General features: G+C 63.3%; 51 protein-coding genes and 5 pseudogenes (1 of these 56 only partly in view). 21 read left to right on the plus strand and 35 right to left on the minus strand.

All coding sequences use genetic code 11. The features are described 5' to 3' along the window. Positions 1-23: 23 nt before the first annotated feature. From DIE02_RS23690 to DIE02_RS23705, 4 genes are all read left to right on the plus strand, one after another. A complete protein-coding gene (locus DIE02_RS23690; RefSeq protein WP_124523654.1) occupies positions 24-1,100 on the plus strand; it encodes an alcohol dehydrogenase in 1,077 nt (358 codons plus the stop codon). Between the two features lie 121 nt (positions 1,101-1,221). Continuing rightward, positions 1,222-2,436, plus strand: a complete 1,215-nt coding sequence (locus DIE02_RS23695; RefSeq protein WP_124523656.1) for a CaiB/BaiF CoA-transferase family protein — start codon at positions 1,222-1,224, stop codon at positions 2,434-2,436. A 325-nt stretch (positions 2,437-2,761) separates the two neighbouring features. After that, the gene (locus tag DIE02_RS23700; protein WP_124529797.1) at positions 2,762-3,550 is read left to right on the plus strand and encodes a flavin reductase family protein; all 789 of its coding nucleotides are present in this window, start codon (positions 2,762-2,764) and stop codon (positions 3,548-3,550) included. 236 nt (positions 3,551-3,786) lie between these two features. Beyond that, a complete protein-coding gene (locus DIE02_RS23705; RefSeq protein ID WP_185641035.1) occupies positions 3,787-4,527 on the plus strand; it encodes an enoyl-CoA hydratase-related protein in 741 nt (246 codons plus the stop codon). Between the two features lie 139 nt (positions 4,528-4,666). Here DIE02_RS23705 and DIE02_RS23710 read toward each other — a convergent pair whose 3' ends face one another. Beyond that, positions 4,667-4,993 carry a DUF4148 domain-containing protein gene (locus DIE02_RS23710; protein ID WP_185641036.1) on the minus strand — a complete coding sequence of 109 codons (327 nt, stop codon included), beginning with the start codon at positions 4,991-4,993 and terminating at the stop codon, positions 4,667-4,669. Between the two features lie 681 nt (positions 4,994-5,674). Between DIE02_RS23710 and DIE02_RS23720 the strand changes: the two genes are divergently transcribed. Further along, positions 5,675-6,921, plus strand: a protein-coding gene (locus tag DIE02_RS23720; RefSeq protein ID WP_260429032.1) for an IS3 family transposase whose coding sequence is annotated in 2 segments (ribosomal slippage) — positions 5,675-5,975 and positions 5,975-6,921 — 1,248 coding nt in all. Because the reading frame shifts where the segments join, the coding sequence is not laid out codon by codon here. A gap of 124 nt (positions 6,922-7,045) precedes the next feature. Here DIE02_RS23720 and DIE02_RS23725 read toward each other — a convergent pair. The 8 genes from DIE02_RS23725 to dapA form a co-directional block, all read right to left on the minus strand. Further along, the gene (locus DIE02_RS23725) at positions 7,046-7,750 is read right to left on the minus strand and encodes an SDR family NAD(P)-dependent oxidoreductase (protein WP_059853878.1); all 705 of its coding nucleotides are present in this window, start codon (positions 7,748-7,750) and stop codon (positions 7,046-7,048) included. Between the two features lie 11 nt (positions 7,751-7,761). Further along, the gene (locus tag DIE02_RS23730) at positions 7,762-8,568 is read right to left on the minus strand and encodes a DeoR/GlpR family DNA-binding transcription regulator (protein ID WP_062886107.1); all 807 of its coding nucleotides are present in this window, start codon (positions 8,566-8,568) and stop codon (positions 7,762-7,764) included. A gap of 104 nt (positions 8,569-8,672) precedes the next feature. Beyond that, positions 8,673-9,860: an exo-alpha-sialidase gene (locus tag DIE02_RS23735; RefSeq protein ID WP_124523885.1), complete on the minus strand. Its 1,188-nt coding sequence runs from the start codon at positions 9,858-9,860 to the stop codon at positions 8,673-8,675. Between the two features lie 23 nt (positions 9,861-9,883). Next, positions 9,884-11,302, minus strand: a complete 1,419-nt coding sequence (locus DIE02_RS23740) for a sodium:solute symporter family protein (RefSeq protein ID WP_062885868.1) — start codon at positions 11,300-11,302, stop codon at positions 9,884-9,886. Between the two features lie 110 nt (positions 11,303-11,412). Then, on the minus strand, positions 11,413-12,438 hold the full coding sequence (gene pdxA, locus DIE02_RS23745; protein ID WP_124523887.1) for a 4-hydroxythreonine-4-phosphate dehydrogenase PdxA: 1,026 nt from the start codon (positions 12,436-12,438) through the stop codon (positions 11,413-11,415). Positions 12,439-12,449: 11 nt separating this feature from the next. Next, on the minus strand, positions 12,450-13,733 hold the full coding sequence (locus DIE02_RS23750; protein WP_124523889.1) for a four-carbon acid sugar kinase family protein: 1,284 nt from the start codon (positions 13,731-13,733) through the stop codon (positions 12,450-12,452). Then, positions 13,730-14,896: an iron-containing alcohol dehydrogenase gene (locus DIE02_RS23755; protein WP_124523891.1), complete on the minus strand. Its 1,167-nt coding sequence runs from the start codon at positions 14,894-14,896 to the stop codon at positions 13,730-13,732. The genes DIE02_RS23750 and DIE02_RS23755 overlap by 4 nt, the downstream gene beginning before the upstream one ends. 16 nt (positions 14,897-14,912) lie before the next feature. Next, a complete protein-coding gene (gene dapA, locus DIE02_RS23760) occupies positions 14,913-15,809 on the minus strand; it encodes a 4-hydroxy-tetrahydrodipicolinate synthase (RefSeq protein ID WP_124523893.1) in 897 nt (298 codons plus the stop codon). 161 nt (positions 15,810-15,970) lie between these two features. Between dapA and DIE02_RS23765 the strand changes: the two genes are divergently transcribed. Continuing rightward, entirely contained in the window at positions 15,971-16,207 is a 237-nt protein-coding gene (locus DIE02_RS23765) for a hypothetical protein (protein ID WP_124523895.1), read from the plus strand. 650 nt (positions 16,208-16,857) lie between these two features. Here DIE02_RS23765 and DIE02_RS23775 read toward each other — a convergent pair. From DIE02_RS23775 to DIE02_RS23790, 4 genes are all read right to left on the minus strand, one after another. After that, on the minus strand, positions 16,858-18,105 hold the full coding sequence (locus DIE02_RS23775; protein WP_124523897.1) for a citrate/2-methylcitrate synthase: 1,248 nt from the start codon (positions 18,103-18,105) through the stop codon (positions 16,858-16,860). Positions 18,106-18,165: 60 nt separating this feature from the next. Then, positions 18,166-18,558 carry a VOC family protein gene (locus DIE02_RS23780; protein WP_124523898.1) on the minus strand — a complete coding sequence of 131 codons (393 nt, stop codon included), beginning with the start codon at positions 18,556-18,558 and terminating at the stop codon, positions 18,166-18,168. 47 nt (positions 18,559-18,605) lie between these two features. Then, complete coding sequence (locus DIE02_RS23785; RefSeq protein ID WP_062911590.1) at positions 18,606-19,892, minus strand: MFS transporter; 1,287 nt, start codon at positions 19,890-19,892, stop codon at positions 18,606-18,608. Between the two features lie 94 nt (positions 19,893-19,986). Next, positions 19,987-20,745, minus strand: a complete 759-nt coding sequence (locus DIE02_RS23790; RefSeq protein ID WP_059542991.1) for an SDR family oxidoreductase — start codon at positions 20,743-20,745, stop codon at positions 19,987-19,989. 313 nt (positions 20,746-21,058) lie between these two features. On the opposite strand from DIE02_RS23790, the gene DIE02_RS23795 reads away from it, so the two are divergent. After that, positions 21,059-22,021: a D-glycerate dehydrogenase gene (locus DIE02_RS23795; protein WP_059541777.1), complete on the plus strand. Its 963-nt coding sequence runs from the start codon at positions 21,059-21,061 to the stop codon at positions 22,019-22,021. Between the two features lie 70 nt (positions 22,022-22,091). On the opposite strand, the pseudogene DIE02_RS36360 reads toward DIE02_RS23795, so the two are convergent. The 4 genes and pseudogenes from DIE02_RS36360 to kdgD all read right to left on the minus strand — a co-directional run. Next, positions 22,092-22,196, minus strand: a pseudogene (locus tag DIE02_RS36360) (gamma carboxymuconolactone decarboxylase); the annotation flags it as partial. Between the two features lie 317 nt (positions 22,197-22,513). Further along, a pseudogene (locus DIE02_RS23805) lies at positions 22,514-22,890 on the minus strand (ATP-binding protein); the annotation flags it as partial. Between the two features lie 10 nt (positions 22,891-22,900). Then, positions 22,901-24,253 (minus strand): MFS transporter, encoded by a 1,353-nt coding sequence (locus DIE02_RS23810; protein WP_059541780.1) that lies wholly within the window; start codon positions 24,251-24,253, stop codon positions 22,901-22,903. Between the two features lie 92 nt (positions 24,254-24,345). Further along, on the minus strand, positions 24,346-25,263 hold the full coding sequence (kdgD, locus tag DIE02_RS23815) for a 5-dehydro-4-deoxyglucarate dehydratase (RefSeq protein ID WP_027791957.1): 918 nt from the start codon (positions 25,261-25,263) through the stop codon (positions 24,346-24,348). A 207-nt stretch (positions 25,264-25,470) separates the two neighbouring features. Here kdgD and garD point away from each other — a divergent pair, with 207 nt between their 5' ends. Together garD and DIE02_RS23825 are read left to right on the plus strand one after the other, a co-directional pair. Then, positions 25,471-27,060 carry a galactarate dehydratase gene (gene garD, locus DIE02_RS23820; protein WP_124523900.1) on the plus strand — a complete coding sequence of 530 codons (1,590 nt, stop codon included), beginning with the start codon at positions 25,471-25,473 and terminating at the stop codon, positions 27,058-27,060. Positions 27,061-27,188: 128 nt separating this feature from the next. Further along, complete coding sequence (locus DIE02_RS23825; protein ID WP_104767689.1) at positions 27,189-27,491, plus strand: hypothetical protein; 303 nt, start codon at positions 27,189-27,191, stop codon at positions 27,489-27,491. Positions 27,492-27,517: 26 nt separating this feature from the next. On the opposite strand, the gene DIE02_RS23830 is transcribed toward DIE02_RS23825, so the two are convergent. Next, positions 27,518-29,416 carry a glycoside hydrolase family 28 protein gene (locus DIE02_RS23830; protein WP_230941574.1) on the minus strand — a complete coding sequence of 633 codons (1,899 nt, stop codon included), beginning with the start codon at positions 29,414-29,416 and terminating at the stop codon, positions 27,518-27,520. A gap of 523 nt (positions 29,417-29,939) precedes the next feature. Between DIE02_RS23830 and DIE02_RS23835 the strand changes: the two genes are divergently transcribed. The 4 genes from DIE02_RS23835 to DIE02_RS23850 all read left to right on the plus strand — a co-directional run bounded on the left by DIE02_RS23835 (position 29,940) and on the right by DIE02_RS23850 (position 35,496). After that, positions 29,940-31,496, plus strand: coding sequence for a methyl-accepting chemotaxis protein (locus DIE02_RS23835; RefSeq protein ID WP_124523153.1), 1,557 nt, complete (start codon positions 29,940-29,942; stop codon positions 31,494-31,496). 32 nt (positions 31,497-31,528) lie between these two features. Beyond that, a complete protein-coding gene (locus DIE02_RS23840; protein WP_059497476.1) occupies positions 31,529-32,626 on the plus strand; it encodes a beta-propeller fold lactonase family protein in 1,098 nt (365 codons plus the stop codon). A gap of 319 nt (positions 32,627-32,945) precedes the next feature. Beyond that, the gene (locus DIE02_RS23845) at positions 32,946-34,091 is read left to right on the plus strand and encodes a mandelate racemase/muconate lactonizing enzyme family protein (RefSeq protein WP_059541863.1); all 1,146 of its coding nucleotides are present in this window, start codon (positions 32,946-32,948) and stop codon (positions 34,089-34,091) included. A gap of 118 nt (positions 34,092-34,209) precedes the next feature. Continuing rightward, positions 34,210-35,496 carry an MFS transporter gene (locus DIE02_RS23850; protein WP_059497474.1) on the plus strand — a complete coding sequence of 429 codons (1,287 nt, stop codon included), beginning with the start codon at positions 34,210-34,212 and terminating at the stop codon, positions 35,494-35,496. A gap of 347 nt (positions 35,497-35,843) precedes the next feature. Here the strand turns inward: DIE02_RS23850 and DIE02_RS23855 are convergent, their stop codons facing one another. Next, positions 35,844-36,746 (minus strand): LysR family transcriptional regulator, encoded by a 903-nt coding sequence (locus DIE02_RS23855; protein ID WP_124523583.1) that lies wholly within the window; start codon positions 36,744-36,746, stop codon positions 35,844-35,846. A 130-nt stretch (positions 36,747-36,876) separates the two neighbouring features. Between DIE02_RS23855 and DIE02_RS23860 the strand changes: the two genes are divergently transcribed. From DIE02_RS23860 to DIE02_RS23875, 4 genes and pseudogenes are all read left to right on the plus strand, one after another. Continuing rightward, on the plus strand, positions 36,877-37,284 hold the full coding sequence (locus DIE02_RS23860; RefSeq protein WP_059541789.1) for a cupin domain-containing protein: 408 nt from the start codon (positions 36,877-36,879) through the stop codon (positions 37,282-37,284). Further along, a complete protein-coding gene (locus DIE02_RS23865; RefSeq protein ID WP_185641030.1) occupies positions 37,284-37,763 on the plus strand; it encodes a cupin domain-containing protein in 480 nt (159 codons plus the stop codon). The genes DIE02_RS23860 and DIE02_RS23865 overlap by 1 nt, the downstream gene beginning before the upstream one ends. A 73-nt stretch (positions 37,764-37,836) precedes the next feature. Next, positions 37,837-38,556: a carboxymuconolactone decarboxylase family protein gene (locus DIE02_RS23870; protein WP_409364373.1), complete on the plus strand. Its 720-nt coding sequence runs from the start codon at positions 37,837-37,839 to the stop codon at positions 38,554-38,556. Positions 38,557-38,581: 25 nt separating this feature from the next. Beyond that, positions 38,582-38,944, plus strand: a pseudogene (locus DIE02_RS23875) (SDR family oxidoreductase); the annotation flags it as partial. A 368-nt stretch (positions 38,945-39,312) separates the two neighbouring features. Here DIE02_RS23875 and DIE02_RS36485 read toward each other — a convergent pair. From DIE02_RS36485 to DIE02_RS23910, 10 genes are all read right to left on the minus strand, one after another. Further along, complete coding sequence (locus DIE02_RS36485) at positions 39,313-39,600, minus strand: MoaF-related domain-containing protein (protein WP_409364374.1); 288 nt, start codon at positions 39,598-39,600, stop codon at positions 39,313-39,315. A 110-nt stretch (positions 39,601-39,710) separates the two neighbouring features. After that, positions 39,711-39,815: a zinc-binding dehydrogenase gene (locus tag DIE02_RS36490; protein WP_196484209.1), complete on the minus strand. Its 105-nt coding sequence runs from the start codon at positions 39,813-39,815 to the stop codon at positions 39,711-39,713. Positions 39,816-39,830: 15 nt separating this feature from the next. Beyond that, positions 39,831-40,238: a zinc-binding dehydrogenase gene (locus tag DIE02_RS35820; RefSeq protein ID WP_311766862.1), complete on the minus strand. Its 408-nt coding sequence runs from the start codon at positions 40,236-40,238 to the stop codon at positions 39,831-39,833. Beyond that, positions 40,226-40,630: an alcohol dehydrogenase catalytic domain-containing protein gene (locus DIE02_RS35825; RefSeq protein ID WP_196484206.1), complete on the minus strand. Its 405-nt coding sequence runs from the start codon at positions 40,628-40,630 to the stop codon at positions 40,226-40,228. The genes DIE02_RS35820 and DIE02_RS35825 overlap by 13 nt, the downstream gene beginning before the upstream one ends. Positions 40,631-40,720: 90 nt before the next feature. Beyond that, positions 40,721-41,113 carry a nuclear transport factor 2 family protein gene (locus DIE02_RS23885; protein WP_124523063.1) on the minus strand — a complete coding sequence of 131 codons (393 nt, stop codon included), beginning with the start codon at positions 41,111-41,113 and terminating at the stop codon, positions 40,721-40,723. A 466-nt stretch (positions 41,114-41,579) separates the two neighbouring features. Then, a complete protein-coding gene (locus tag DIE02_RS23890) occupies positions 41,580-42,323 on the minus strand; it encodes an SDR family oxidoreductase (protein ID WP_124523581.1) in 744 nt (247 codons plus the stop codon). 98 nt (positions 42,324-42,421) lie between these two features. Further along, on the minus strand, positions 42,422-43,585 hold the full coding sequence (locus DIE02_RS23895) for an MBL fold metallo-hydrolase (RefSeq protein WP_124523579.1): 1,164 nt from the start codon (positions 43,583-43,585) through the stop codon (positions 42,422-42,424). Positions 43,586-43,719: 134 nt separating this feature from the next. Then, on the minus strand, positions 43,720-44,904 hold the full coding sequence (locus tag DIE02_RS23900) for an MFS transporter (RefSeq protein WP_124523067.1): 1,185 nt from the start codon (positions 44,902-44,904) through the stop codon (positions 43,720-43,722). A gap of 501 nt (positions 44,905-45,405) precedes the next feature. Beyond that, positions 45,406-46,431, minus strand: a complete 1,026-nt coding sequence (locus DIE02_RS23905; RefSeq protein WP_124523069.1) for an alpha/beta hydrolase — start codon at positions 46,429-46,431, stop codon at positions 45,406-45,408. Between the two features lie 430 nt (positions 46,432-46,861). Next, entirely contained in the window at positions 46,862-47,755 is an 894-nt protein-coding gene (locus tag DIE02_RS23910; protein WP_124523576.1) for a LysR family transcriptional regulator, read from the minus strand. 361 nt (positions 47,756-48,116) lie between these two features. Here DIE02_RS23910 and DIE02_RS23915 point away from each other — a divergent pair, with 361 nt between their 5' ends. Next, positions 48,117-48,383, plus strand: a complete 267-nt coding sequence (locus DIE02_RS23915) for a DUF4148 domain-containing protein (RefSeq protein WP_124523073.1) — start codon at positions 48,117-48,119, stop codon at positions 48,381-48,383. A gap of 367 nt (positions 48,384-48,750) precedes the next feature. Here DIE02_RS23915 and DIE02_RS23920 read toward each other — a convergent pair. Further along, positions 48,751-49,020: pseudogene (locus DIE02_RS23920) on the minus strand (DUF932 domain-containing protein); the annotation flags it as partial. Between the two features lie 1,298 nt (positions 49,021-50,318). Here DIE02_RS23920 and DIE02_RS23925 point away from each other — a divergent pair. The 3 genes and pseudogenes from DIE02_RS23925 to DIE02_RS23935 form a co-directional block, all read left to right on the plus strand. Continuing rightward, complete coding sequence (locus DIE02_RS23925; RefSeq protein ID WP_124489703.1) at positions 50,319-50,564, plus strand: AbrB/MazE/SpoVT family DNA-binding domain-containing protein; 246 nt, start codon at positions 50,319-50,321, stop codon at positions 50,562-50,564. After that, positions 50,561-50,959 (plus strand): PIN domain-containing protein, encoded by a 399-nt coding sequence (locus DIE02_RS23930; RefSeq protein WP_124489704.1) that lies wholly within the window; start codon positions 50,561-50,563, stop codon positions 50,957-50,959. Before DIE02_RS23925 ends, DIE02_RS23930 begins: the two co-directional genes overlap by 4 nt. A gap of 36 nt (positions 50,960-50,995) precedes the next feature. Further along, a pseudogene (locus DIE02_RS23935) lies at positions 50,996-51,391 on the plus strand (MFS transporter); the annotation flags it as partial. A gap of 249 nt (positions 51,392-51,640) precedes the next feature. On the opposite strand, the gene DIE02_RS23940 reads toward DIE02_RS23935, so the two are convergent. The 5 genes from DIE02_RS23940 to pgi all read right to left on the minus strand — a co-directional run. Then, complete coding sequence (locus DIE02_RS23940) at positions 51,641-52,744, minus strand: porin (protein WP_124524080.1); 1,104 nt, start codon at positions 52,742-52,744, stop codon at positions 51,641-51,643. Between the two features lie 350 nt (positions 52,745-53,094). Then, entirely contained in the window at positions 53,095-54,126 is a 1,032-nt protein-coding gene (locus DIE02_RS23945) for a hypothetical protein (RefSeq protein ID WP_124524078.1), read from the minus strand. Positions 54,127-54,188: 62 nt separating this feature from the next. After that, the gene (zwf, locus tag DIE02_RS23950; protein ID WP_124524076.1) at positions 54,189-55,661 is read right to left on the minus strand and encodes a glucose-6-phosphate dehydrogenase; all 1,473 of its coding nucleotides are present in this window, start codon (positions 55,659-55,661) and stop codon (positions 54,189-54,191) included. Next, positions 55,658-56,590 carry a carbohydrate kinase gene (locus DIE02_RS23955; RefSeq protein ID WP_124524074.1) on the minus strand — a complete coding sequence of 311 codons (933 nt, stop codon included), beginning with the start codon at positions 56,588-56,590 and terminating at the stop codon, positions 55,658-55,660. Before DIE02_RS23955 ends, zwf begins: the two co-directional genes overlap by 4 nt. Positions 56,591-56,606: 16 nt before the next feature. Then, positions 56,607-57,671 carry the 3' portion of a glucose-6-phosphate isomerase gene (pgi, locus tag DIE02_RS23960; RefSeq protein WP_124524072.1) on the minus strand. 534 nt of this gene lie beyond the right edge of the window, so only the last 1,065 of its 1,599 coding nucleotides appear in the window; its start codon lies off the right edge, out of view; its stop codon occupies positions 56,607-56,609.

A 57,671-nucleotide genomic window follows, 5' to 3' on the forward strand; every position in this document is an offset into this window, starting at 1 on the left:
AAGGCTAATTGAGGAGCAGTGCAATGTTGAGCTACGACGTCATCGAACATGGCAAGCCGTTGCAGGTGAAACTGCGCGAGACCCCAGTGCCGAAGGGCCGGGAAGTGCTGATCAAGGTCACCCATGCCGGATTGTGCCACTCGGACATTCACCTGTGGGAAGGCTACTTCGATATGGGGGGCGGCAAGAAGGCGATGCTGAGCGAACGCGGCTTGCGGCCGCCGCTGACGCTCGGCCACGAACCGCTCGGTACGATCGTCGCGTGCGGCGAGGACGTGATCGAGGCCACCGTCGGTCAGAAGAAGCTGGTGTTTCCGTGGATCGGATGCGGGGCGTGCCGCCCATGTGACATCGGTCGCGCAAACCTCTGCGCGAAGCCGCGCAACATCGGCATCGCGACGCCGGGCGCGTTCGCGTCGCATCTGCTGGTTCCCGACGAAAAGTATCTCGTCGATGTCGACGGGCTGGACGATGCGTTTGCGGCAACGCTGGCGTGCTCGGGGCTGACGTCGTACGCGGCAGTGGCCAAGCTGCCGCAGACCCATGCCGGCGACTGGGTGGCGGTGATTGGCTGCGGCGGCGTGGGGATGTCCGCGATCTCGATCCTGCGCGCACGTGGTGTCGAGAACGTGATCGCCTGCGATGTCGACGAAGACAAGCTTGCCGCTGCGCGGCAACTCGGTGCCACGAAGACGCTGCGTTCGAATCACGACCAGGCGGGCGCGGAGCTGCTCGCGTCGACCGAAGGGCGACTGGCCGGCGCGATCGATTTCGTCGGCGTGCCCGGGACCTTCGCGCTGGCGAACCTCGCCCTGTGCAAGGGCGGCATGTACGTGATCGTCGGATTGCATGGTGGCGAACTATCCATGCCGATGCCGCCGATCGCCCAGCGATCGCTGGCCATCGTCGGCTCGTTCGTCGGCACGCTCGCGGACCTGAAGGAGACGGTTCAGCTCGCGAAAAGCGGCCGGCTGCTTCCGCCGCCGCTGCGCACGCGCAGCGCGAATGAAATCAACGACGCATTCGAAGATTTGAGCGGCGGCCGCGTCGTGGGACGCACGGTGCTCGAATTTTCCGATAGTGAAGAAACTGCGGCGTAAATGGATGCGGATGGTGTTCGGGCAGTCGCGGGCGGTCGCAAACCCACCTGCTGACTAGACAAAACGCCGTCCGCATGCCGGAGTCCGCTTTGTCTGGCGAGATGCAACGAGGAACGACCCAATGGTTTCAGAAAACGGCGCACTGCCGCTTGCCGGCGTACGCGTGCTCGATCTTTCGCGCGTGCTGGCCGGGCCGTGGTGCGCGATGGTGCTCGGCGACCTGGGCGCGGAGGTCATCAAGGTCGAGCATCCCGGTCGCGGCGACGACACACGCGACTGGGGCCTGCGCATCGGCCGCACCGAAACGGCCTATTTCAATAGCGTGAATCGCAACAAGCGCTCGCTCACGCTCGACCTGCAGACCCCGGAAGGACAGCAGATCGCTCGCGACATTGCGAAAACTTTCGATGTCGTCATTCAGAATTTCAAGTTCGGCGGCGCGGAAAAGCTTGGGCTTGGCTACGAGCAATTGACGCGCGAAAACGCCAGGCTAGTTTACTGCTCGATTTCCGGTTACGATCGCGCCGGCCCGGAGGCCACTCGCCCCGGCTACGATTTGCTCGTGCAGGGCGAGGCCGGATTGATGGCGTTGAATGGCGAAGCCGAACGGCCGCCGCTCAAGTTCGGCGTTGCGGCCGTCGACCTGTTTACCGGCATGTATTCGGCGCAGGCGATTCTCGCCGCGCTCTACGAACGTGAACGCACCGACTGCGGGCGTCACATCGAAATGGCGCTGTTCGACTGCGGGCTCATGATCACGGCCTACTACGGACTCGAGGCGCTTGTGGCCGGCGAGGATCCGCCGCGTTTCGGCAACGAGCATCCGTCGATCGTGCCGTATGGCGTATTCGACGCCGAAGACGGCCCGCTAGTGGTCGCGGTGGGCAATAACGGTCAGTACGAACGCTTTTGCCGTGAAGTGCTGCGGCGCCCGGAACTTGCCGACGACGCGCGCTTCAAGACCAATATCCTGCGCTCGCAGAATCGCGCTGTGTTGCTGCCCGAAGTCCGCCGCGCCATTGCGGGCGAGAAGCGCGCTGCGCTGCTCGCCAAGCTCGCCGGCGCGGGCATTCCATGCGGCGAGGTGGCGGGGCTGCGCGAAGCGCTGCTGTCGGAGCGCGCGACGCAAGCGGGGCTCCTGACCATGCAACCTCACCCTCATACGGAATCCGGCACGACGCCCGTGCTTGCGCCGCCGTGGCGCTTCGATGGCGAGCGCATGCCGGTGCGACGTGCGCCGCCGCAACTGGGCGAGGGTACGCGCGACGTGCTGCAACACGTGCTCGGCTACAGCGCCGAGCGTATTGCCGAGCTGGCCGAGCGGGGCGTGGTGTGAGCGCGAGCCGCGCGTCGAGGGGCGACGCGCCGTCGACGTGCGGTGACGACGCATCGGCGGTACAAGGCCGCATCGACGCCGGCCATCGGGCTATCGCGTTATCGACGCCCGATTGATTCGGGTACGGGCGGGAAGAGCAGAATCGAAGCGTATTGATGTCGATTTCCTAATACAGAACGCGAGTTTTTTGAATTGAGCCGGATCTTCCGGACCGCTTAGAATCGATTCAACAACAATCGCACTCGCGTCGTCGGTCTCCATAACGTGGATCGAAATGCGAGTGGCGGTTCGGTTAATCGATAAGCAAGCAATACGGAGACTTGCAATGCGTCTGCATATGACCAACAGTGGTGCGATTACGCTGATTGCGCCTTCGCACTTCCAGCAGTTCGAGATCCTGGTGGACGAGCAGCCGAGCGTGCTGCTGGATCGCGCGATCGCGCGAGTCGGCCAGCGTGCCGATGAAGAACACGTCTGGGTCAATCCCCAAGTCATTCGATTCCTGTCCGGCAAGGCGGGGGATGCGGACTGGGAAGCCGGTTTCGGCGCGATGGTGGGCTTCGCTCGGAAATACAACTGGGTCAACGAGGCCGGTCTGATTCGCGCACACATTGTGCGCAACGAGTGCTCGGGCGGCAGTTCGGTCGAGGACTTCAAGGCCGCGATGCGCATGCTCGCGGCCGGCGTGTCCGCGATCACGACCGGAGACGTCGCCAATCCGAGCGGGATGGTGGTCTCCAGCCTGACGGCGATTTCGGCCGAGCCGCCGCTGGTAGGCTTCTTCGTGCACCGCGACTCCTCGATGCTCGAGCCGTTGAGAACCCACGGCAAATTCGTCGCCAATATCCTGGGCCACTCTCACCAGGACGTCGTGACGAAATTCATGAAGGAGCCGCAGGGCTGCCCGCGCTTTGCCGGGGGGCAGTGGAACGCGGGACTGGACGGCCTGCCGATCCTGGTGGACGCACTGGCCAACGTCGAGTGCGACGTCATCCATACCACGACCCTCGGCACGCATGAGATGTTCGTCGGCAAGATCAGCAAGACGACCACCGGCGACGCAGGCTCGCCGATGGTGAACTTCAACGCGGGAATTCGTGCGCTGGCGCAGTAAGCGGAGGTCAGGATGCCGGCATACGAACTGACAGTCAACGCGGCGCGGCAATGGACGAACCCGATCTCCGCAGGTTCTCGGGCGGCGGCCGTACCTGCATCAGGGAGTCCGCGAGATTACGGAGTCGATCTGGCCGGCTATTGCGGGGACGACGTAACGGAACCGGTGATTTTCCAGGTGCAACGCAGCCGCGATTCATGAAGCGTTTTTTGTCTCAAGTTACCAGGATGCCGGCAGTGGATCTCCCCATTCTCTACGTTGTGTCCAAGGGTGTGGCTGAAATCGAAATCAACCGACGCGAGCGCAGGAATGCGCTCGACGACAACGCCTATACGATGCTTCGCGAGGCATTTTCCGATGCCGAAAACGACCCTGACATCCGCGTTCTTCTCATTCGCGGCCAGACCGATATGTTTACGGCCGGGAAAGATCTGAAGTCGGAATCCGTCGCCCATGAAGGGTATCGCCCGGTCTTGACCTTCATGGATACGGTAAATGCGCTGACTAAACCGCTGATCGCTGCTGTCGCGGGACCGGCAATGGGGATCGGGACGACGCTGCTGTATCACTGCGACGTCGTGTACGCGGCCTCCAATGCGATATTCGGCATGCCGTTTACCAAAATCGGCGTGAGTCCTGAATTCGGGTCGAGCCGACTGGCACCGATGACAGCCGGCTACCGGCTGGCCGCGGAAGCGATGCTGTTTGCCGAAGCATTCGACGCCGACCATGCGCTGCGCACCGGCCTCGTCAATCGCGTGCTCGCGCCTGAAAAGCTGTTCGCGTATGCCCGCGAACGCGCAGAGAAACTGGCGACGATGCCCGGCGCGGCGGTTGTCAAGACCAAGGCGCTGCTCAAGAACCACGCGTTTGCGGGCATGAACGCGTTGTTCAGATCCGAACTCTACGAATTCGAAACGCTGCTCGATTCGGCTGAATCGAAGGCGATCGTTGCCGGCTTCGGCACGAAGCATTAACGAAGCTTGTCAGCCGTCATCCGGTGCTACCGTCGAGACGGAACCCGGCGATGAACGACGCGCCGGACGACACGCCATCGTGCCGGCAATTCGCGTAGCGGTGTGTCGGTGAATGCCGGCTTATGGAGCGCATCGACGCTCAATAAGCTGACGGATTGGCCGTCGTGATCGTGCTTGCAATGTTGCAACGCCGTGCCCATTCAGCGTCGTTTCCGCCTTGGGCCTGCAGTTTTTGCTTGCAGGCCAGACGTCGTTGCGCTTCGATAAAATCGTTCGGGTAGAGCGCGTTGCCGGTGATCTCGGGACGATAGCCGACCGCATTCAGATCGATCACCTGCTGTCGGACTTCGGTGCGCGTCAGCGGTGGAGAGGCGTCCGCATGGTTGGGTGACGATTGCGCACACGTTACGGCGCTGGCGAGCAGCATGCCGACGCCAGCGAGCTTGATGCCGCGTTGCAGATTCATATCCCCTCCGTCGACGTGGGTCATGTTTGACAACGGGACTGCCGAAGGCTGTCTATGAAGCGTTGCGAAATCACGGATTAGGTCTGTTAACTGAGTATAGATCCCTATTCCCGATGGGCAAAGTGGGCGGATTCAACGGGTTGCTGTCTCCCCTTCGCCTGAAAGCCGAAGAGCGTCTCGGGCATTGGTTGTGTGGACTCGGAGCGGACGGCGGGACGCAAGACGCAAGACGCAAAATCGACGACTGACGCACGTACTATAACGAGACGCGCCCTCACGGCTCGCGATCGGGTTCGTGTCGAAATCGCTCGTGGACGTGAGGGCAGCTTCGTGCCGATCCTGATAGCGGTGTCAAGTCTATTTTGGTTCCGCGGCTACCCAGCCGCTACATCGCCGCGCCATAAAGATGATGCGCGTCGGTCAGTGCCTCCGCGACGAGTTCCAGGCCGTCCTAGCACTGTTCCCGATCCTGCGGCCCGCCGAGGCAGATGCGAATCGCCGCTGGCGGGTCGCCGTCCGTCGAAAATGCCGCGCTTGCCACGGCGGCGACGCTTCGACTCCGCAGATGCTGCGCCAGGTCCGGTGCGGTCCGTAGGCACTCGCGCGGAATCGGCAGCCAGAGATGTAATGACCCTGCCTCGATTCCACATACAGCAAGAAGTTTGATAACTTTTGGCCTGTATGGAGAAGAACATGGCAGAGAACGTGGTACCGAGACGGCAGTACACGAAGGAATTCAAGGTTGAGGCGGTGCGGCTCGCTGAGAGCGTCGGTCAGCATGAAGCCGCTCGCGGGCTGGGCGTGCCGGTGGCGACGCTGGGGAACTGGTGCCGTGATCAGCGCGATGGCAGTGCGCAGGCCGCAGCGGGGCCGGCGTCGAGTGCACCGAGCTCAAGTCGTCGTCCGGTCAGCGACCTGGAGGCCGAGAACAGCCGTCTGCGTAAGGAACTGGCCAGCGCAAAGCTGGATATTGAAATTCTTCGAAAGGCGACGGCGTACTTCGCGAAGGGGTCGCGGTGAGGTACGCCTGGATTGACGCACATCGCGACCAGTACAGCGTAAGTCGGCTTTGCCGGGTTCTGGGTGTGTCGCGCAGCGGCTATTGCCAGTGGCGCGGCAGGGAGCCAAGTCGGCGGACACTGGCCAATGCCAAGTTGGACGCTGAGGTCGCCGCAATTCATCGTGCCAGCCGCGGCAGCTATGGCCGTCCTCGAATCGTGCGGCAGTTGCGTGCCCAGGGCCGTCCGGTGAGCGCCGAACGCGTGCGTCGCAGCCTGCAACGCCAGGGACTACGTCCGGTCTACAAGCGCCCGTATCGGGTGACGACGGATTCGACGCATCGCTTGCCGGTGGCGCCGAATCTGTTGGATCGGCGTTTCGACGGCTGGCGGCCCAATCAAGCCTGGGTAAGCGACATCACGTTCGTGAGGACCGGCGAGGGCTGGTTGTATCTGGCGGCGATCCTGGATCTGGCGAGCCGACGCATCGTCGGCTGGTCGATGTCCGAGCGGATCAACGCGGATCTAGTCTGCCAGGCGTTGCGCAGCGCGTGCTGGCAACGCAAACCGCCACCGGGATTGTTGCTGCACTCCGATCGCGGAGCCCAATACGCCAGTCGCGCATACCGGAAATTGACCGCCGCGTTCAAGATAAACGTGTCAATGAGCCGCCGCGCCAACGCCTGGGATAACGCCCCGATGGGGAGCTTCTTCAAGACGCTGAAGGTCGAAAGAATCTACCAGGCTCACTACGAGACGCGTGCCCACGCCCGCTTGGATAGCGTCGATTGGATCGAGGGCTATTACAATCGGCAACGTCTGCATACCTCGATCGACTTCCTTACCCCCGTCGACTACGAGGCTGGCTTGACGCCGCATAAGATGCTGTACGTGAAAACGAGGCAGGGTCAATTGCGGCTGCTTTCCTGATCCGGCCGAATGCTCCCGGGCAAGTCAGCGGTTTGCTTGGGAGAGCCGATGCGACCGGACATCGACGGCCTGGATGTCACATCTTCAGCGATGTTGCGTGGGTTTTCGGCGGCGCCGCGCCACGTTAAAGCGATGCGCCGCCGCACATGACGATCTGCTGCCCGGTGATCGCGCTCGCGTCCGCGCTTAGCAGGAAGGCGGTCAGCGCGGCGACTTCGTCGGGCGTGATGAAGCGCCCGATTGGCGGCAGCTTCGGCGGTGTGGCCGCGCGCGCCGGATCGCGCAGGAACGGCGTGTCGGTCGCGCCGGGCGCGACGACGTTCACGGTGATCCCGCTCGGCGCGAGTTCCGCAGCCCACGATCGCGCGAGGCCGACCAGCGCGGATTTGGTCGCCGCATACTGGCTGCGCGTGGCCGCGCCGCTCGCGGTGCGGCTGCCCAGCAGCACGATGCGTCCGCCGGCCGGCATTCGCGGCACCAGGCGATCGGCAAGAAACGTCGCGGCTTCGACGTGCAGGCGCCACATCGCCGCGCCGTCGTCGTGCGACAGCCGGCCGAGCGGCGCGGTGCGCATGAAGCCGGCCGCATGCACGAGCGCGTGGACGGCGCCCAGCGCGTCGCACACGGGCGTGAGCGCCGCGAGGTCGGTGACGTCGACCGGCACGATCGTCAGCGAATCGTGCGTCGTTTCGACGTGCGACCGGCACAGTCCGGTGACGCGCCAGCCGTCGGCGAGCAGACGCTCGACGATCGCGCGGCCGATCCCCGACGACGCGCCGGTGACGACGGCATGACGTGAATCCGAACCCGGCTGCTCCCGTTGCGCCACGATTTCTCCTGTTACGTTTGAACCTGCGGTGAACCGACGGATGCCGTCGTCGCGTTCGTGCTGACTGCATGAACCGTGATCCGAGCCTGCTCATGAAACGGTTCGAGCTGCTCGTGCTGCGCGCCGTCATCCGTCACGAGCGTCCAGTCGCGCTCGAGCGGCGTCCAGTGCTGCTGGCTCGCGCGCCCGAGCTTGTCGGCGGTCACGAGCACGAACACCTCGGCGGCCTGCCGGATCACGCATTCCTTCAGATACGACTGCTCGCTGCTTGCCTCGCACAGTCCGAGCTCGGCGACCACGCCGTCGGCGCCGAGGAATGCCTTGTCGACGCTGAGCCGGCTCAGCGCGATCTGCGCGAGCGGTCCGAGCGTGCTCATGCTGGACGAGCGCACGTCGCCGCCGATCACCGTCACGCGCACGCCCGACGACACGAGCGGGCTCACGACGAGCAGGTTGTTGGTGACCACGTGAACGGTCGTCCGGCCGGCGAGACGCCGCGCGAGTGCCGCCGTCGTGGTGCCGCCGTCGAGGAACACGGTGTCGCCGTCCTCGACGAACGAACTCGCCGCGCGCGCGATTGCTTCCTTCTGCTCCTGCGAACTGACGCGCCGCTCCTCGAGCGACGGTTCCGGCTCGTGGCCGCCGACCGCGGCCGCACCGCCGTACGTGCGCAGGATGCGGCGGTCGCTCGCCAGCGCACGCAGGTCGCGGCGCACGGTCGCCTCGGACATCCCGAAGTGCTCGCACAACGTCGCAACATCCGTCATGCCGCCGAGCACGGCCTGCAGCATCGCCTCCCGGCGCCTGGTTACTTTCATGTGCGTGATTTCCTGGTCTGATCGCATCGGCGCGCGATCGCGCGCATCTCGATCGACAAGTTTATCGAATTGCCGCACCGGCCGGCCAGTTGCCGCGGCGAGCGTCATCGGCCGCGAACCCACGCTTCGTCGACGCGCACGTACTTGATCTTCTGACGGAACCACGTGAACGCGATGTGCAATGCGCCGTCCTGCGACTGCACGATCGACGGATACGAGTATTCGCGGTTGCGCTGGTCCGCCGAGTTGTTCGTCATGCAGTACCCGTCACCGATCTCGAGGTTGCGGCGGCGCCGCCACGTCCTGCCGCCGTCCTCCGAGATGGCCAGCGACATCGGCGCACGCGGCGCGCCCCAGAACGCGGTGCCGCGTGCGGACGCCTTCTGGTCGCGCAGCTCGCCGCTGTTCTCCGAATCCTCGATGTCGTCGTACAGCGACGCACGGCGCTCCGTGCTGTGCGACGCGTCGCTTTCGTTGAACACGAGCGCGAGATGGCCGTTCTGCAGTACCGTGAACTGGATCGACGAGTTGTTGTTCGGCACGTCGGTGCGTTCGGGCGCGCTCCACGTGCGGCCGTCCGTCGAGCGGCTCGCGTAGACGAAGTCGGCCCAGCGGCTGCGGTAGAGGGCGAGCAGCGATCCATCGTGCAGCACGTGAACGTTCATGTGCACGCACCCGACGCTGTCCGGCACCTCGTGCAGCGTCCACGTGTCGCCCTGGTCGTCGGACACCATGACCGCGCTGACGTCGTCGTTGCCGACCCAGCGCTCGCCGGGCTCCGTGCGGCACAGGAAGATCGGGCAAATCCACGTGCCGCTGTCGAGCGCGACGATCGGCTGGCGCACGAACGTCCCCGGCCGGTCGAACAGCGTGTCGACGGGGCCCCACGTGAGGCCGCCGTCCGCCGACACGCGGCGGCGCACGATCGCGGTGTTCTGATGGCCGGACAACTGCGCGGTATAGATCAGCCACAGGCGGCCATCGGGCGCGGTGAACAGCACCGGGTTCTGTTCGGAGCGGGTCGGGTCGTCCGACAGCTTGCGCGGCGCCGACCATTCGTTCGTCCCGGCCGCAAGCCGCGACAGGTAGATCGACACGTCAGGAATGCCTTCCTGCGTCCCGCCGAACCACACGCACAGAAGGTCGCCGTTGTCGAGGCAGTGCAGATTGGCCGCGTGGTTCTGCACGCAGGCGGTGGGCAGAAACGCTTCTTGCCGTTCCGCGTCGGCATAGGCCGTGTGAACGCAATGATCCGGCGCGGCACTCGCCGCTTCAACGAGGTGGGTGCTCATGAAATCTCTCTGGGTGGGCGACGTCAGTGCGATTCGCGATGGGTGAGCGGCTTGTCGTGAAGGTTCGCGCCATCGCCATGAAACAGCAGCTTGCCGATCACCAGTACGATGGCCGGCGTCACGAGCGCGACGTACATGTTGTCGATGCCGAACGGGTTGCCGAGCAGGTACCACAACGTCGTCGCGAGCGTTGCCACGATCAGGGCCGACACGGCGCCGCGCTTGCCGCTGAAGAACGGCAGATAGATGCCGATCAGCGCGACGACCGACACGGACAGCCGCAACGCGCGGCTGAAGAACGAAAGCGCGAGGATCTGCGGGACGAACAGCACGAAGATCAGCGGCAGGAAGCCGACGATCAGCGAGATCCAGCGCGTCATTCTCAGTTCGACGTCGGGCGTCGGATTGAAACGCGGTACATAGAAGTCCTTCACGATCAGCGACGCGATCGCGAGCGCGACGGTACACACGCTGACGAAGATCGATGCAACAAGCGACGTCGTGACGATGCCGGCCAGGATAGGGTTCATGTGCTGCAGGAACACCGGCAGTGCGTACAGGCTCTTGACGCCGGGATACAGGTACTTGGCCGCGACGCCGATGAAGCCGAGCGCGAGTGCGATCGGTACGCACAGGAACGCGGCGATAAGCGACGACGCGCGCGCACCCTCGGGGCTGCGGGTGGCCGAGATCGCCTGGATGATGAACTGCGTCGAGAAAATCGCGCCGGCCGTGCCGATGATCCATGCGCCGATCGTGCCGCCCGACAACGCGCCGGTCCACGTGAAGTAGTGTGCGGGCATGCTCTGCGCCATCGGCGCGATGCCACCCGACAGCTTCCACGCAACGCCGACCAGGATGGCGATGCCGAGCAGCTTCACGGCGCTGTGCACGACCGTCAGGTACGCGACGCTCTTGAGGCCGCCCCACACGAAATAGATGGTGCTGACGATCGCGGTGATGACGGCGGCCGTCGGGAGGTTGATGCGCATGACCGTCGAGATCGCCGCCGCACCGCTCACGTAGTTGCCGACGTTCACGACGAACAGCGCGTAGATCATGATCGCGGAGACCGCGAGTTTCGCGCCGTGTCCGTATCGCTGCGCGATGAATCCGGAAATGGTGAACTCACCGGATGCATACAGGCGCTTGGCCATGAACAGGCCGAAGAGCAGGAAGCCGATGGCGGCCGCGAGCACCGACCACGACGCGGCGATGCCGGCCGAAAATGCCTCCTGCGACGTACCGACGGTCGATTTCGCGCCGATGAATTCCGACATCAGCAGGATCGCAACCACCAGCGCGGGCATCGAACGCCCGGCCACCATGAACTGCTCGGAATTGCGGCTGCGCAGGCGAATGCTGATCAAGCTGGTTATCACGATGTAGACGACAACCATCCCGATGATGGTGGCTGTGTCCCAATAACTGAAGGTGGCCATCGCTTGTCTCCACGTTACCTTCGGTTGATATGCGTTCGATGCGTCGGGCGATCCGGCATGTGCCTGCCGGTATCGCCCGACGGTGATGCGTGTCGTTGCGTACGGGTCGCTTACGCGGCGCTGGCGACCGGCGACGGCTCGTTGCGTCGCGTCGCGAGATCCACGGCCTGGCGGAACGCTTCCAGCAGGCTGCGTTCGTCGGCAATGCCCTTGCCGGCGATGTCGAACGCGGTGCCGTGATCGACGGACGTGCGGATCACGGGCAGGCCGACCGTCACGTTCACGCCGGCTTCGAGGCCCATCACCTTCACCGGCCCGTGTCCCTGGTCGTGATACATCGCGACGACCACGTCGAAATCGCCACGGCCCGCGCGGAAGAACAGCGTGTCGGCCGGCAGCGGGCCTTCGACGTCCCAGCCGCGCGCCTGCAGGACTTCGACCGCAGGCACGATCTTCTCTTCCTCCTCGCCGTAGCCGAACAGGCCGTTCTCGCCGGCATGCGGATTGATCCCGCAGACGCCGATGCGCGGATTCGCGATGCCGGCGCGCACCAGCGTGTCGTGTGCGCGTTCGATCGTGCGTCGCACGAGGCCCGGCTCGATCTTGCGGATCGCATCGAGCAGACCCATGTGCGTCGTCACGTGGATCACGCGAAGATTGGGCGCGACGAGCATCATCGACACCTCGTCGATGCCGGTCAGATGCGCGAGCATTTCGGTGTGGCCGGGGAAGATATGGCCGCCGGCATGCAGCGCTTCCTTGTTCAGCGGCGCGGTGCAGATCGCGTCGAGCTCGCCGTTCGACGTCAATTCGACGGTGCGCGCGATGTATTGATACGCGGCGTCTCCGGCGATCGGCGACAGCTTTCCATAAGGCAGGTCGGCCGGAATCAGTGCGAGGTCGATGCAATCGACGACGCCTACGCGGAACGCGCCTTCGGACGGCCGGCCGATCGCGCGCACCTCGAGATCGACACCGGCCCGGCGGCCGGCATCGCGCAGGCGCGCGGCGTCGCCGACGACCACGGGGCGGCACTGCTCGTACACGGACGCATGGGCGAGGCTCTTCATGATGATTTCCGGTCCGACGCCGGCCGCGTCGCCCATGGTGATGCCGATGATGGGACGGTTGTCCATGGCAATTCCCTTCACAGATTGGTTTGAGCCGTATCGGCCGGTTTGCCTGCGTTCGCAAGCCGGCGCCAGGCGTGATAGATCGAATCGGGGCGGCCGAAACCGCCGGCCTTAGTCACGACGGGCAGTGTGTCGCCGTGCAATCGGCATTCGAGAAGCGGCATGCCGTCCTCGATTTCATCGACGACGTGCAGCGCGCTCGCGCCGGCCGCGGTGAGCAGCGCGCGCGCCGTTTCGCCGCCGGTCGCGATGATGCCGCCGGCGTGGCGCACGACCGGCGCGAGCAACGCGGCGAGACGCGTGCAGAACAGCAGCCCGTCGTTCACGTCGCCGCGCTGTGCCTGGCTCAGCGACACGACGACATGCCTGCCGCGACGCAGCGCGTCGCCGACCACGGCCGTGACGTCGCTTTGCGGGTCGTCCAGCGCGGAGACCGCGACTTCGAACGCAACGAGATGCGTGCCGGCGTGCGCGTTGAGACAGTCCAGCTGCGCATGCGAGATGCTCGACATGCTGCCCACCACCGTCAGCACGGGCCGTTGCGGATACGAATGCGGATCGCCGGCCGCCGGGCTGCTCACGCTGCGCGGCAGGTCCAGTGCGTCGATGACGGCGGGCGCCAGGCCGGCCGAGCCGACCCAGAACACGTGGTCGAGCGTTGCCGATGCGCGCGCGATGCGTTGCAGATCGTCGTCGGATTCCGCGTCGCACACGACCGCTTGCACTCCTTCGGACTGCAGCTCGTGCAGACGTGCGGCGAGCGCGTCCGCATCGCCGCGCACCGTTCCGATCGCCGCGTATGCGACACGCAGATGCTCGGCGGACAGCAATGCAACGAGGTCTGCCTTGCCCGGGATGTTGTCGTTGCGCCAGTATTCACTCGCTTCCACCGGCACGCCACGCACCCATTGGCGCCCGTCCACGGTCGTGCGTCCGGAATCCGGGTAGGCCGGGCACACGATCGCCATGCCGATGCCTGATGCCAGCGCGGCGACTTCCGCCGTGAAATTGCCGCGCAGCGTCGAGTCCACTTTCTTGTAGATGCGCGTGCCGGCGCCTGACAGCGACGCCACGGCATCGACGGTGCGCCGGGCGGCCACGTACTTCGGCGCGCGGCGCGAGTCCACGTCGATCGACAGGATGTCGACGCCGTGCGGCGGCGTCGCCGCGTGGGCGGTGTCGAGCACGACCATTGCCGTCAGGCCGTGACGCAACCCGGCGACCGCGCAGTCGGCCGCACCGGACAGGTCGTCGGCGACGATCAGGAGCCGTGCCGCGGGCTGTGCGGGCGCGTTCACGGCAGCAGGCGCCGGTAGATGGACTTCATGTCGTCGAGCGTCAGCGCCTTCGGGTTGTTGCCGAGCAGGCGCTTGACCTTCGATGCGGCGACCGCGAGCGCGTCGAGATGTTCTTCCGACACGCCGAACTTGCGCAGGTCCTGCGGAATGTCGACGGCCGCGGTCCATTCCTCCATCTTGTCGATCAGCTTGCGTGCCGCGTCGGCATTCGTATCGGCTTTCGCCACGAGATCGAGGGCGCGCGCTACGTTCGACAGCCGGCCTTCGATCGCATCGAGATTGAACGCCATCACATGCGGCAGCAGCATCGCGTTCGCGACGCCGTGCGTGACGTTGAACATCCCGCCGAGCGGGTATGCGAGCGCGTGCACGGCTGCGGTGCCGGCCGCGGTGAGCGCGAGGCCGCCATACATCGAGCCGAGCATCATCCCTTCGCGCGCTTTCAGCGACTGGCCGTTTTCATAGGCTTCGACGATGTTGGCGCCGATCAGCCGCATCGACTCCATCGCATACATGTCGCTGATCGGGTTCGCCTTCGTCGAAATGTACGATTCGAGCGCGTGCACGAATGCGTCCATGCCGGTCGCGGCCGTGATCGGTTTCGGCAGGCCGAGCGTCAGCTCTGCATCGAGAATGACGATTTGCGGCAGCAGGTGACGGCTGACGATGCCGACCTTCAACGATTCGTCGGGCAGCGTCACGATCGCGTTCGGCGTGACCTCAGAGCCGGTACCGGCCGTCGTCGGCACCAGGATCATCGGCACGCCGGGGCGCTTAATCAGGTCGATGCCGAGCCAGTTCCGCAGCGGCTCGTCGTTGGTCAGACGGACTGCGAACAGTTTCGCCGCATCGAGCACGCTGCCGCCGCCGATCGACAGGATCGCCTGCGGCGCGAACGGCGCGATCTGCTCGTTGAACACCGTCTCGACGTTGCCGATCGTCGGTTCCGGCTCGACGCCGCGAATGATACGCACGTCGACGTCCTTCGCGTTGAGCGATTCGATCACGCGATCGACGATGCCGAGCGCTTCCATCGACGGTTGCGTGATCAGCGCGATCCGCTCGACCGGCGTATCGAGCAGAGCGAGCTTGTCGGGCAGCGTGGCGAGGCTGCCGGCGCCGTGGACGATGTGCTTGACTGTCTGAAAGTGGTGAGTCGTCATGTTGGGAACTGTTGTTTCAGCGGCCGCGCGCGGCGTCGCGGTAGAGGGAAAGCGCTTGCGCGAGGCGCTCGCGGGCGTGCTCGTCGAGCGGCTGCGCAGGCGAGCGCGCGGGGCCGGCCGGCATTCCGAGCATCTGCGCGGCGGTTTTCAGCACGACGGGCATCGTGCCCAGTGCGAACGCATCGCGCAGCGCGCGCAGCGATTCCTGCGCGGCGCGTGCGCCGGCGATATCGCCCGCGTGGAACTTGTTCCAGATCGACATCACGACATCCGGGACGGCGTTCGTCGTCGCGGCGACCGCGCCGTCGCCGCCGGCGATCAGCGTCCACAGGATCATCGAATCGGTGCCCGTGAACACCGCGAAGTCGTCGCGCCGCAGGTTAATCAGTTGCAGCAAACGGTCGAAGTCGCCGCCGCTGTCCTTGATGCCGCGGATGTTCGGAATCTCCGCAAGACGGCGCACCGTATCGACGGTCAGCGTGATGCCCGCTTTCGCCGGAATCGTGTACAGCATCACGGGCAGCGCCGTCGCGTCGGCGATCTTCTTGTAGTGCGCGTAGAGCTCCGGCTGCGTCGCGCCGTTGAAATACGGCGTGATCACGGACACCGCGTCGACGCCGGCATCGGCCATCTTCCGGTTCAGGTCGATCACGTCACGCGTTGCATACGCGCCGGTGCCCGCGATGACGGGCACGCGCGAACGTGCCTGCCTGACCGCGATCCGCGCGATGCGCAGCTTCTCTTCTTCATTCATCGCGATGAATTCGCCATTGGTACCGAGCACGAACAGCCCATGCACGCCGGCCTCGATTAGCCGCTCGATCAGCTCGCGCAGGCCGTCTTCATCGACGTTCTCGTCCGCTGTCATCGGCGTAATCAGCGCGGGAACGATTCCCTTGAGCGAAATTGACATGCTTGCTCCATCGCAACTGGGACGGCGGCGGAATCGCCATCTCCATGGGGTGTGTCGACATCAGCGGACGCTGTGCACCGGCGGTCAGGATTGCGCCGCTGGATATGTCCTCCGACGCTATCCGGACGCATAGAAATCCCGGCCGATATCGGTGAATTGACTTGCTCGTTTCAATCAATATATTGATCGATGTGTGCATTGTAGCCTGTTTTGTGATCGGCGCGATCAATGAAAACCCTGATGTGACCAAATCAGTCATTTCTGTCATTGAGACGCGCTGCCGGTTCAGCGCTGGTCCACCCGTGCTGGGCAGTGGCTCGATGGTGGGCCAGCAGGGCGGCCAGCGGCGGATGTTGACGTGCTTGGAAAAGCAGGGCACTTCGCAGCGGGTGTCGTGAATACGGCATCGACCCCATGTATCGTTCAGTCGGGCTGCCGCATTTTGGCGGGCACATTGAGCGCTTGAACCGCAACTTGATGGAGCGCGTCCGGGGCCTGCCGGGAGCGACTGGTCATCCCACAGAGGGCCGCAAAAGGGGGCAGTCCGAAAAGACGGCGTGTTGTTGACGCCTCGAGAATTCGAGCGACGGCTCGCGGTTGAGATTGGGAGACGCTACCATCACGCTCCGCATCGTGGGTTGCTCGAAGGAGCGCCGGCCGACACGCGGAAGACGCTCGCGTGTAACCCCGACTCTCGCCTGCTGCCACCGTCGACGGATGCTGAGCTAAGGTTCTTGATTCGATCTTTACTTGTCGCGCGAAGGAAAGTCACTGCCAGCAACGGTTCACCGCCTGGCATTCGGATGTGATGGAGGTGAGCAAGCGCTACGCCATCAAGGCGTCGGTGAGTGGCAATACGTAGTCGGACTTCGGTGCGGTGATTGGTGCAGGGGACGAGTTCTGACGCGCGCCGAGCAGCACAGAATGACGGGAAAGCTGCGGGCATGCTGTGACAACCGGCGCTTTTGACGTGTCTGGCGCGAGGTTGGCGCGCGTACTCCCGCCGCTTCGTTTGGCGTGAAGACAAGTATCGCTGTCGTCACGCACGTTACTCGACCACTTTGAACACGCGGTTCTTCGCGATTAAGCCGGCTTTCGCCTGTTTGCCGTCGTCGTCAGCGGCGGGCCGCAGATGCCGATCGTCGAGCGTCGGCCCCGTATAGCGGCTGCGCGGCCGGATCACCTTGCCGACGCGCAGCTGTTCGATGCAGTGTGCGAGCAGTCCGACGCTGCGCGCGATCGAGAACAGCCCGAACGCCGCATCGCGCGGCAACTGAAGCTGCACCGACAGCATCGCCAGCGCGACATCGATGGTCGGCCGCTGGCCGGTGAGCGTCGTGACCTTGTCGACGAAGTGCGCGAGTTCCGTCGGCGGATCGAGCCGCGCAAGCAGCGCGGCCGCGCGCGGATCGCCGTCGGGGTAAAGATGATGGCCGAAACCGGGAATCGGGATTGCGGACTTCAGGTGATGATCGACGACGCGCTCGGCACCCAATCGTTGCACATCGTCGAACACTGCGCGCACGCGTCCCGACGCGTCGCCGTGCAGCGGTCCCGACAACGTCGCGAGCCCCGTCAGCAGGCAGCCCGCGAGCGACGCGCCGGTCGATGCGGTGATGCGCGCGGCGAATGCCGAACTCGTGATCTCATGATCGGCGACCAGCACCATCGCGCGGCGCAGCAGGTCTGCGCCATGGCTGTCGAGGCCCCAGCCGGCCGCGAGCCGCTGATGGGTGTGAAGCGGGCTTGCGCCGGCGTCGTCGTGCGCGCCGAACGCGCGCGACACGATCGCAACGAGCTGCCCGGCCTCGATGTGCAGCGCGCTGTCGAGCCGGCCGAGCGTCGAATGGCCAAACGCGGCCAGCGTCGCGAGCATCGTGAACGCACATTGCCGGTCACGCTCGCCGGGCGGCAGCACGATCACCGGCGCGTCGAACGACACCGGCGCGGTGGCCTGCCAGAGCAGCGAAGCCGTTTCCTCGAGCGTCGCGGTATCTGCGAGTTCAATGCTGTCGCGGCCGCGATACCATGCGCGACCCTTAGAGAACGTGGTGATGCCGCTGTAAATGCACGGCTCGGCGCCAAAGATCGTGCTGGCCGCGAGCGCCGCTCGCTTGCGGCCGACCTGCTTCTTGCGGCACAGCGCGACCACATCCTCGGCCCGATACAGGCTCTTGCGCGGATCGTCGGGATCCTGCATCACGGCAATGCTGCCGCGGCTGGCGTACGCGTAGACGGTCTGCGCCCGCACGCCGAGCCGCCGCGCCGCTTCCGTCAGGGTGATCCAGTTCTGCATGGGGAGTCGTGATGAGGATGCGGCCGGTTCGCGGCCGCTTGCGCCGACTATAGACCGGGTTCAGTTGAATGTCATCTCGGCCGGGCGCCGTTCGAGCACCTCGACGAGGATGTCGCCGGGCGCGCGCACGAAACAGCCGCGCACGCCGGGGCGGATCCGCGTGACGGGCTGGACGATCTCCGCGCCGTTTTCGACCAGATGCGCGTAAGCCGCATCCAGATCCTCGACCAGCACGCCCAAGTGGTCGATCCCTTGCATGCGCGTGCCGTCCGGCACGATCGCCGGACGCGCGTCCGGCAGCGCCGTGATGAAGAGGTTGATTGCCCCGATCCGCAGGTCGACGCGGCCGGGGCGCCGCACGATTTCGGCGTTCAGGCAGCGCGCGAACCACGCGGCGGTGGCCTCGGCATCAGCCGAGCAGAGTTGCAGGTGATCCCATTTGAATTCGATCATGGTCGTGTGCGGTACGTGCAGTGGAGCGTAAAAGGGGGCGAACCGGGTCAGAGCTCGATACGCGACAGCTTGCCGAGCAGCACCGAGTACGACAGCGTGCCGAGGAGGCAGATCGCACCCATCAGGTTCAGCGCCCAGAAAAAGTTGCCGGTGTGCTGCGCCACGTAGCCGATCATCAGCGGCGTGGTGACAGCTGCGATATTTGCTGCGAGGCTCGTGATGCTGCTGGTGAGCCCGACATAGCGTTTCGGCGCGATCTCGGACACCGCCGCCCACGACATCGAGCCGATTCCCTGTGCGAAGAACGCGACGGTCAGGATCGCGATCACCAGCGTGTTCGACTGCACGAAATTGACGAGCACGATCGATGCGCCGAGGAAGGTGCCGATCACGAGGGGCGCCTTGCGCGACGACGACATTGATACGCCGCGCCGGATGCAGAGATCGGACAAATAGCCCGCGATAAGGATCCCGAGCGTCGCGCCGATGAACGGCATCGCCTGGAAGAAACCGACCTTGATCATCGACATGTGCCGTTCCTCGACAAGGTAGGTCATGAACCAGGTCGTGAAGAACACCAGCAGCGTGTTGTTGCAGAACTTGCCGAGACAGATCGCGAGGATCTGCCGATAGCCCAGCAGTCGCAGCGCCATGCGCCAGTCGAACCGGTCGCGCGCCGTCACTACCGGCTGCCCTTCGGTGATGTACTGCAGCTCGGCCGCGTTGACGCGTGGATGGCGCGACGGATCGCGATAGAGCCGGTACCAGACGACGCTGAACAGAATGCCGAACGCGCCGGTCGCGAAGAACACGGCGCGCCAGCCGAATGCCGACGAGATCCACAGCAATAGCCCGGTGAAGAGCGGCGTGCCGATGTACTGACCCATCACGTACACGCTCGTCGCGAAGCCGCGCTCCTGGACCGGGAACCACATCGTCACCGCGCGCGCGTTCGACGGAAACGCGGGCGCTTCGAGCGCGCCCATCGCTAGCCGAGAGCCGAGCAGCATGTGGTAGCCATGCGCGAGCCCTTGCGTCAGCGTGGCCAGCGACCAACCGACGAGCGATAGCGCATACGCGACGCGCGAGCCGAGCAGGTCGGCGAGAGCGCCAGCCGGCAGCAGCGCGATCGAGTAGGCGAGGCCGAACACGGCGAACAGCTCGCCCATCTGCACGCGGGTAAGCGCGAGATCCTTCGACAACGCCGGCGCGACGATACCGAGCGCCGAGCGATCGACGTAGTTGAGGACGGTGGCCACCAGCAGCATCGACAGCACGCCGTAGCGCACCCGCGATCGCCTGGCGGCGCCTGCGTGCGCGTCGAACTCGCGCATGACCGAAACCTGTTCTTCAGCGGTTTTCAATGTCGTCTCCTGTTTTGTGATGGTTGTGCTGGTGAACCTGTCGTGTGCGCCGGCGCGCGTCCGGTCAGCCGCGTCCGACGAAGGGCATTGCGCTTGCCATGATCGTCATGTTCAGAATGTTCGCTTCGAGCGGCAGGCTCGCCATCTGCACGATCGCGCTCGCGACATGCACGACGTCGACGCGCGGCTCGGGCGCGATGCGGCCGTCAGCCTGCAGCACGCCGCTGTCCATGCGCTCCGTGAGCGAGGTCGCGGCGTTGCCGATATCGATCTGGCCGCAGGCGATGTTGAACGGTCGACCGTCGAGGGCAAGCGAACGCGTGATGCCGAGGACCGCGTGCTTCGTGGCCGTGTACGCGATCGTGTTCGGGCGCGGCGTGTGCGCGGAGATCGAACCGTTGTTGATGATGCGGCCGCCTTGCGGCGTCTGGCGCTTCATCTGGCGCCACGCGGCGCGGGCGCACAGGAACACGCCGGTCAGGTTGGTGGCGACCACGTCGTTCCAGAACTCAAGCGAATAATCGTCGAGCGGCACGGCGCCCGCGTTGCGGCCCGCGTTGTTGAACAGCACGTCGAGGCGGCCGAAGTCATGCGCAATCCGCGTGAAGCTCGCATCGACCGATGCCTCGTCGGAAACGTCGGTCGGAATGACCGCGGCCACGCCGCCTGCCCGCTCGACGATCTCCTGCGTCGCGAGTAGTGGATCAATGCGCCGGCCGAGCAGCGCGACGCTGAAACCGGCTTGCGCGAGCGCTACCGCCGCTGCCTGTCCGATTCCGGTGCCGGCGCCCGTCACTGCCGCGATTCTTTTCTCTGCCTGCATTTTCACGCCCTCGTCTTCAGTCCGTTGAACATGCAAAAAGCATTGCGCGGCGACGATTTCGCAGCAATCTTGATTCTTTCAATCAACATCAACCGCCCCGTCCCGACGGGCTGGCGTCAGGGTTTTCCTGAGCTCGCGACTGCGCCGTTCGCGCGCCGGCACGGCATCGCGTATAGCAGAGGACATGATCGGAATCGGTCGATTATCCGGTCGCTCAATGCCGCGCGGACATGTTGATCGAACCAATCAATATTGACCTGCGCCGACTGCGCTTCGTAGGCTGTGTTCCGTTTTCCGACCCAAGGACGAGACCATGCCTGACAACAATCGCACCCGCCTGTTGGTTGCGCGACGCGTTCCCGCCGCAGTCGCCGCACGCGCAGAATCCGAATTCAACGCGTATGTAACGGACGCCGACATGGACGCGTCGTCCGTCGTCGAGTTCTGCAATCGCTACGAGACGCCGGCGGTGCTGATCGGCAAGAAATCCGGGCTGCAGGCCGAGCACATCGCAGCATTGCCACCGAGCGTGAAGATCATCGCGAACGCGAGCGCCGGGTACGACCACATGGACGTCGCCGCCGCACGCGCACGCGGAATCGCGGTCAGCAACGCCCCCGATGCGCTGACCGACTGCACGGCCGATTTCACGATGCTGCTGGTGCTGGCCGCGTGCCGGCGTGCATCGGAGTACGAGCGTATCGTGCGCGCGGGGTGGGGAAAGTCGTTCGGCATGACCGACATGCTCGGCACGCGCGTGAACGGCAAGACGCTCGGAATCGTCGGTTTCGGGCGGATCGGCCGTGCGGTCGCGCAGCGCGCGCGCGGCTTCGGGATGAAGATCGTCTATACCGACCGACGTCCCGCACCGCCCGAGATCGAGGCCGGCGCGCGCTATTGCGCGGATCTCGACACGCTGCTCCCGCAGTGCGACATCCTCACGCTGCACGTGCCCGGCGGCGGCACGCCGTTGATGACCCGCCGCGAATTCGGCTTACTGCGCGACGGTGCCGTGTTCGTGAATGCGGCACGCGGCAGTCTCGTCGACGAGGATGCGCTGTACGACGCGTTGACCTCGCATCGGCTGTTCGCCGCGGGGCTCGACGTTTACCGGAACGAACCCAACATCGATCCGCGCTTTGCCGCGCTCGACAATGTGTTTCTGTCGCCGCACATGGCGAGCGCGACCGTCGAGACGCGCGACCAGATGGGGTTTACCGCGCTCGACAACGTCGCGGCGGTGCTTGACGGGAAGGGGGCGCCGAACGCGCTGTGATGCCGGCGGGCGCGAGCGCTCGCCCATGCCGGGGTGTCCGATGACGGAACCCCCGGCTTCAACCGCGTCGTTACTTCAACACCCCCTCCGCCACCAGCACCTCATGCGCGGCCTTGAACGCGCTGAGACGATGCGGAATACCCGAATAGGCGGTCGCATGCAGCAGGGTCGTTTTTGTTACGTCCAGGGGGGTGACGACGGACGCCCTAACGTCGAGTTGCGATAGGGCTTCCGCCTTGGTCTCGCGCTGATGCGCCAAACCATGCCGCCGCTCGGGCCTGTCAGGAATTTTGTGTTTAAGGCATAACATGCTCCCAAGGAGAGTTTATGCCTCGCAAACTGAAAGCCCAGCCGGCGGCTCTGCCGGCGATTCCGGCCGAGTTGCTCGAGCAGTTCGGCAACGGTCCGATGACGGCCGAAGCCATCAACGCCGCGACGCTGGCGTGTTGATTTCCACTGAACTTTGACCCACCCCGAGACAGCGTAGTACATCTATTCCGGTGTGGATAACTCCTCACTGCCTGCTGCTTTGCTGCTCTCTTTCTGGTTGCCTTCGCCTTGGCAGGACTGGACTTGAAGCGCCAGGATTCATTGCCTGTTTCGACGATGTGGCAGTGATGGGTGACGCGGTCCCGCAGCGCCGTCGTCATCTTTGCGTCCCCGAACACGGTCACCCACTCACCGAAGCTGAGGTTGGTGGTGATCGCGACACTCGTGTGTTCATACAGCTTCGAGAGCAAGTGGAACAGCAATGCGCCACCGGTTTGGCTGAACGGCAGGTAGCCCAGTTCGTCGAGGATCACCAGGTCGACGTACATTAGCTTATGGGCGATCTCGCCTTGTTTGCCGATGGACTTCTCCTGCTCCAGTAACTTTGGACTAGTCGTGACTAAGCTCTACGCGCTTGATCTCTTTAACGATGACGAGATAACAGAACACTGTAATCAGCGCATTGGCACCTACAAAAGCCAGGGCGCCGTTAAACGAGCCACCAGACTGTGCGACGAGATACCCGATCACAATGGGGGTGACGATACCGGCAACGTTGCCAAACATGTTGAAGATCGATCCAGACAGGCCAATCGCTTCCTTGGGTGAGGTGTCTGCGACCACAGCCCATCCAAGTGCACCCAGACCCTTCCCGAAGAAGGCAAGCGACATAAGGGCAACGACGACCCAATCGGTATTGACGTAGTTGCATCCGACGATGCAGCACGACAGCAGCATGCCGCCAACGATCGGCGTCTTTCGTGCGACGGTGAGCGAGCGACCATGTCGTATAAGTGTGTCCGACAACACGCCACCGAGAACGCCGCCACCGAACCCGCAGATGGCCGGCAGGGAAGCGATGAGCCCTGCCTGGAGGATAGTCATGTGCCGGGCCTGAACGAGGTAGATCGGAAACCACGTCAGGAAGAAATAGGTAAGCACGTTAATGCAGAATTGTGCGAGATACACGCCGAGCAGCATGCGATTGCCCAGCAGTTGCCGCACAACGCCCCAGCCACCGCGATGACTGCGCGAACCGGCGTCGGCTAGTTTTCGGCCGTGAATGAGGCCACCGCCCTGGTCAATATACTCGAGCTCCGGTTTATTGACGCCCGGATGGTTCACCGGGTTTTTCATGACCTTGAGCCACGTTATTGCCAGCAGCAGTCCGGCAAAGCCCATGACGACGTAGACGTAATGCCAGCCGAAGGCGTGGGTAATCCACGCCATCAGCGGAGTAAACACGACAGCTGCGAAATATTGCGCCGAATTGAAGATAGCGGAGGCAGTACCGCGTTCCTTTGTAGGAAACCAGCTCGCTACGACCTTGGCATTTGCAGGGAACGCCGGCGCCTCAGCGGCCCCCATGACAAAGCGCAACATGAATAGCGTGGTTACCGCTGCTGCGGCGCTCCCTGCCAGGCCGATCGAGCTTTGAAGCAATGTAAAGAGAGACCAGAGGAAGATGCTCGCGGCATACACTCGGCGTGCTCCGAAGCGATCGAGCAGCCAGCCGGCTGGAATCTGACAGAGAACATAGGCCCAGCTAAATGCGGAAAAGATGTATCCCATCTTGACCGCATCGAAGCCGAACTCTCCCCGCATTGCAGATCCGGTGACCGACAAGGTCGCGCGATCTGCGTAGTTCAATGTCGTGATGACAAAAATAAGGGCCAGAATGACGTAGCGGACCTTCGTACGCTTGAGTGCGTCCGCGGGATTTGCCGTGCGGCTCATTTCCATGACGATCTTCCTCTGTTTAAAGCGAGCGGGGTGCCTGTGTCGCTGTTGGGCATAACTGCGCGGCTAGCCCCGCCTGTCTCCTCGTGGCGTGCTTACTGCGCGCCGAGCTTTTTGATCAAAGCGTCGAGCTGGCTCAGTTCTTCGTCGTTGAGGTCCGTGAGCGGAGCGCGAACCGGGCCGGCATCGTGGCCAACGAGCTTTGCGCCCGCCTTGACGATGCTGACTGCGTAACCCGCACGGCGATTACGGATTGCGAGGTAAGGAAGGAAGAAGTCGTCAATCAGCTTTCCAATCGTTGCGTGATCGTCCGATGCGATTGCACGATAGAAGTCCATGGCGGTCTTCGGAATAAAGTTGAAGACGGCGGACGAGTAGACCGGAACGCCGAGGGCCTTATACGCGGCTGCATAAACTTCAGCCGTCGGCAGGCCGCCGAGATAGGAAAACCGCTCACCCAGGCGGCGACGGATCGTCACCATGTTTTCGATGTCGCCGACACCGTCCTTAAACCCGATCAGATTCGGACAGCGATCGGCGAGGCGCTCGAGCATGTCAGCGTTCAGCTTCGAATTGGCCCGGTTATAGATGATCACGCCCAGATTGGGCACTGCCTTGCACACTTCCTCAGCATGCGCTGCGATCCCGTCGAGCGAGGCCTCCGTCAGGTAATGCGGCATCAGGAGGATGCCCTGCGCGCCATTGCGCTCCGCTTCTTTCGCGTACTCGATGGCAACGCGCGTCGGACCACCCGCCCCTGCGAGGATTGGCACCTTGCCCTTGCAGACTTCGGTCGCCGTACGGACGACGGCTGTGTAGTCATCGCGCGTAAGTGAGAAGAATTCGCCCGTGCCGCCCGCTACGAACAGTGCCGTTGCGCCGTAAGGCGCGAGCCAGTCGAGGCGGCTTGCGTACGTATCGGCGCGGAAATTGCCCTGTTGGTCAAAGTCCGTGACCGGGAAGGAGAGGAGGCCGTCGGAGACGATTTGCTTGAGTTCTTGCGGAGTGGTCATGATGGGGCGTTCCAAGAAATTCGGTTCGGTTTCGGTTACTTCTTATATGTTATCGTACAACTAGGCTTTCGGCTGAGCAACGGGAGATGGCGGTTTTCAGAGATTTCCCAGGGTAAATAGGTATCCAAAAAGAGGTTGTACGTTGTATGATGACGTAAAACTAAGCAGGGTCATTGGGCGAACCTCGCCGCTCAGAGGAAGATGCAAATGGAACAGACACCGCTTTATATTCGCGTGCACCCCAATGACAACGTCGCGATCGTTGTCAATGACGGGGGACTGGGGGAGGGAGCGACTTTCCCAGATGGTCTGGCACTTCGCGAACGGGTGCCGCAAGGCCACAAGGTCGCGCTGAAGGATTTCGCTGAGGGCGATGAGGTCGTCCGGTACAACGTTGTAATCGGGTATGCGAGCCAGGCGCTGCCCAAGGGAAGCTGGGTGAACGAGCACGTCATTCGGATTCCAACCCCTCCCGGCCTCGACGATCTTCCGATCGCGACCATCAAGGCGCCGGTTATGCCGCCTCTGGAGGGTTACACGTTCGAGGGCTACCGCAATAGCGACGGTTCGGTCGGTACACGCAACATTCTTGCGATTACTACGACTGTTCAGTGTGTTGCAGACGTCGTTCAGCATGCCGTGACCCGGATCAAGAGCGAGCTGTTGCCGAAATATCCGAACGTCGATGACGTGGTCAGCCTCGGGCACACATATGGATGCGGGGTTGCGATTGACGCTCCCGATGCAATGGTGCCGATCCGTACAGTACGCAACATCGCGCTCAATCCGAACTTCGGCGGAGAAGTCATGATGGTGAGCCTTGGTTGCGAGAAACTGCAGCCCGAGCGTCTGATGCCTCCCGGGACGATTCCTATTGCGACTGTTACGGAAGCGGATGACGTCGCGGACGTCGGTGACCTGCCTTCGGACGTGAATGGTGACGTCGTGGTGCTGCAGGACGACGCCCATGTCGGTTTTGACTCAATGATCGAATCGATCATTCGGATGGCTGAAGGTCACCTGATCCGGCTGAATAGCCGGCGCCGGGAAACCTGTCCGGCTTCAGACCTGGTATTGGGCGTTCAGTGCGGTGGCAGCGATGCCTTTTCTGGCCTGACCGCAAACCCGGCAGTTGGTTTCGCCACCGATCTTCTCGTGCGCGCGGGTGCCACGGTCATGTTCTCGGAGGTGACCGAGGTGCGCGATGGTGTCGGTCAGCTCACAGGGCGCGCCGCTAATCCCGAAGTTGCCGCTGCGATCATTCGGGAGATGGACTGGTACGACAACTATCTGAAGCGCGGCGGAGCGGATCGTAGCGCCAACACGACGCCGGGGAACAAGAAGGGCGGGCTGTCGAACATTGTCGAAAAGGCGATGGGCTCGATCATCAAGTCCGGCAATTCGCAGATATCTGGCGTACTCGCGCCGGGCGAAAAGGTCAGGCAAAAAGGGCTGATCTACGCTGCGACACCCGCGAGCGATTTTATTTGCGGCACGTTGCAGGTGGCAGCCGGGATCAATCTGCACGTTTTCACAACAGGCCGGGGTACGCCGTATAGCCTCGCCGAGGTTCCCGTCGTCAAGGTCGCAACCCGTTCGGACCTGGCACGTCGCTGGCACGACCTGATGGACGTGAACGCAGGCACGATCGCGACCGGTACTGCAACGATCGAAGATGTGGGCTGGGAGTTGTTCAAGCTGCTGCTCGACGTCGCGAGCGGACGCAAACAGACGTGCGCTGAAAAACTGAAGCTCCATAACGCTCTGGTTCTCTTCAATCCTGCGCCGGTGACCTGATCGCCGCTCGCTGCGCTGTTGTTGGACATCGCCGGCAACGTACCGGCCGATAAAAACCAATGAGATATGGACAGGCGACTCGCGCCTGGACCGGCTAGCCTTTCGTAGACATCTTCGAGCCATAATTTATGGCAACCGAGGAGGTCGATATGAGCGGCAAGCGGTACACGGATGAGTTCAAGATCGAAGCAGTCGAGCAAGTCACCCTGCCCCTGCCTCGTTGCCACGTACAGCATGTCATGCAGCAGCGCGTAGGGTTGCGTCAGCGTCTGGCCTCAGGGCTCGTCGTCCAACTTTTGGTCGCGTTCAGTCATTGCAGGCATGGCCGATTGACTGGTGGCGCGCGGCAACAGGCGACCGGAGAATCGTTGGAAGGCTGCCTGCTGAACGTCGTCCGGGGGCCGGCCCGGCCCCCGGGTACTTCCGCGTGAGATCCACGTGCGCGGTTCCGTGAGGATCAGCGTAGGTCGGTGATCGTGGTGTTGTAGAGTTGCCCCGCGATCAACACGTTCTGCAGGCTAATGCCGTTCACGTTCCACGCATAGATCGGACCCGGCGTGGTGGTGCTGGCCGGCCCCGTTGCGGTGGGCGAGCCGAAGTCGCAGTTCGAGATGGTTACACCGGTGATGGCGGGAATCGTCGGGGTCGGCGCCGGACCGTTGTAGTCGAACGCCACCGGGCCTTGCGCGACGATCGCCTGGAAACACGAGCCGGTCGCGCTGCCGAGCGTGACGTTGGTGGCATTCACGTTAGTGATGTTGACGTTCTGCACGAGCGCCGGGCGCGTCCGGATCGCATCGCCGGCGGGTTGGTAATCGCAATCGAATGTGATCAGGCCGCCCTGCGATGCCGACGGATTGCCCGACGCCAAGGTTGCCACGCCGAGCGGCACGGTGCTGTTGATCGGGCTGCCGGCCAGCATCTTGCTGCCGTAGCCGCCGCCCGTCAGGCTCACGCCGTTCGGCAGTGTCACGCCGTTCACATAGAAGTTGCGCACGAAACCGCCGCGATTCATGTTGGTCTTGATGCGGATAGCAATGTTCAGCGAATTGGTCGCCCAGTGCTGGTTCAGCATCGTCAGGTTGCGCGCGTAAACGTTCTCGATGCCGCCGCCCATCTCGCTGCCGAGTGTGATGCCGCCGTGGCCGCTATTCATGGTGCAGTTCTGCACCACGTGGTTCCGTGCCGCGCCGTATTGCGTATCGAGATCCTTGCCCGACTTGATCGCGATGCAATCGTCACCAGTGTTGAAGATCATACCGTCGCACAGCACGTTAGTGCAGGCATCGGGATCGAAGCCGTCGTTGTTCGGGCCGATGCTGTCGGCCATCACGCCGCGAATCACCACGTTTGTGCAGTCGGTCGGATGGTGCTGCCAGAATGGCGTGTTTTGGGTGTGATAGTTCTCCATTAGGACGTCGGTGCACCCGATGAATTCCACCATGCAGGGCCGCAGGTAATGGCCCAGCCCGAAGATGCGCTGCGCTACCGGCACACCGGCCTCGGACAGCGCGGGCAGGTAGTTCTGATCCTGCTGCCACGGCGTGGCCGGATTGGTCAGCAGCGTATACAAAGCGTCCGGAATACCGGGCGCGGCCGTTTTCAGGTCGACGTTGTTCGGGTTCGTATAGGCCTGCGACGGCGTGGAGGAGCCAGCGCAACCGTAGACACCCGTGTTGCCTTTGTAGGTCCACCAGCAGGTGGCAGTGTTGCCCGAGCCGGCGAACGGCGTCATCGCCTGCCCGTTTAGGATCGAGGTGGTGCCTTCGCCGGTAAGCGCGATATGGCTGGCGTTGCGTGCGTACACTGGCGCGCCGAAGTTCAAGCAGTCGTTGGCCTGCCAGCGGCTGTAGAACAGCTTGCCGTTTGCGCCGCAGTCGACGGGGCCGTCCTTGGCGTAGTCGGCCGGGTTTGGGCTGAAGAAGATCGTGCAGTTCGCGCTCAGGTGAAAGTTGACGTTGCTCTGCAGCACGATCGGCCCCGCGCAGTACCAAGCGCCGGCCGGCACTACCACGCGTCCGCCGCCCGCTGCCGAGCAGGCTGCGATCGCAGCCAGGAAGGCTGGACGCGAATCCACCGCTCCAGCGCCTGGGGTGGCGCCGGCGCCGGGGCTGAGCGGCGATTTGGCGGCGTCTGTATACGGGCTGGTTTGCGCAACGACCGAACACGGCTGGGCGCCGTAGGCCTCAACCTGGAAATCTAGGGCAGGGAACGACGACTGCGCGATGCCATTCAGCGAGGCGATGATGTTGGTCGCCAGGCCACTCGGCCCCCAGATCGGATCCTCCGCAGGCACGCTGGCGGGGGGCGGGGTGTTGTCGGTACCACCGCAAGCGCCGAGCAGGGCGCTGCCCATCAGGGCACCGCTGTAGCCGAGGAAATGGCGTCGAGTGATCCTGGGTATGGAGGGATGCCGAACGGTGCCGTCGGGTTGTGGATCGAAGTCGTTGTCGGTCACTGCTGTCTCCGTCTTTTTCTTGTGATCTTGTCGATGAGGCGATACCGTCGCCAGGGCCATTGTCATACGATGACACGATGATATTATCGATGAATGCACCAACGCTCCCGTCCGTGTCTACCCTAAGAACAAGCCGTCAGATTGCGCGTTATTATTGCCCCCCCCATGCGGCATATGAGGTTCACTGGGGTTTAGGCGGATTTCGGTCAACCTCAAAAGGGGGAGAGGTTTCCTGTGGCACAGCTCGAAAATCGTGTATAAGAAGTACGATGTCACATATCAAAATTCGCGACCCATACGCGGGTCACCACGTAACGCACCCCGCAATCCACCCAACAATGCCAGAACGTGCGTGGCTGATGCCCGGGACGTCCCACGTGCCGTCACCGCGGCTGATGACCAAGCAGAGACAGGAACCAAGATGCGCAACATGACGGTGCGAGCCAGCCTGCTCGCGGCACTGACGATGTTTGGGGTGGTGATCGTGATTGGCGGCATCGCCGGCATCGTGTCGCTGCGAATGGCCGATGCGAACGCGCAGCGCCTGCATGAGATTTCGCGCCAAACCATCCTCGTCAACGACGCATACAAGGACAGCACCCGCACGCGTTCGGCGCTGGTGCGCGCCTATAGCGCGCTGAAAGAGCGCAACGACACGGCGGCGCGCGATTCGGCCTTGCAGAGCGCGAATCGCACCTTCGAACGCTCCGCGAGCGAAACCAGCGCATATCGCGACGCAAGTGCATTCGACGGCATGGATTCGGAGCTCAAACGACAACTCGTGGCGTCGTCGGACCGGCTTGCGGCCCTGCTCGCGCGCGCGGCCGACGCGCTGCGCAATAACGACACTGCCGGCTACGTGACCATCAACGACCGCGATGTCACCCGCGCGGGCATGGTGTACTCGGAAAACGTCGAGAAGCTGCAGACACTCGCGAACACCCTGACCGAACAGGCGCTCAACGACGGCAACGCGCGCTACCGGTGGATCCTGGGCTTCGTGGTGGTGGGCGTCGGGCTGGCGCTTGCGCTGATGGTCGTCACGCACGTCGCGCTCACGCGCATCGTGACGCGCCCGCTCGGCGAAGCGGTGGCGGTGCTCGACCGCGTCGCGTCGAACGATCTGACCGTGCGCGTGCCCGAGGCGGGCCGCAACGAATTCGGCCTGCTTTTTGCGGCCATGCGGCGGATGCGCGACGGACTCTCGCGCACCGTGAGCGGCGTGCGAGACAGCTGCGACGCGATCCACACGGCTGCACGCGAGATCGCCGCCGGCAATCTCGACCTGTCGAGCCGCACGGAGCAGCAATCGGCGTCGCTCGAGGAAACCGCCGCGAGCATGGAGGAACTGACCTCGACGGTCAGGCAGAACGCGGCGAACGCCACCGAGGCGAGCACGCTCGCGAGCGGCACGGCGGACCTCGCGCGCCGGGGCGGTGACGTGGTCGGCCGCGTGGTCCGGACAATGCAGGATATCAGTGCAAGCGCGCTCAAGATCGCCGAGATAACGAACATGATCGACAGCATCGCGTTCCAGACCAACATTCTCGCGCTGAATGCGGCCGTCGAATCGGCGCGCGCGGGCGAACAGGGGCGTGGCTTCGCGGTCGTCGCGGGCGAGGTGCGAACGCTCGCGCAGCGCAGCACCAGCGCGGCGCGCGAGATCAAGGAACTGATCGGCGCCTCGATGAACGAGGTGCGAAACGGCAACGCGTTCGCGGCCGAAGCGGGCGCGGCGATGGAGGAGATCGTGGGCGCCGTGCGCAACGTGGCGACCATCTTGGTGGAAATGTCGTCGGCGACGAGCGAGCAGAGCGCCGGCATACAGCAGGTGGGCGTCGCCGTGAGCCAGATGGATCAAGTCACGCAGCAGAATGCGGCGCTCGTCGAGCAGGCCGCCGCCGCCGCGGATGCGCTGGAGCATCAGGCGCAATCGATGAAGGACGCCGTGGCGGTATTCCGTCTCGGCGAAGCTTGACGGCTTTCACCAACAATAGAAAAAAGGACGAAATGAAAACGACGATGAAGTTGCGCCGCGTGGCGCTGGCGTTCTCGGGCCTGGCCGCATCTTTCGCCGTGCACGCGGCGACATACGCCTACGTTTCGAACGCCGACAGCCAGGACATCTCGGTGTTCCGCCTCGACGCACGGGCCGGCACGCTCGCCGCGGTCGAAACCGTGCCCGTGAACGGTACCGTTATGCCGATGGCACTCTCGCCCGACCATCGTCGTCTGTATGCGGGGCTGCGCTCCAAGCCCTACAGTGTCGTGAGTTTCGCCATCGATCCGCTCGACGGCCACCTTGTTGAACTGGGTCGTGCGCCGCTCGCGGAAAGCATGGCATACCTGTCGACCGACATGACCGGCCGCTATCTGATGTCGGCATCGTACGGCGGCAACCTCCTGGCGGTGAACCGCATCGACTCGGATGGGGTGGCAGCTAACGTGCAGCAGACCGTCAAGACCGGGCCAATGGCGCATGCTATCCGCGTGTCGGCGGACAACCGCTATGCGTTCGCATCAGTGCTGGGCGCCGACGCGTGGTTGCGTCTCAAGTTCGACGCCAGCACCGGCACGCTCACCGAGGACGCGCAGCCCGCGTATTCTCTGCCGAAGGATTCGGGCCCGCGCCATTTCGTGTTTTCCGCTGATAATCGCTTCGTCTACCTGATCGACGAGCTCGACGGCAAGCTGCACGTGCTTGCCTTCAATCGGGCCAACGACACCATTAGGCCGGTCCAGACGATTTCGATCTTGCCGCCCGACTTCAAGGGTGACAAGCCGTGGGGAGCCGATCTGCATCTCACACCGGACAGCCGCTTCCTGTTCATCTCCGAACGAACCTCAAGCACGCTGGGCGCCTATAGCGTGAATACGGCCACGGGCAAGCTGGTGCGGATCGGCACGTACGCGACCGAAAAGCAGCCTCGCGGCTTCAACATCGATCCGTCGGGACGGTATCTGCTCGCGGTGGGGCAGCTGTCGCCGACGTTGAGCCTCTATCGCATCGACGCGAAAACGGGCGGGCTTGCCACGCTCGGCCAATATCCGGTCGGCAAGGGCGCGAACTGGGTCGAACTGGTGAACTTCGACGGATCGAATCGCTGACCGATCCAGGCTGGCTGGCCATCGAGGCAGGCGATGCCGACCCGGGTCCCGTTCACCATCGGCCCGGCGCCCGCGGTTCCATTTCTTCCGCCTGTAACAGTCATAAGATGTCGCATGACAAACCCATGTATAAATCATCCCACCTATAAGGGGAAGAGGTCTGGATATATTGCCGTCGGATCACGTAAGTTGTACGATGACAGACTGCTATGGGAGCCGACGTGACGCAATCGAACGACCTCGCAAAGCTGCCATTGCATTGCACTTTCTGCCGTCGGCCGCTTCCATGCCACCGACCCGCCGCACCGGGAATCTGTTCGTGAAAATCGTCACCATCGAAGTCATTCGCATCTCGCTCGCATTCGATGCGGGCCGCCGTCCCGTCGCCGCTGTTGAACCGACCGTCGCCGATACGTATAACGCCGCAGACCGCTCGCTGCGTCGCATGGAGTCGCTGCTAGTCAGGCTCACCGATGACGCAGGGCGCGTTGGCTGGGGCGAAGCATTCGGTCATCTGATCAATCCCGTCACGTTCGCCGCGCTCGAAGGCCCGGTTGGCCGTTGGTTCAAGGGCGCCGAATTCGAGCCGACGCGGCACGGGATCGCCACATTGCGTGACGCGGCCGATCGCGCGCTGCATGCGTTCGGCCGCACCGGACCGGTGCTGTACGCATTGTCCGCGATCGACACGGCGCTGCACGACCTCGCCGCGCAGGCGGCCGGCGTGCCGTTGTATCGGTGGCTCGGCGGCCACCGCGACGAGATAGACGTGTATGCGAGCCTGGTCAGCTACGACAACGACCCCGACGAAGTCGCGCGCCACGTGCGGCGGGCGTCGGACGAAGGGTTCGGGCGCATCAAGCTGCACGAGACGCAACGTGCGGCCATCGCGGCCGCGCGTGCGGCACTGCCGGCCGGCAGCGAGCTGATGGTCGACGTGAACTGCCCGTGGACGGCGAGCGACGCGCTGCGGCATGTGAGCGAGCTGGCCGACCTGCGGCTCGGCTGGATCGAGGAACCGGTTTGGCCTTGCGACGACGCGGACGGCATCGCGCGTGTGCGCGGCGTCGGCGTGCCGATCGCGGCGGGTGAGAACTCGTCGGGCGTCGCGGGCTTTCGCGACCTGTTCGAACACGGCGCGCTCGACGTCGCGCAGCCTAGCATTGCGAAGATCGGTGGACCGACCGGCATCGCGGAAGTGATCGCGCTCGCGGCGGAGCACGGCGTGCGGGTCATGCCGCACTGTTTCTATTACGGAGCGGGGCTGCTGGCGACCGCGCACGTGGTCGCGACGCTACCGGACGACGTCGCGCTCGAAATTCCCTATCTCGACTGGCCCGAGCGGCTGCATGACGCGCAGCGGCCCGGGGCGCGGCTGCGCTTGCCCGATGTGCCCGGGCTTGGCTTCTTGCCGGACGAAGCAGTGCTGGCACGCAACACGATCGCGCACGCGACGATCGGTTGAACGCAGGAACGGTGCGCTCGGCGCACGCACGCGAAGCCGTTGCCGGTTTGGCGGCGCAATCGGAAATCAGGAAGCCGGGTGGATGCGCAGGCACGTGCCCGGCTCGACAGGAGACAACATGAAAACGCGTTACCGCTGGTGGATCGGCGCGCTGCTGTTCGGCGCCGGTATGCTGAATTATCTCGATCGCGCGGCGCTGTCCGTCGTCGCGCCGATCATCAAGCGCGAACTCGGCATCGACGACGCGCAGATGGGTATCCTGTTCAGCAGCTTCTTCATCGGCTACTGCGTATTCTGCTTCGTCGGCGGCTGGGCCGCGGACCGATTCGGGCCGCGTCGAGTGTTCGCGTGCGCGGCCGGCGTGTGGTCTCTGTTCTGCGGCGCGACCGCGCTCGCCGGGTCGTTCGCGCACCTACTGATCGTACGCGTCGCGTTCGGGATCGGCGAAGGGCCGATGGGGACGACCACCAACAAGGCGATCTCGAACTGGTTCCCGCGCCGCGAAGCGGGACGTGCGGTCGGCTGGACCAACGCGGGGCAGCCGCTCGGTGCGGCCATCGCGGCGCCGATCGTCGGCCTGGTTGCGCTGCAGTTTGGCTGGCGCGTTTCGTTCGTTGTGATCGCCACGCTCGGCTTCGTGTGGCTGGCCGCGTGGTGGGCGTTGTTCCGCGACGATCCGGCGAGCCACCCGCGCGTGTCTCCGGAAGAAGTGCGTGAGATCGCATCCGACCGGACGGTCGGCGTCTCACTGGATGCGCATGCGGACGATCGCGCCGCGCGTCCGTTGCTGCGCGATCTGTTGTCGCGGCCGGTGCTCGGCGTCGCGCTCGCGTTCTTCAGCTTCAACTACGTGCTGTATTTTTTCCTGTCATGGCTGCCGAGCTACCTGACCGACTACCAGCATCTAAACATCAAGCAGATGAGTGTCGTCGGGATTCTGCCCTGGCTCGGCGCGACCGTCGGGTTCGTGGCCGGCGGCACCGTGTCGGATCGCATCTACCGCCGCACCGGCGACGTGCTGTTCGCGCGCAAGATCGTGATCGTCGTCGGGCTCGCGGTCGCGGCGGCTTGCGTGCTGCTGGCGTCACGGGTGAGCTCGCTCGGCGCGGCCGTCACGCTGATCGCAATCGCAAGCCTTTTCGCGTTCATGGCACCCCAGGCTTGCTGGTCGCTTCTGCAGGAAATCGTGCCGCGGGAACGTGTCGGCTCGGCCGGCGGGTTCGTTCATCTGCTCGCGAATCTCGCAGGCATCCTGTCGCCAAGCTTGACCGGCTGGCTCGTCCAGTATGGCGGTGGGTATGCAAGTGCATTCGTGCTTGCGGGCGCGTCGGCGCTCGCCGGTGCGGTTATCCTGACGTTCGCGGTGCGCGTGCGGGCCGTTTCGCAGATGCGCCGGTCCGCCTGACGAAGTAATCCGTTGAATTGGCAACGCTGGAGTGAGTGTGACGTTGTTCAATCATCATGAGCCGCTCCGAGTTTTGTGGAGGCTCCAACTCTTGGGAAATGGTATGGAGGCCTCCCTCCAGCCTCGCGAGGCGCGGGCTTTTGATATGAGCGAACGCATAGCGCAAGACCACTTGGATCTTCACGGCGAAGCGGAGGCTAGCGATGAATCTGACACCAGTTGGAATCGACATTGCAAAGACTGTATTCCAGGTGCATTAGGTAGACCTGACACTGACGAGGTTGTGCCGCTCTCTACACTCGGGGCGAAAGCGAGCTCGGCGCTTGATGACGAAACGTGTCCCATGCTTAACGTGCATTGCCCACATACCCAGCCCTAAGCGCGTCGACCACCAGCTCCACCGATCGCGACGACTTGCGCCGGCTCGGGTAATAGACGTGGTGCCCGACGAACGTCGGAAACCAATCCTCCAGCACCCAGCTGAGCCGTCCTTCTTCAACATGATGCGTGACCAGATCTTTCGGCACATAGGCGAGCCCGAAACCAGCGAGGGCCGCGTCGACCATCTGATAGACGTTGTTGAATGTCAACTGTCCTTCGACGCGGACCTGCAACTCGCGTCGCCCCTTGCTCAACTCCCACGATAGCAGCGCGTTTCTCGTCGGTAATCTAAGGTTGATGCAGTTGTGCTGGGTCAGTTCGTGCGGCGTCGTTGGCACCGGTCGGGACGACAGATAACCGGGAGAACCGACGATCGACATCGTCATGTCCGGCGCGATACGCTGCGCGATCATGTCCTTGGCGACCTGGTCGCCGAGCCGTACGCCGATGTCGTAGCGGCCGGCGACCAGGTCGGTCAGACCATAGTCGTTCACCAACTCGACCCTGAGCGCGGGATACTGACGCAGCAGCGGTTGCAGCCGCTGCCACACGTACTCGTTCGCCGCATAGTCGGTCGCGGTGATCCGGACGTTGCCGGTCGGCATGTCCGTCATTGCGCGTAGCGATTCCAGTTCCGCCTCGATTTCCTGAAAGCGGGGAGCGATCGATTCCAGCAACCGTTCGCCGGCCTCGGTCGGCGACACGCTGCGGGTCGTGCGCGTCAGCAACGGAATGCCCATTCGCCCCTCGAGCGCGCGCACCGTTCGGCTCAACGCCGATTGAGACACGCCGAGCTGCGCGGCAGCCCGCGTGAAATTGCGCTCGCGCGCGACGGTCATGAATGCGACCAGATCGTTGAAGTCTTCCATTGATTTATGCACCACAGCATAGGCCTATGCCGATTTTGCCATCTAGTCGCGTGAATCGCGAGTCGTTAAAGTGCGATGGCTGACCGCTGGAACGATCCATGCGGCACCCTTTTCGGAAGAGGACGACATCATGGAACTGAAGCGCGCGGGCTCGCAGGCCTCGATCAAAGGCCCCGCAGAATGGTTCACCGGCACGGTCCGGATCGACCCGCTGAACGCACCGCCGCCGCCGGCGCGCGTGTCGTGCGCCAGCGTGACGTTCGAGCCGGGCGCACGCACCGCATGGCATACGCATCCGCTCGGCCAGACCCTGCTCGTGACTGCCGGCTGTGGCTGGACGCAATGCGACGGCGAGCCGCGCGTCGAGATCCGTGCGGGCGACGTGATCTGGTGCCCGCCGGGTCACAAGCACTGGCACGGTGCGACGTCGACCACCGCGATGACGCATATCGCGATTCAGGAGGCGCTCGATGGCAAGAACGTCCACTGGCTGGACAAGGTGACGGACGAGCAATACTTCGGCAGCGACGAACCGTAATGAACGCGCCCGCTGCCTTGGTCTTGATGCTCGCCTGCGCCTCATTCGCCGCATCGGCCGACGAGGCCGTAAGCACGGGCATCGCGGTTGCGCACAGCGGCACGCGATCTTCCGAGCCGGGCGCGCCGCAGCGCTTCACGGGCCAAGTGCGCATCGATCCGCTCTTTCAGGCGAACCCGCCTTTGCGCCTGTCGGGCGGTCTGGTCACGTTCGCGCCCCGCGCTCACACCGCGTGGCACACGCATCCGCTCGGCCAGACGCTGGTCGTGACGTCGGGACGCGGCTGGGTTCAGGAATGGGGCCGGGAACGACAGCCGATCGTCGCGGGCGACGTTGTGTCGATTCCTGCCGGCGTCAAGCACTGGCACGGGGCGTCCGCCACGACGGGCGTCACGCATATCGCGCTTCAGGAGGCGCTCGATGGCAGCAACGTCAACTGGCTCGAACACGTCACCGATGCGCAATACGGCGCGCGGTGACGAGCGTACGCGCTGCCCGTTGCGGCTCGTCGCCGCGACGGGCCTGGCCCTGCTTACCGCCGCGTGCACCCACATGCAAAGGACCGACATCATGCAGGAAACCTTGTCTTCCACCGATTTGAAAGCCGTTGCCCCGGCCTTCGAGCGATACACGACGCACATCGTGTTCGACGGCCTGTGGAAGCGGCCGCAACTATCGCCGCGTGATCGCAGCATCGTGACGCTGTCGGTGCTGATCGCTCGCGGCCCGACCGGCGAGATGCCGCTGCATGTCCGCCTCGCGCTGGATCACGGCGTGAAGCCCGCGGAAATATCGGAAATGATCGCGCACCTGGCCTTTTACGCGGGATGGGCCAACGCGAGCGCCGCATCGATTGTCGTCAAGCACGTCTATGACGAACGCGGCATCGGGCCCAATCAACTCGCGCCGGCGGACGTTGCGCCGCTGCCGCTGAACGAGGCGGCCGAGGCGCAGCGCGCACGGACGGTCGCGGAAAACTTCGGCGCCGTCGCGCCGGGCGTGGTCGCGTACACGACCGATGCGCTGTTTCGCGACTTGTGGCTTCGCCCGGGGCTCGCGCCGCGCGACCGCAGCCTGGTGACGGTGAGTGCGCTCGTCGCCAACGGCCAGGTGGCGCAGATCCCGTATCACCTGAACCGCGCGATGGACAACGGGCTCACGCAGGCCGAAGCGTCCGAGACGTTGACGCAACTGGCGTTCTACGCGGGATGGCCGAACGTCTTTTCGGCGATGCCTGCGTTCAAGGACGTATTTTCACGGCGCGCGGCTTGACGCGCGCGCAACTGAAGAGAGGAGCATCGTTACCGAAAACATCGATGGCAAAGTCGTCGTCATTACCAGCGCGAGCAGCGGCCTCGGCGAAGAAACTGCGCGGCATCTCGCGAAACGCGGTGCGCAGCTGGTGCTCGGCGCACGCCGCGTGGACCGGGTGGAGCGGCTCGCCGACGAAATCGGCGCCGGGCGGCAAGCAGTTCTCGAAACGGACGTTACCGACCGCGACGCAGTCGAGCGCCTGGTCGATCGCGCGGTCGACATGCACAGCCGCATCGACGTGATGCTGAACAACGCGGGGCTGATGCCGAGCCCGATGCTCGAACGCCTGCACGTGGACGAGTGGGACCGGATGATCGACGTCAACACCAAGGGCGTGCTGTACGGCAGCCGTCAGCTCTGCCTTGCAGATTCAACCCGGCGGCTGACGGTCCAAAGAACCGTTCGGGCGGCTCCACAACGGCCGCTCAGTGTTGCGCGCGGCAAGGCCGATCAGCATAACAAGGAGATAAGCCTCCTTTACACTACAGCACGGTCCTGCGATCAAACTAAAGAGTTGAACAACACGTGACCACGGATGCGATCGCCGCGACAGGGGTATGAGCAGTTGACACCGACCTTCGCCGCGCCCCGCGCAGTGACGACTTTGTTTTGGCCGACGCAGGCGATGCCTCGCAACGCGCCCGCTCCCGGCGCGAGCGCATATCATAATGGCGGCGTGCTTCGGCTCCCTAAATTGAGCGATACGGAAGCCGTTCAGCGTACGCGGGTCCACGTCCCCGCGAGTTGGATGAACTTGCCACCGACGACTGAACTGGCCATACAGACGCGTGCCGTGTAGTCCTCTATGTGCGTGACGAAGTCGTGCGAATCGGGTTCGGTCCAGCGCACCACATAAAGGCCATCGCGAAGCTTGGCCGATGTGTAGACCATGTTCTGGGATCTGCCCTTGATGGCTCCGCGTGTTACGAGGAAGCTGACGCGAGTGGGCGATTCAAACGTCATTTCCACCGCGAAGTGACCCAGTGGTGTGTTCGGACCCAGATCGGCAAGCTAGGTCTGGCCCACCGAGGGAAGCGTGGCATGGGTGTCGATAGGCATAGTCGTATTCCCGACGTCGTTGGAACGTTGGATCATTGGTGGTCGCGGTCCGTTCATAAAGTGAGGACCACCCGTCCTCGCAGACCGCCGGCCTCCAGAAGGCGATGAGCGTCGGCGGCGTGTTCGACGGGCAAGGTGCGGGCGACTCGAAGGGTGATGCGGTCCTGCTTGACTCACTGACGGGGTTGTTTAAGGGCGGAATGATTCAGCGCATACTTCGGAACGAAGGTGCGCTCGGGGACGATATCTCGCTCGGTCAATAGCGGCGTGCCAGGAGCCGATGTCGTTATCCGACCGCCGTTGCGCACTGCACGGGCGGCCGGCAACCCGACGCCTGCGGTGTCGATCAATCCGTCTACGCCGTCTGGCACTTCGTTGCGTACCAGATCCGGGAAATCGCTTCCCCGCCGCAGGACGACATCGGCTCCGAGCGCTTCGACAAGCTGAATGTCTTTGGGCGAGGCGTCGGCAATGACACGGAATCCTTCGGCCTTTGCCAACTGTACGGTGTAACCACCGACCGCACCTGCTGCACCGATGACTGCGATGGTGCCGCCCGCCGGCAGCTTCAGGATGTCCAGGCCATCCGTGCTGTCAGTCCGTTCATCGGAAGCGTAGCGGCTTCTGCGTCGGTCGTCCCGACGGGAGCACGGACCACGGACTCTGCTGGAACGACGAGCTGTTCGGCATACGCGCCGCGCGTTCCCGACACGACAACGATCGCGACGACACGGTCGCCGACGCGCAGATTCGTCTCGGTTCCTTTCCCGATCTGCTCGACCACACCTGCTGCTTCCATCCCTGGAACGTAAGGTGGCGCTGCATCGGAGACAAACGCCAGCCCCCGGCGGACCATCGTGTCGACCGGGTTGACGGTGGCAGCCGTGACGCGGATCCGAATCTCGCCGGCATGGGTCACCGGTGTCGACAGACTCAAGGGGCGCAGTATCTCCGGTCCGCCGAACTCGGTCAATCCGACAGCTCTCGTGAAGACTCCAGATTATGTGGGTTCGAATGTTTGCGGAAGGGGGGCGCGGTCGGGTCGAGAATTGGCACTGACCCTTTAGTTGCCCAGTGCGCGCTGGACGACATGGCTGTCGGCGACTTGCTTCAACGCGGCGAGCTTACCGTCACGCACAGTCCACACATGAATGAAACGAACGTCGGCGCTATGGCCCGTCTTGGTGACGCCGTGATACTCGCCGACCACAAAGACGTGGTTGTCGTCGTCCCCGTAGTACGTTTGCGCGTCCGTGCTCCAGGACGCAAACAGTGGAATGAGCCGGCCGAAGAAATCCGTCACCGTTTTTTCGTAGCCGTGATACACGCCGCCGAGCGGGAAGCCCGGGGTGATATCCCAGACGAGATCGGGGGCCATGAGCTCGCGAGTGACTTCCGGCGCCGCACCTGAGCCGTAGATTCTTCGGACGAGGTCGATGTTTTCATTCTTGGACATTGCGTTATCCATTTGTGTTGGACGATGTTGAGTTGACTGGAGCGAGATGCATCGCGTCACAGCATGCCGACCGCGAACCGATACTCGACGTCGCTCTCGTGACCATGCGCGCCGGCTTCAGTGGTCTGCCGGATCGCGCTCGCATCGTCGTTGGTCCTGGCGCCCCGCGTGAGGGAAAAATCGGAGCAATTCGTCGATTGCCGTGATACCGCGAATGACGGAGCGCCGTCGGCATGGTGCTCGTCATTCCCGGGAATCAGAAGAGGATCGAAGGTTGATTGACTGTCAACCTGAAGTTGGAGTGTGTCGTGTATCGCCGATGCGGCTTGCCCGACGCCTGCCGGCAGCGCCGGGCATTTGCTACTGGATCGAGCGATCGCATCGTTCGCAGCGGCGCCACTTGCGGGGCGCCCCATTTCGATCCCGAGCGATCATGCCGATGCTCGCCCCGGAGCTTGCTGTCGGCTTACCAGGGCTGATTGGCCGGGCCGACCGTGAACTCGTTGATCGTTGTATCGTCGGGCTGATCGATAGCGAAGGCAACTACGCTGGCAATTCGGTCCGGAGAGATCCCGTACTTGTCGTAGATGCCCTGCATCTGGCCGAGCGTCTCCTTCTCGCTGATCGTCGCCAGCAGTTCCGTATTGATGGCGGCCGGATAGATCGTCGCCGTCCGGATATTGGTCCCTTCCATGGCGGACTCCATGCGCAAGACTTCCATGAAGTCACGTACGAACCACTTTGTCCCGCCGTAGACGGCACCCCCCGGGTAGGCTTTGAGGCCCGCTACCGAAGAGGTTGCAATGACGTGGCCGGCTTTCTGTTCGATGAATGTCGGCAGTACTGCCGCGACGCCATTCAGAACACCCTTGACGTTGACATCGACCATTTGATGCCAGTCGTCGATCTTGAGCGCGGAAAGCGGCGAATTCGGCATGAGGCCGGCATTCAGGAACATGACGTCGACGCGGCCGAATTCGGCTTTAGCCAGTTTGACGATCCCGTCGTTGTCCGGTTGTCTGGTCACGTCCAGTTCTTGGTAGACGGCATGGCCACCGCTTTGCTTGATCTCGTTTGCGATTCGCTTCAGCTGTTCCTCGCGTCGGGCACCGAGTACGACTTTGGCGCCCTTGCTTGCCAGCAACTTTGCGGTTGCCTCGCCGATGCCGGAAGACGCTCCGGTGATGATTACAACTTTGTCTTTGATCATGATCGTTCCCTGCTGTTGTTGAAGGGGGCTGCTTGCTTGCGACATTGTTGTCGGGTCGGAATGCGACTGCAGTAATCCGGTTGGCTGCGGGCGGTGAGCTAGGACGCATGGTCATCGACACCTTTCCGTGGACGATCGGGCTCGACCTCCTCCCACCAGGGCGAAAATTTTTGCATCCGGTCGTCCAGGTACATGGGATGGCCGATTTTCGGGGTCCACAGCGCATAATCGCGCTTTTCGCTGGCTACGGTGATGCGCCTGAACGGGTCGTCCCAGTCGTGCGGTGCAATGGAGAAGCGACCCACGTGCGCCGGCGTGAGCACGCGGGCACGCAGGTCCTCGGCCGCCCGCGCGGCCTGCTCGGGATTCATGTGGACGTTCGCCCAGCGGGGGTCGTACTGTCCGGTATCGAGGGCCACCCAGTCGAATGGACCAAGCGGCCGGCCGATCTCTCTGAAATGGGGGGCGTAGCCCGAATCGCCGCTGAAGAAAATCCGACGGTTCGGGGAAATGATCGCGAAACCGGCCCACAGCGACTGGTTCCGCGTCAGGCCACGCCCAGAGAAATGCCGCGCTGGGGTGACGTGGACGTGCAGTGCCGGCGTCAGTTCGACGACGTCGTTCCAATCCACCTCGCGCACGATGGACATGTCATAACCCCAGGCTTCGAAATGCGCCCCTACGCCCAGGCCCGTGACAACACGCTTCACTTTGGGTCTGAGCGCTTGAATGGTCCGATAGTCCAGGTGATCGTAGTGGTCGTGGGTGATCAATAGCGCATCGATCCCCGGCATGTCTTCCGCCGCATAGATGCTGGTGCCGTCGAACGCCGTGTTCGTGCGAGGCACAGGGGCTGCGTTGGTGCTGAAGACCGGGTCGATCAGAATGCGCTTTCCGCCCAACTGCACGAAATAGGACGAGTGACCGAGCCAGACCACCAGATCCTGCGCCGGGTCGAGCGCCATGAGATTCGTCCTGATCGCGGGGATGGTGCCGGGCGGCCGGGGCTGACCTTTCCCTCGTCCAAAGACGGTCTCCATCCACATCTCCCATTCGGGCTGATTCGTCGTCAGCATCGGCGAGTCGATCTGGTTGCGAAAAGCGCCGCCGGCATAGTTGGGCGAGCGCAGGATGCGCGCGAGGCGCTCGCCCTGCGGGAGTGCACCGAACAACGGATGCTGCAGGCAGGCAACTGCACCGATTGCACCGAGCAGGACGATGCCGGCACAGACCTTGAGCACGCGTAGGTAGAGTCTTTTCATCAAGACCGCTGGTTTCGTGTATGGGTCGCGAAAGCACGCATCACGCAGATACCGCGCGGCAATTCACGCGAAATTGGTTGGCGCGAGCGCGTGCTGGCATACTGGATCCGAGTCTCCCGATGGCCGGAAACGGGCTATTTCCTCGGCTGCAGTCGTGTACCGTTACCGACGATCACCGCGGAAAGCACGAGCAGTGCGGTCCCCCCGACGAGCGTCGCCGCGATCGACACATGATCGAGCAGGATCCCGCCGAATTCCGCGCCGACCATGATCGACAGTTGGATTGCCGCTACCATCAGGCCGCCGCCGCTTTCAGGTTCGTCCTTGACGCCTTGCGTCAGCCACGTCGACCATGCAACCGGAATGGCTGAGTTCACTGTGCCCCACGCGATCATCGCGAGGGCGACCGCCCACAGCAGGTGGCCGACCGACAGCATGCCGACTGTCACGGCACCCAGTGCGAGCGGCAGGATCATGAGCAGGAAATACAGGCGTTTGGCAATCAATGCGCTCGCACCGTATGTTCCCACAAAGCCCGCAAGCCCGAGGCCCAGCAACAGCATCGACAGTTGGGGTACGTCAACGTGCGTGTACGACTCGAGAAAGGGGCGAAGGTACGTGAAAATCGCGAACGCGCCGCCGAAGGTCAACATGACCGCCAGCATCCCGAATGCCACGTTGGGTCGCTTGAGCAGGCCGATGACCTTGCCGACGGGATGACTGCCTTGGGCCGGCATCGAGGGGATGCTCGACCATAGCCAGATCGTGTTGACGATAACGATGGGTGCGAGCGCCCAGAACACGCCGCGCCAGCCGATCATCCCGCCGACGTAGCTGCCGATGGGAGCGGCAAAGGCCGTAGCTACGGCATTACCCGTGAACAGTACGCCTAGCGCCTTCGGGATGGCTTGTTCCGGGACGAGGCGCATGATGGTCGCTGTTGCGAGCGACCAGAAGCCGCCGATCACGACGCCGAGCAATGCGCGTGCGATCATCAGCATGGTGAAATCCCGCGCTTCGGCGATCAGTACCAGCGAGACCAGCATTAGTGCTGCCAGTGCGGTCAGCACGTGCCGCCTGTCGAAGCGGCCGGTGACCGATGGAATCAGCAGGCTGGTCACCACGGCAAACAGCCCCGAGATCGAGATCGCCTGTCCTGCCATGCCGACCGTTGCATGAAGGTCGCTTGCGATCGGCGTGAGCAAACTCACGGGCATGAATTCGGAAGCGATCAGCATCGCGGCGCACATCGCCATCGAGCCGACCGCGCTCCATATGTTTCGCCGCGTAGTTTGCGGCGGTGCTGTCAATGTCGACATAGCGTTCCTCATGGGTTCGCGCGAACCGCAACGGGAACGCGCGAACTGTTGAAAGCGCACGGCAATGGTTCGCCGCTGCGCCTTTCAGTGCAGTAGGAGGCCCGTCGGAAGGGCCATCGAGGGTAGGGGGTGGTCGTTGTCCAGTGCTGGACATAAGCAGCACGGAGCCGCGCAGCATCTCGCCGGAATGCGCGAGCCGTCACAAAGAGGATGTACCGAACGACGACCGAGCATGAACGAGGCGATAAGCCTTCATGCCTCCATTAGACCGTGATGCGCGGGATCGATAAAGGCCGCTGGAGTGATTGGACTGATGAGCGTGCCTCATCAATTGTGGTCGTGGAGCGTTTGGTCGCGGTGCACTGAGTACGTTCGACCGCACCGCCCGGCAGCATTACTGGCTGGAAACGCGCCACACGCTGTTTTGCCAGCGTGCGGCAGCGTCGACATTGGCGGTGGCGTCGGACCTCGAGCGATGTTACAAGACGCAGCGGCGCGATATTACAGATTACCGCGGAAGAATGCAGTCAGCTTGTCGAACGGGATCAGGTTGACGCGATCGTAAAGATCCACGTGCCCCGCGCCCGGCACGACAACCAATTCCTTTGGCTGGCCGGCAAGACGATAGGCCTCCTCGCTGAATTCCCGCGAGTGAGCGTTTTCGCCGGTGATGAAGAGCATCGGGCGAGGTGAGATCGTCTCGATGTCGTTGAACGGGTAGAAGTTCATGAACTTGACATTGCTGGTCAGCGTCGGGTGTGTCGTGTGTTCCGGTGACGAGCGCTTCGGCGTGTACTCGCCGCGCGGTGTGCGATAGAAGTCGAAGAATTCCCGCTGAATTGCAGGCGTGTCGTCCTTCAGTTGATGCACGGTTCCGCTCGTGTACTGGATTTGACCGCCCGAAAACTCGACATCGCGCCGCTCGGCCGCCGCGGCAATGATCTGCTTGCGTTGTTCGAGCGTTTGCCCGTGCCGCAGCCCGTTACGGTTCGCGGCGCCCATGTCGTACATGCTGACCGTCGCGATCGCCTTCATGCGCGGATCGATCTTGGCTGCGCTGATGACGAAACTTCCACTGCCGCAGATGCCGAGCACGCCGATCCGGCTTCTATCGACGAATGGTCGGGTGCCCAGAAAATCAACCGCTGCGCTGAAGTCTTCCGCATAGATGTCGGGCGAGACGGCATTGCGAGGTTGCCCGTCGCTTTCACCCCAGAATGATAGGTCCAGCGACAACGTGACGAAGCCTTGATCGGCTAGCTTTTGTGCATACAGATTCGCACTTTGCTCCTTCACGGCGCCCATTGGATGACCGACGATGATTGCCGGATGCTTCTGATTTCGGTCCAGGTTCTTGGGGATGAAGAGATTGCCGACGACGTTCATCCTGTACTGGTTGGAGAATTTGACCTTCTGCGCAATCACGCGGTCGCTACGATAAAAGTTGTCGGCGCCAGCGGACATGTCGGCAGCCGTCGCAGAAAATGAGGTGATAAGAAATCCGAATAAAATGAGGATCTTTCTCATTGGGAATTCCTTCGATTGCCAGTTGATCAGGGATACGAATGAGCCGGCTGCCGCGGGTGGCGATCGTCGGCGTCGAATCTGCAACGAGCGGGTCGCGCAAAGGAAGGGCGATCATCGTCGCAATATCGACTCACATGATAATGAAAGGAATGTAATTAATTGCACCGGAAGGCGTGATTGAAGCCATGAGTAGCGTTCATGAATCCATTCGGGGATGGGAGCTGGCACATGTGAGGCAACGGGCAGTGCCGGCGGTGCCTCGCCGGAGTTGCCGTGAAGCCTTCGGCTTCGGCTGCGGCGCGGAAATCGGGCGCTTCACGCGCGCTGCCACGATCTGTACTCCCGCTCGTACCGCTCCGGCTCGCGGCCGACGGATCGGGGTGAGTGTCATTCGAACGACGGCTTCGCTGCCATACCGGCAAGGTTGGCATTAGTGCCGATATTTCAATGCATCGATTACGACCGAGAACGCCCGGGATGCTTGCCGGCGGCTTGGGTAGTACGCGTGATAGCCGGGAAACGCCGGGCACCAGTCCTTGAGGACGCTTTGCAACTCACCGCGATCGATATAGGGGCGCACGGCGTCTTCGGGCAGAAAGGCGAGACCGAAGCCGTCCACCGCGGCTTGCAGCATCTGCTGCTGGGTGTTGAACGTCAATTGACCGTTCACGCGCGCCTGGATCTCCCGCTTCCCCTTCTTCAGTTCCCACGCGTATACACCTTTCGTGGTCGTGAGTCGCAATGTCACGCAGTCGTGGCTGAGCAGGTCTTCGGGTGACTTGGGCAGTGACTTGCCCTCGAGATACGAGGGCGCGCCGACGACGGCCATAGGGATATCAGGGCTGATGCGTACCGCGATCATGTCTTTTGCAACCTGATCTCCGAACCGGATTCCGATGTCGTAGCGGTCCTCGACAATGTTCGCGAGCCCGTAGTCGACCGTCAGTTCCAGTCGAATATCCGGATACTCGCGCAGGACGTTCGTCAGTTTGGGCCAGACGATGGAATCGATTGCATGATCTGTGGCCGTAATCCTGACCACGCCGGCGGGCTTGTCGCGGAAATCGGACAGGGAAGCCAGTTTTGCCTCGATTTCCTCGATACGAGGCGCGGCGGTGTTCAGGAGTTCCTCTCCCGCGTCGGTTGTCGACACGCTCCGCGTCGTGCGCGTAAGTAGACGAACACCCAGGCGGGCCTCGAGGTCACGAATCGTGTGACTAAGCGCGGACTGGGACACGCCGAGTTTCGCTGCCGCGCGCGTGAAGCTTCGTTCTCGCGCCACGGCGAGAAACACGAGAAGGTCATTGAAGTTCTCTCGAGCCATCCGGTATTACCCCTATAGAAGGGTTGGAATCCTAGCACCGAAGCGACGGAGTGCCGTCATTGATTCATGAGCCATATTAATAGGTTCTAGTGGGATTGGCCACTTAATCGAAGCAACGGCAAACCGTACACTTCATACTTGTAGGTCGATACCGTGCCGCGCGCATTCGACCTTGATCATAATTAAAACGCGGCTCAGAAGGACACACATCGTGTGGAGACGTCGTACTTGCCGAAGGGTTTCGCTGACTGACGCGAAATCACGATGAGCGATCAAGCAACGACGGTGCCGGCACCGGCATCACGTCGTTTCGCCGGCGCGCATTCGGCAAGTCTCTATTCGTCTTTCTGGAGTGAACAACATGAAATTCAGCCATCGTCTTCTCATTGCCACCCTTGCCATTTCCAGCCCGTTGCTGGCATCTGCGCAATCCGCCACCCAGGGCCTTACGCGCGAGCAGGTTCGCAACGAAATGATCCAGTACAAGGCGGCTGGCTTCAACCCTGCGCGCGCCAACCCCGGCACGTGGGTCAACGATGCGCAGGCCGCGTCGGCCAAGGTTGCGAGCGCACGCAATTCGGCGCACCCGCAACTCGCGGAGAACGGTTCGTCGTCGCAGTGCAATTGACCGAGCCGACTGCCGCCGGATGGCGCGGACAGCCGGAAGCCGAGGTCGCGACGTATTCCGTCGAACTTGCAACGTCGCTCGGATGAGCACATGGATAGCGTTGACGTTGAAGTATTGACGGCAGCACTGGATTGGTGGCGCACAGCTACGTTGGCGCAATCGGTTCGCGTATGAACTGCACCCGGCGACGGAGCGTCTAGGATTGTTCGCACCTGTTGCTGATCAGATAGCGCGACTGCACATCGGTGCGCAGAAGCCGCCGGAAGTAACCGTGGCAATCGTCGCGGAAATGACCGCGATTCGCCGCGATGTGCCCGTGCTGCAAAGCCGTGCGAAGCGCAGGGCTGCACGACGCGTCCGCGACGACGGCATGGCGCAGCCGCAGCATGTGCTTGGTGGATTCGCGCTTACCCTCATCGCGCACGCGGGTCTGGCAGATCATGAACGGCTGAAAGCCTTCGTTGCGGAGGCCGCGCAGCACTTCGATGGTGGGAATGTAGGTGTAGCGCGCGGAGCGGCTTTCGTGCTTGCCGTCCGCGAAGATGGAGGGAGCAACGCGGCGAATCTGATCGTCCGAGAGGGGTGAGTCAGCGCGCAGCATTGGGGAGCCGTAATGGAAAGAGGAAGCGAGTTGCATGGCAATCTCCACAGTCAAGGTTGAAGACCTGAACCGGGCGAAGGGATGTGACTTGCCGTTGCGGCTGAACACCTCCCGGTGGAACTCGGGGTTGGCTTTGCTGCCGCCAGGCTCCCGGGTTCCCGCCCGTGCGACTGGAGGAGCCGATAGCGGGCAGGCGTCAAGGAAAAAGGCGAGGGAGGGGTGCGGGCAACACGGTCCCTCGCCCCTTGATGCCTGCCCGCTATCGGCTACGGTCGCGGGTCAAGGGCGGGAACCTGGGAGTCGGGTGCATGCCATGCCTCGGGTGACCGGGCATGAGGCGCCGCGTAGAAGCTAACGAAGTTGCCAGCTGCGCCTGGGGTTGATGCCCGATAGGGCCGAAACGCGGTACGCGGCTCGACGCGCAGCGCGAAAGCCCGGTCCCGACGCGTAAGCGTCAGGAGGCGTCTGGTTGACCTGGGAATGTTGTGCGCCGGATGTAACAGCGCAACCGGATGGTGGGGAAAGTCGAGCGGACGCAGTGGGGACACCAGTGCCTTTACGCATCGATCGCTGGTGGTCGTCATAAACGAACGCGGCGAGATTTGGTCACCGCGGCACCTCTCTCGACAAGCCAAAGACGCGGTTGCGACGCTCGATCCCGATCGACGGCGTGATTTTTATCCGCGGTTCCGCGCGATCGCCGGCCTGCCGGACGAATGGCTATCTCGGCACAACGAGCTACCGAATTACGGAGAGTTATATAGAATATTCATGAAACGCCTATCGCCCGAATAGGGCAGTGGCAGGCTCACTCCTCAATCGAACCCGCTTGAGCAGGGCGGGTTTCCGCAGGTGGAAATCCAGCTTCGAGATGCCGCCGCGAGGGAGCTTGTTTGCGCTGCTCGATCGACGCTTCCACCTTTTTGCGCCGGACTACAGTTGTGACGGTATCGAGGACCGCGTTCGAACAAGCCTGACGGTATCAGCGACGGTATCGCGCTAACGAATCGTCCGGAGACACCGGTGTCTGTGATTTTTGAAACAAGAGCGGGCTTGGGTTCTCCGGTGCTGTTCGACGAAAGCTGTTAAGTGCTGGGCGGGATTTTCGGTATCGCTGACGGTGTCGACGCCGCATGACTGCGCGGAAACGCCGCTCCCACAAGGCTCCAGCCACTGGATTGACAATCGAGTGGGATGTATTTGGCGATAGTCCGGACAATTTGCTCGGGATTGTGTCGTTGGAACTCGATGTTCTCGTGGCAGCGCGATGCGTCCGTGGCTCCCTTGCTTTTCGACTCTCCTTACCATAAAGTAAGGAATAAGGGGGTATCGTTATGACTACGGCAACCATCACGTCAAAGGGTCAGGTCACAATTCCGGTAGACGTAAGAAATCAACTTGGCCTGGAGGCCGGTGACCGGATCGAATTCAGCTTCAACGAGGCGACAGGCCGGTATGAGGTCTATCCGGCAACGCGCTCGCTCGTAGCGCTCAAGGGCGTTGTGAAGAAGCCTGCGAAACCGGTGTCGATTGATGACATGAATCGGGCCATCGCTGAGCAGGGGGCGTCGGCGCGATGATCGGACTGGATACAAACGTGCTGGTCCGCTACTTCGCGCAAGACGACGAGGTTCAGGCGAAGAAGGCGACGCTACTGATGGAGTCCCTGTCGGCCGAGAGGCCGGGGTACGTTTCGCAGGTTGCATTGGTCGAGGTCGTGTGGGTACTCGGGCGCTGCTACGGCGTCGAACGAGAGCAGATGAAGGACATCATCGACTCGATGATCGGCACCAAAGAACTGATTATCGAAAGTGCTGACACGGTACGAAAGGCACTTCGCGTTTTCGCGGCATCCGCAAAGGCGGATTTCGCTGACTGCCTGATCGAGCGTTCTGGGCATGTAGCGGAGTGCGAGTACACGGCTACTTTCGACGTGCTGGCCTCCAAGGTTGCAGGGATGCAGTTGATCAAGTAATCGTGGCGCCGGCCGATCCACTGAAAAAGGAAATGATACTGGCGCGTGCTGCTGCTCTCCTATCTGGTGTTGCCGGTGCGCGGCGCGCTTGCCGCGATGCTGATGAGCGAGGCGGGCGTCTGGCCGGTGCAAGTGCTCGACGGTATCGGTGCCGGCCTGCAAAGCGTCGTCGTGCCGGCGCTCGTCGTGCGCCTGCTGCACGGTTCCGGCCGCGTGAACGTCGGGCAGGGCGCCGTCGCGACCGCGCAGGGTATCGGCGCGGCGCTCAGTCCGGCGCTGGGCGGCGTGCTCGCACAGCACTTCGGTTATCCGACCGCATTCGTCGTGCTGGGCGCCGTGTCGACGGGCTCGCTCGTGCTCTGGCTCGGCCATGCGCGCTCGCTGAGCGGCGTGTGCGGCAAGCCGGGCGATCTGTCGGCCACGTCGTCGTGAACGTGCTTTCCCTCTTCATGCCATTTCCAGCCTGCCCGTGTATTCCGTTTCGCTTGCATGGCTGATTTCCGCGTCGCCCCGGCGGGTGGCGTCATGCGTCCGGTCGGCTGGCCCGGCGCGCATTCGGATCGATTCCAGGCTTGGCATTCTGTCGATGCGTGCGGTGCGATGGCCTGACGGCGCATCGCACCCGGACGCGGTGCCAGAAGCGGCAGGGCATGGCGCTTCCAACCCGTGTGCGAGATCGAATCAGAACAAATGCTGGATGCCCGCATAGACACCCGTCTGGCTATGCCCGGGTGTCGGATTGTCGTTGTAGCCGCCGCCGGCGATCGGGCCGCCGGCACCCGCCGCGTTCGACTCCAGACCGAAGTTCGCGTTCTTGCTGTTGCGAACGGTAGCAATCTGCATGTCGAAGAGCGTGCGCTTCGAGATGTTGTACGTGCCGCCCACCGTATAGATGTTGGCGTTGCCGCCGCCGTGGTTTGCGTTGACGTGATAGACGGCACCGGTCAAGGCCGCAGCCGGTGTCGCCTGCCACGTGACGCCGCCCCAGACCTGCTGCGTCGACGTAATCCCGTTGTTGGCGGTCGGCGCGCCGTTCGCGTGCGAGGCCTGATAGGCCGCCTGCAGCTTGAACTGGCCGAGGAATACGTTCACGCCCGCGAAGTACTCCCGGGAATAGTTGAACACGTCCGAGAACTTGCCGTTGACGTCGCGCGCCTCGTCGTAGATGCCGCGCACCTGGAAGTACGAATTCGTGTAGGTCAGTTGCAGGCCGTCGGCACGACCTTGTGCGGTCGTGCCGTTACCATTCCAGCTGGTTGCGTTCGACAGCGAATACTGGCCGTACACGTCGAAACCGTAGAAGCTCGGCGACTGGTACGAAATGTTGTTGCTCGTCTTGTTCCAGTTGCGCCCGCGCACGAGCGAACCGGACGACCAGGATGTCTGGCCGAGCGGATCGAAGTCCCACAACCCGTTCGAAATCGAGAGCTCGCGGCCGAGCAGTAGCGTGCCGTAAGCGTCGTTGGAAAAACCGACCGTTGCCCAGCGATCCCAGATGGAGCCGGTGCCGCCGAGGCTGCCGTTCATCGCATTGAACGAGCCTTCGAGGTGGAAGACCGCCTTGTTTCCACCGCCGAGATCCTCGGAGCCCTTCAAGCCCCACAGGCTGGTGCCCCAGTCGCCGCTTTCGGCACGCCAGCGGCTCGTCGTGCCGCCATTGCCGTTGGCAATGCCGCTCAGGTACTCGATGCCGGCGTCGAGGCGGCCGTAGAGCGTGACACTGCTTTGTGCGTGGGCGACGATGCCTGCGGACATCAACGTGGCGGTGAGTATTGCTTTTTTCATAATTGTCTCCAAACCTGTCAGAAAGAAAAAACGTGTTACTGCGGCACAACAGACCCGGTCAGTTCTTTTATTGAATAAATTAAGTAAAACGAAATTATCTGTCGTGAAAAACGGATCGAGTATCAACAGGGAAAGTGAAATGTTCTTCGCTTGCGGCATGTCCAGCCGGGCAAGCTGGACGAAGAGATCTCCTTGGTCGGTATTAATGTTGGGCGAAACTACGGGCGAGTAACGTAGTACAACTATTCATATATGAAATGCTGGACCGTCCGATGCTCATGAAGCCGGGCTTGGGCCGGCGCCCCTTGCCGACGATCCGGAGCGCGATCAGTCCGATCCACAATGCACGCCTAACGTGCGGCGAGCACCTCGAATCGGTAAGCGATTTCAGTTTGCGTGCCAGGGTTCAATGCAAGTGCCGTCCGGACCCCGCGGGAATTGATCGGATTGGCCGCGAGCGAAGCCGCACGGCCAAGCTCGAATGCACTCGCGACCGGCTCGATGCCCACGCAGAGGTTGCGGCTGTTCCACGGCGCGTACGCACGTCCGCGGTTGCTGATCCACAACAGCAGTGACGGCAGCGCATCGGCATCCCAGGTCAGGCGATAGCGTGTGCCGGCGACGGCGTCGGTCATCGTGACGGAACCGTCGATTCCGCAGAGCTGCAGGATTTCTTCCGTGGGCTGCGCGAGCGGTAGCTGGTCGAATGCACCGAAGCCGCCCTCGCCAAGCGGTACGCGCTCGAGTGTTTCGAACGTCGCGCCGGCAAGCGCGCTCGATACGCGCGGTTCCGGACCTGCCGGGTGCACCATGCCGAAACGGTACGTGCCGGGCTCGATTCGGAATGCGCCGGTGAGCGTCGGCAGCGCGAGATTCGGGTGCAGACCGATGGGGCAGCGAGCCGACTTGCGCGCTTCGATACGGAGAACGATGTCGAAGGCAGCGCGAGCCGGATCGGCGCGCACGATGCGAGTCAGTCGTGCGATCGACGATGTCTCGGGGTACGCGATTTCAATTTCGATCTCGTGTGCGGTTTGCCTCACGAGTGACCACACGCCGGTACAGCCGTAACCATGCTGAAGGTCGTCGCTGGTGTCGAGTGCGACGTCATCCGGGACGATCGGCGTTGCGGCGGCTTTCCGCCAGCCGGGGGGCAGTCGGTCGGGAGAGTAGGGAACACCGAATGGCACGCACGGGAATTCGCTTCGCATGACGCCCAGCAGCCCGGCGGGTTGCGGCTCGGCCTGGCCGATCCACGGCGCTTCGTAAAACGGACGGATCGTGCGGCCGCCTTGCTGTAATGCAACGCCGCCGAGCATACCCCCTGCTGCATGGAGATCGAACGCGCCGTGCGCCCATTTGAGATGCCAGACTGTATTCATTGCTTCGTCACGTGTAGTCGGAGAGAACGCTTCTACGATAGGAAGAGGCATGCCGGAGCGGATCAGTTCTCTTCCTCGCTCCAGCAGGTGCCGTATCTCGCCAGCAACGCGCTGGCCTGCGCAGGCCCCCAGTTTCCGGCCGAATAGGGTTTGGGCGCCGTTTTCAGGTCGAGAATCGGCGCGACCCAACGCCATGCGGCTTCCTGCTCGTCGCGACGCACGAACAGCGCGAGCCGGCCGGCGATCACGTCGAGCAACAGGCGCTGATACGCCTCCATCCGGTCTTGCTGAAAGAAGCGGTCGAACGCGAGATCGAGGTAGACGCCTTGCAAGGTCATGCCGAGCCCCGGCCGCTTCGCGAGCGTGCTCAGGCGAATCGATTCGTCCGGTTGCAGCTGAATCGTCAACCGGTTCGAGCCTGCCAGCAGCGCCGTTGGACCGAGCGTCGAATGCGGCGGGCGCTTGAACGTGACGACGATTTCAGCCACGCGTCGCGCCAGCCGCTTGCCGGTGCGCAGAAAGAACGGCACGCCGGCCCAGCGCCAGTTCTCGACCTCGGCCTTGAGCGCGACGAACGTCTCGGTCGGACTGTCGGCCCGGATCCCGGATTCGTCGAGGTAACCCGGTACCGACTCTCCGCGGACCACCCCCGCGCGATACTGTCCGCGCACGACGCTCTGATGCAAGGCTTCCTCGGTGAGCGGCTTGAGCGCGCGCAGCACGCGCAGCTTCTCGTCGCGCACGGCGTCGGCTTCCATCGACTGAGGCGGTTCCATGGCGACGATCGCAAGCAACTGCAGCAGATGGTTCTGCACCATGTCGCGCAGCGCGCCGGTCTGGTCGTAAAAGCCGCCGCGCCCGCCGACGCCGAGTTCCTCGGCAACCGTGATCTGAATGTTGTCGATCCATTCGCGGCGCCACAGAGGCTCGAACATCACGTTGGCGAACCGCAGCGCGAACAGGTTTTGCACGGCTTCCTTGCCGAGGTAATGATCGATCCGGTAGATCTGCTCTTCGGAAAAAATCTGGCCGACCGCATCGTTGATCGCCGTCGACGACGCGAGATCGTAGCCCAACGGTTTTTCGAGCACGATTCGCGAGGTCGGCGGGGCGAGCCCTGCCTGCGCGAGCGCGCGGCAAATCGGCACGAACAGCGATGGCCCGGTTGCCAGATAGAAGATCTGGCGCGACGACGCCGGCGAGAGCGCGTCGGCCAGACGCGAGAACGTGCCGGCCTGGCTTGCGTCGAGCGCCACGTACGAGAGCCGCTCGCGGAAGCCGCGCCACGCGCTTTCATCGAACCGGGCCTGCGTCAGATGCGGTCGCACCGACACGTCGACCCAGTCGAGGTAGCCGGCGGTATCGAGTTCGTTCTGCGCAACCGCGATGATGCGTCCCGCGGGGGCGAGCAGGCCATCGCGGTGAGCGGAGTAGAGCGCCGGCAGGATCTTGCGCATCGCGAGATCGCCGGTGCCGCCGAACAGCACGAATTCGAACGGAGCCTGGGTATCGGAGAACGGGAGGTGCGCATTCATGGAGTTTCGCTCGTGGCTGCGTTGGCCGATTCGATCAGCGCATGTACTTCGGCCGCCGTCGGCGCATAGGCGCCGGCGTGCGACGCGACGAGCGCCGCACAGGCGGCGGCGAACCGAAGATGTTCCGTCGCGGGCGCGTCCGGGCGCGCCAGCAGGCTCGCCATCCAGCTGCCGACGCACGCGTCGCCGCAGCCGACCGTGTCGGCGACCGTGACCTTGAAGCCCGGCTGAACCAGCGTTTCATCACCGGCGAAGAGTTCCATGCCGGCCGCGCCGCGCGTGACGAGCACCGCAGCCTGCGGCGCCCACGCACGGATTTGCGCGAGTGCGGCTGCCTCGTCGAATTCCGGGAACAGGCCGGCGAGATCCTCGTCGGACACCTTGATGTAGTCCGATAGACCGATCATCGTGCGCAAGGTGTCGCGGTACGACGGGTCGGCCATCGGCGCGCGAAAGTTGGGATCGAACGAAATCCGCTTGCCGGCGGCGCGCGCCGCGAGCGCAATGTCGATCAGACGCGAGGCGAGGGGCTCGCGCACCAGGCCGAGACAGCCGAAATGAATGATCTCGGCGGCGTCGAGCCAGTCCGAAGGCAACGCGGCGGGATCGAACGCGAGGTCGGCGCTGTTCTCGCCGATGAAGAAATATTTCGGCGGCCGCGTCTCGACCACCATCGCAAGCAGCGGCGGGCGGTCGACCTGCTGCGTGAAGCGCATGTCGAGGCCGGCTTCGGCGCTCTTTTGCATGAGCTCGTCGCCGAATATGTCGGCGCTCACGGCACCGGCAAAGCCGGTCGGCGTGCCGAGGCGCGCGCCGACGCGCGCGACGTTCCAGCATGCGCCGCCGGCAACGCTGTGCCAGCGGTTCGTGTCGTCTCGAATGAAATCGGTCAGGGCTTCGCCGAAGATGACCAGTCGCGGTAGCTTCATGATGGGATTCGGGAGATCAGGCCGCAGCGTGGCGCCGCGTCTTGAAGCGGTTGATCAGTTGGTTGGTCGAGCCGTCGTGCGAGTGAATCTGCGCGGGGGTGAGCAACTCGCCCTCGATCGCAACCGCGAGCTTTTTGCCGAGTTCGACGCCCCATTGATCGAACGAATTGATCCGCCATACCACGCCTTGTACGAATACCTTGTGTTCGTACAACGCGATCAGCGCGCCGAGGGATGCCGGATCGAGCGTGTCCAGGCAGATCGTGTTCGTGGGCCGGTCGCCTTCGAAATTGCGATGCGGTTCGGTCGTCGAGCGCGATCCGTTCATCAAGGCCTCCGACTGCGCGAAACAGTTTGCGACGAGGACGGCATGGTGATGATCGAACGCGTGATGCGGCCGCATGCACACGATGAAGTCGGTCGGGATGATCGCGGTACCCTGGTGCAGGAGCTGGAAGAACGCGTGTTGCCCGTTCGTACCCGGTTCGCCCCAGATGACCGGGCCGGTGGCGTAATCGACGCGCTCGCCGCCGAGCGTCACCGATTTGCCGTTGCTTTCCATGTCGAGCTGCTGCAGGTATGCGGGCAACCGGTGCAGATAGTTGTCGTATGGCGCGATCAGCTGGCTCGTCGTACCGAGGAAGTTCTGATGCCAGATGCCGATCAGGGCGAGCAGGACGGGCAGGTTGCGGGCCAGCGGCGCTTGCGCGAAGTGACGGTCCATCGCGTGCGCGCCGTCGAGCAGTTGCTCGAACGCGTCCATGCCGGCCATGATCGCGATCGGCAACCCGATGGCGGACCACAACGAGTAGCGTCCGCCCACCCAGTCCCAGAACGCGAACATGTTGCCGGTATCGATGCCGAATTCCGCAACGGCCGTGGCATTCGTCGAAACGGCGACGAAGTGGCGGGCGATCGCCGAGTCCGGCGCACCGCTGTCGAGCAGCCAGGCGCGGGCGGTATGGGCGTTCAGGAGCGTCTCGCGGGTCGTGAACGTCTTCGACGACACGATGAACAGCGTCGTCTCCGGGTTCACGCGCTTGAGCACTTCGGCGATGTCGGCTGCATCCACGTTCGACAC

Origin of the sequence: Burkholderia sp. Bp8991 (assembly GCF_003853795.1) — a bacterium.
In the GTDB taxonomy this organism is placed as follows: Bacteria; Pseudomonadota; Gammaproteobacteria; order Burkholderiales; family Burkholderiaceae; genus Burkholderia.

Coding starts and splice junctions, on each gene's coding strand:
- DIE02_RS23890 (WP_124523581.1), bottom strand. CDS start 42,323: ATGATCAAAGACAAAGTTGTAATCATCACCGGAGCGTCTTCCGGCATC.
- DIE02_RS23730 (WP_062886107.1), bottom strand. CDS start 8,568: ATGAAAGTAACCAGGCGCCGGGAGGCGATGCTGCAGGCCGTGCTCGGC.
- DIE02_RS23910 (WP_124523576.1), bottom strand. CDS start 47,755: ATGGCTCGAGAGAACTTCAATGACCTTCTCGTGTTTCTCGCCGTGGCG.
- DIE02_RS23700 (WP_124529797.1), top strand. CDS start 2,762: ATGCGTCTGCATATGACCAACAGTGGTGCGATTACGCTGATTGCGCCT.
- DIE02_RS23690 (WP_124523654.1), top strand. CDS start 24: ATGTTGAGCTACGACGTCATCGAACATGGCAAGCCGTTGCAGGTGAAA.
- DIE02_RS23695 (WP_124523656.1), top strand. CDS start 1,222: ATGGTTTCAGAAAACGGCGCACTGCCGCTTGCCGGCGTACGCGTGCTC.
- DIE02_RS23885 (WP_124523063.1), bottom strand. CDS start 41,113: ATGTCCAAGAATGAAAACATCGACCTCGTCCGAAGAATCTACGGCTCA.
- DIE02_RS23940 (WP_124524080.1), bottom strand. CDS start 52,744: ATGAAAAAAGCAATACTCACCGCCACGTTGATGTCCGCAGGCATCGTC.
- DIE02_RS23850 (WP_059497474.1), top strand. CDS start 34,210: ATGAAAACGCGTTACCGCTGGTGGATCGGCGCGCTGCTGTTCGGCGCC.
- DIE02_RS23840 (WP_059497476.1), top strand. CDS start 31,529: ATGAAAACGACGATGAAGTTGCGCCGCGTGGCGCTGGCGTTCTCGGGC.
- DIE02_RS23905 (WP_124523069.1), bottom strand. CDS start 46,431: ATGAGAAAGATCCTCATTTTATTCGGATTTCTTATCACCTCATTTTCT.
- zwf (WP_124524076.1), bottom strand. CDS start 55,661: ATGAATGCGCACCTCCCGTTCTCCGATACCCAGGCTCCGTTCGAATTC.
- DIE02_RS23870 (WP_409364373.1), top strand. CDS start 37,837: ATGCAAAGGACCGACATCATGCAGGAAACCTTGTCTTCCACCGATTTG.
- DIE02_RS23810 (WP_059541780.1), bottom strand. CDS start 24,253: ATGGAAATGAGCCGCACGGCAAATCCCGCGGACGCACTCAAGCGTACG.
- DIE02_RS23860 (WP_059541789.1), top strand. CDS start 36,877: ATGGAACTGAAGCGCGCGGGCTCGCAGGCCTCGATCAAAGGCCCCGCA.
- DIE02_RS23855 (WP_124523583.1), bottom strand. CDS start 36,746: ATGGAAGACTTCAACGATCTGGTCGCATTCATGACCGTCGCGCGCGAG.
- kdgD (WP_027791957.1), bottom strand. CDS start 25,263: ATGACCACTCCGCAAGAACTCAAGCAAATCGTCTCCGACGGCCTCCTC.
- DIE02_RS23955 (WP_124524074.1), bottom strand. CDS start 56,590: ATGAAGCTACCGCGACTGGTCATCTTCGGCGAAGCCCTGACCGATTTC.
- garD (WP_124523900.1), top strand. CDS start 25,471: ATGGAACAGACACCGCTTTATATTCGCGTGCACCCCAATGACAACGTC.
- DIE02_RS23900 (WP_124523067.1), bottom strand. CDS start 44,904: ATGTCGACATTGACAGCACCGCCGCAAACTACGCGGCGAAACATATGG.
- DIE02_RS23710 (WP_185641036.1), bottom strand. CDS start 4,993: ATGAATCTGCAACGCGGCATCAAGCTCGCTGGCGTCGGCATGCTGCTC.
- pdxA (WP_124523887.1), bottom strand. CDS start 12,438: ATGGACAACCGTCCCATCATCGGCATCACCATGGGCGACGCGGCCGGC.
- DIE02_RS23775 (WP_124523897.1), bottom strand. CDS start 18,105: ATGCAGAACTGGATCACCCTGACGGAAGCGGCGCGGCGGCTCGGCGTG.
- DIE02_RS23925 (WP_124489703.1), top strand. CDS start 50,319: ATGACTACGGCAACCATCACGTCAAAGGGTCAGGTCACAATTCCGGTA.
- DIE02_RS23865 (WP_185641030.1), top strand. CDS start 37,284: ATGAACGCGCCCGCTGCCTTGGTCTTGATGCTCGCCTGCGCCTCATTC.
- DIE02_RS23740 (WP_062885868.1), bottom strand. CDS start 11,302: ATGGCCACCTTCAGTTATTGGGACACAGCCACCATCATCGGGATGGTT.
- DIE02_RS23735 (WP_124523885.1), bottom strand. CDS start 9,860: ATGAGCACCCACCTCGTTGAAGCGGCGAGTGCCGCGCCGGATCATTGC.
- DIE02_RS23930 (WP_124489704.1), top strand. CDS start 50,561: ATGATCGGACTGGATACAAACGTGCTGGTCCGCTACTTCGCGCAAGAC.
- DIE02_RS23945 (WP_124524078.1), bottom strand. CDS start 54,126: ATGAATACAGTCTGGCATCTCAAATGGGCGCACGGCGCGTTCGATCTC.
- DIE02_RS23915 (WP_124523073.1), top strand. CDS start 48,117: ATGAAATTCAGCCATCGTCTTCTCATTGCCACCCTTGCCATTTCCAGC.
- DIE02_RS23895 (WP_124523579.1), bottom strand. CDS start 43,585: ATGAAAAGACTCTACCTACGCGTGCTCAAGGTCTGTGCCGGCATCGTC.
- DIE02_RS23790 (WP_059542991.1), bottom strand. CDS start 20,745: ATGCAGGCAGAGAAAAGAATCGCGGCAGTGACGGGCGCCGGCACCGGA.
- DIE02_RS23795 (WP_059541777.1), top strand. CDS start 21,059: ATGCCTGACAACAATCGCACCCGCCTGTTGGTTGCGCGACGCGTTCCC.
- DIE02_RS23830 (WP_230941574.1), bottom strand. CDS start 29,416: ATGGGCAGCGCCCTGCTCGGCGCTTGCGGTGGTACCGACAACACCCCG.
- DIE02_RS23835 (WP_124523153.1), top strand. CDS start 29,940: ATGCGCAACATGACGGTGCGAGCCAGCCTGCTCGCGGCACTGACGATG.
- DIE02_RS23785 (WP_062911590.1), bottom strand. CDS start 19,892: ATGCGCGAGTTCGACGCGCACGCAGGCGCCGCCAGGCGATCGCGGGTG.
- DIE02_RS23780 (WP_124523898.1), bottom strand. CDS start 18,558: ATGATCGAATTCAAATGGGATCACCTGCAACTCTGCTCGGCTGATGCC.
- dapA (WP_124523893.1), bottom strand. CDS start 15,809: ATGTCAATTTCGCTCAAGGGAATCGTTCCCGCGCTGATTACGCCGATG.
- DIE02_RS23825 (WP_104767689.1), top strand. CDS start 27,189: ATGGCAACCGAGGAGGTCGATATGAGCGGCAAGCGGTACACGGATGAG.
- DIE02_RS23755 (WP_124523891.1), bottom strand. CDS start 14,896: ATGACGACTCACCACTTTCAGACAGTCAAGCACATCGTCCACGGCGCC.